The sequence below is a fragment of the Arthrobacter sp. 01T428 genome (assembly GCF_056398685.1).
Genome location: NZ_JBFTPW010000023.1, coordinates 1 through 57,671, shown reverse-complemented (window position 1 = coordinate 57,671; position 57,671 = coordinate 1). Strand labels below are relative to the sequence as shown.

Here is a 57,671-nt window from a genome sequence, read left to right as displayed (position 1 = left end):
TCCGCTGGCGCCCTGGCAGTAATCGCCGCGTTCCACGAGGGCGACGTCCACGCCTTGGAGTGCCAAATCGCGGAAGGTTCCGACGCCGTTGATGCCGCCCCCGATGATCAGCACCTGGGCCTGCGGCCGTTCGCGGAGTGCCGAAACCGAAGCCCGACGTGGTGATTCTGCTGAGGAACCGGAATTGCTGGTGTATCCCAAAACTGCTCCCTTGGGCTTTGGTGTATGCGCTGCATCACTTGACGTCGCACCTTGCACAACTATTCTTCGAAGGAATGGAAAATGAAATCAAGCTAGTTGCACAAACGTGCAGAACGGAATTGAGATGCCACGATCACGACATTCAGAGGCCCTCCGGGCGGCACAGATGTACTACCTCCAGGACCTCACCATGGACGCCATTGCCCGCGAGCTTCGGACCTCGCGGTCAACCGTTTCCCGCTTGCTGTCTTCGGCCCGCGAGTCGGGACTGGTCCAGATCCAGATCCGCAGTCCCCTGGATTCCGCCCCTGAACTGGAGCGCATGATCCGCAACCACTACGGGGTCGATGTGCACGTGGTGCCCGTCCTGGACACCTTGAACGAGGCGGAAACCCTTGACCGGGTGGCGACGCAGGCGGCAAAGACCATTGGTCCCCTGGTGGATTCCAACGCCATCATCGGCGTGGCCTGGGGTGCCACCATCAGTGCCGTCAGCAGGCACCTGACACGCAAGATCACGCACGGCAGCACCATCGTGCAGCTCAACGGCGCCGGCAACATGCAGACCACCGGCATTACTTATGCCAGCGACATCATGCGCCGTTTCGGCATCGCCTTTGGTGCGCGGGTAGAACAGTTCCCGGTGCCCGCCTTCTTCGACCATGCCTCCACGAAGACCGCCATGTGGAATGAGCGCAGCGTCCAACGCGTGCTCGATCTGCAAGCCAGGATGAGCATCGCCATCTTCGGTGTCGGCTCGGTGCATTCGGACTACCCCAGCCACGTCTACGCAGGTGGGTACCTCGATGAAACGGACTTGAACTTGTTGGCCAGCTCGGACGTCGTGGGCGACGTTGCCACCGTCTTTTTCCGCGCCGACGGCTCTTCCGACGGCATCACCCTCAACGAGCGGTCAACCGGCCCAAGCCACGAGCAACTACGGCAGGTGCGTCGCCGGATCTGCGTCGTCTCTGGTGCATCCAAGATCAACGGGCTTCGCGGAGCACTCGAAGCGAAACTGGCAACAGATCTGATCCTGGACGAGGCCACGGCGAAGCGCCTGGTCAGTTTCGGCAGCCCTTCCTGAATAATTGAAGGACCCTGAAACATTCCCGGCATCGAGGTAGGTAGAGTCTTGGCTATGAAACCCTCGCCTAGGCTCAGTCTCAACAATGGTGTCTTGATTGACCAGTTGGGGTTCGGGCTCTACAAGGTGCCGCCGGCGGATGCCACTTCTTTGGTCGCCACTGCGCTGGGCGCCGGCTACAGGCATTTCGATACAGCGTCCATGTACGGCAACGAGACCGGGGTCGGACGCGGCATCGGCAGTGCGGTCATACCCCCGCCCGGCATCGACAGCAACACGGGAGGCTCCGGGGAAGGAACTCACGGCCTCTCCCGCGAAGACGTCTTTGTCACCACCAAGCTCTGGAACGACGACCAGGGGTACGACTCCACGCTGCGCGCCTTCGATACCTCCATGGCCAATCTCGGCCTCGACTACGTCGACCTGTACCTGATCCATTGGCCTTGCGCTGGGCGTGGATTGTTCCAGGAGAGCTACCGGGCAATGGAAACCCTGTACCGTGAGGGCCGGGTGCGCGCGATCGGCGTCTCCAACTTCCAGCCGGCCCACCTCGAAGCGCTCATGCAAAAAGCCGAAGTGGTTCCTGCGGTGAACCAGATTGAGCTGCACCCGTGGTTGCAGCAGACCAGGCTCCGGACCCTCCACGAGCAGTTGCGCATCCGCACGGAGGCGTGGAGCCCGTTGGGGCGTGGCCAGGTCCTCCAGGATCCGGCAGTCAGTGCTCTCGCGGATAAATATGGAAAGACACCTGCCCAAATCATCATCCGCTGGCACCTCCAGCTCGGAAATATCGTGATTCCCAAAGCCAGTACCGCGGCACGCATCCAGGAGAACTTCGACGTCTTCGGCTTCGAGCTTGATGCCGACGACATGGATGGCTTGGCCGCCCTCGAACGCCACCACCGCACCGGGTCACACCCGGACAACGTCAACTAGGACCTGCCGAATGGAACAAGTGGACACCAACCACTCCCCCGAACCCGCACCAGCCTCCCTACGGGAGTTCTTCAGCAAGGCCTTGGCCTCTAGGACGAGTGCCTCGGACATCGACCTCGACGGCAGCAACGTCGCCTATTGGTGCTACGAACCGGTCACGGTGACCCCGGCGACGCGCACCATACTGGTCATTCACGGTTTCCGCGGCGACCACCACGGCCTGCTCCGCGTAGTGGACCACCTGCCGGAAATGCGCGTCATCATGCCCGACCTTCCCGGCTTTGGCAGCTCGGAGCCTTTCGCCGGAGACACCCACACCGTGGAACGCTACGGGAAGTTCATCACCGGTTTCATGGCGGCCTTGGGCCTCGGAGCGGACACAGTTCTCTTGGGGCACTCCTTCGGATCCATCGTCGCCAGCCACTTCGCCGCCGCGAACCCGGGCGCCATCCGCCCGCTGATCCTGGTCAATCCCATCGCCGCCCCCGCGCTTGAGGGCCCCAAAGGCCTCATGACCAAGCTCGCGGTCCTGTACTACCAGGTCTCCGCCAAGCTCCCGCGCCGGCTTGGACTCGCCGTCTTGCGCAGCCGCCTCATTGTCCGCGTCATGAGCGCCGCGATGGCCAAGACCCGGGACAAGGAACTCCGGGCCTTTGTCCATGGCCAGCACGATGCGTACTTCTCCGCGTTCGCCGACCGCGCTAGCCTGCTGGAGTCTTTCCGGGCTTCGGTGTCCAGCCATGTGGCCGAGGTCGCCGGGCAATTGGACCTTCCTGTGTTGTTGGTGGCCGGCGAGAAAGACGAGATCGCGCTGCTCAAGGACCAGCACAAGCTACTGGAGATGCTCCCGGACGGCGCGCTGGAAGTGATTCCCGACGTCGGGCATTTGATCCATTACGAGACACCGGCGCCGGCCGCCGCCGCCATCCGCAGTTTCCTGGAGGAACACCCCGCGTGAAAATCGTCATAGATGCCCGCTTCACCCGCACGGACCATCATGACGGGATCAGCCGCTACGGATCGAGCCTCATCGCGGCGACGTCCAAGATCGCGGATGTCACCATGCTCATCAGTGACAAGCGCCAATTGGCGCTCCTCCCGGACGTCCCCTACGTTCACATCAGCAGCCCGCTGTCCCCCCGCGAACTGTTCGTGGCGCGTGAAGTCAACAAGCTCGGCGCCGACGTCGTGGTCTGCCCCATGCAGACCATGGGAACCTGGGGCCGCAAGTACGGGCTGGTCCTGACCCTGCACGACCTCATCTACTATGAGCACCCTGCCCCTCCGGGCTTCCTGCCCGCACCCGTGCGGCTGCTCTGGCGGCTCTACCACAAGGCCTACTGGCCGCAGCGATTGCTTCTCAACCGGGCCGACATTGTGGCGACCATCAGCCACACCACCGAGTCGCTCATGGCGAAGTTCAATCTCACGCGCCGCCCGGTCCGGATCGTGGGCAACGCGCCACAGCCGGGCCAGAAGCCGCGCGATCCCGCAGCCGGCGCCGAGAAATCCCTGCTCTACATGGGCTCTTTCATGCCCTACAAAAACGTGGAGACCATGATCCAGGGAATGGCCGATTTGCCAGGATTCACGCTGCATCTGCTCAGCAGGATCACCCCCCAGCGCCGTGCGGAGCTGGAGCCCCTGGTCCCGCCTGGCGCCCAGGTCGAGTTCCACAACGGCGTCACGGATGCCGAATACGATTCCCTCCTGCTCCGGGCCACCGCCCTCGTCAGCCTGTCCAAGGCAGAAGGTTACGGGCTGCCCCTGGTCGAGGCGATGGCACTTGGCACTCCCGTGATCGCCAGCGACACCCCCATCTTCCGTGAGGTCGGCGGGGACGCCGTGAGCTACGTACACCCCGAATCGCCCGGCGAGTTCGCCGCAGCGGTCAAGGCCCTTGAAGACGGCGAATTGTGGCAGGCACGGTCGCGCCGCTCCGTGGAACGCGCGGCTGATTTCAATTGGGACGAGTCTGCGCGCCAACTGCTGGCGGTGGCCGAAGAGATCGTTGCGATGCGGAGCCGCAAACGGCGCTGAGGACGCTAGAGGACGTCGACGCCGTCGAGCCGCAGTTGCACCGGTCCTGAGGTGCGCTTCGCCGCACTGGCGGCTTTGACGGCCCTCATGGAACGGGTGGCAACGGCTGCTTGGGCATACGGAATGAAGATCAGCGTCCGGACGTCCGGATCGTCGTCCCTCCCTGAAGCGCGCTGCGCCGATAGTGCAAGGGAGACCGGCGCTGGGCCCGCAGTGCGGAGCTGGATGGTGTCGGCCAGGCTTTCGGTGAAATGCACGACGTCGGCCCGCTTGCCCGTCACTGAGGCGATCCGCACGGCGGGCGGTAACTGGAGTTCCTGCCGCAGTGCCAGTTCTCGGGAGGCATATCCAGCGGGGTCCCAGCGCAGCAGGGCACCCGTCGCGGCGGTGTCGTCTGCGGTGACAACGACGAGCCCGCCTTCGTTCGCGGGCCGCACGAGGGCCGCGGCATTGAACCATCGCCGAACGGTGTCCTCCCCGGCACGCAGGTTTTCCCTGCGCAGGAGCGAATTGCCATCCAGGAGCAGCGCCGCTGCGTAGCCGCCGGCTGCGATCGGCTCAGCCCCCACGGTCGCCACCACCAGGGCGCGGGCATCGGACACTGTGGCTTTGACTTGGTCTCCCGACGATGTCACCACAGCCTTGCCTGGAAAAGCCCTGCCCAGTTCTTCCGCTGTCCGCAGCACACCGGCTGCGCCTCTGCGAAGGCGGCCTGCGCCGCAATGCCGGCAGCGCCATTCCGGGGCCGGCGTGGAGCACCAGCGGCACTGCGGCAGGGCCGATTGTCCGGCGATTGCGAGGGGTCCCTGGCAGTTGTTGCACCTGGCGGTTTCGCGGCACTCCTCGCAGACAAGGGAGGGGGCGTAGCCGGCCCGGGCCACCTGCACCAGGACGGGGCCGCGTTCCAGTCCCTCTTTGGCGGCCCGCCAGGCGGCGCCGGGCAATCGTGCGATCTTCGCCAAGGGGTCGTGCTCCTGCTCGAAGCTGTCAGCCGTATTGAGCACCCGGGGCGTCCTGGCGCGGACCACTTGCCGGGGAGCTTCCACCGGCACGGCCCACCCGCCCTCAACGAGCCGTTGAAGCTCGGTGCTGCGGCTATGCGCAGCCATGAGGCACGCCGCTGATTCCTGTTCGGAACGCAAGAGCAGGATTTCCCTGGTGTGGGCGTAGGGAGCGCGCTGGTCAATGTGGAGGTCGTCGCCGTCGTCCCAGCACACCACGAGGCCAAGGTCCTGCACCGGAGCGTACGCGGCGGAGCGGGTGCCGACAGCCACCTGTGCCGCGCCGCTGAGGAGCCGGAGGTAGCTCCGGTACCGCGGCGTCTGGCCGTCGTCGGCCGTCAGCCGCGCGACGTCTCCTGGTGGCAGGACAGCGCGCAGTGCCGCCTCCATGCGGTCGAGATCACGATAGTCGGGAACGACGACGACGGCGCCCCGCCCTGAGGAGCGGACTGCCGCCACCGCGGATGCCACGAGCTCGGGCCAGCCTGCGGTTCCAAAACCCTGCGTTGCCGTCAAGACCGCGCGGGGTGAGCCACCCCCGGCCAGGTGTTGCAAGTATGGCGCTCCGTTGGTGTAGGAAGCCCACGCCGCGTGCGCCTGCGAGGCCGAGCCCTGGGGCGCCTCGGTGTGTTCGGCAGGGGTGGCCGGCTCGTCCGAAAGGGAATCGCCGGACAGGAGCAGCTTCTCCAGCCGCGCGACGCGGGGCGGAATGGCGGTCCGGAGGACATCGCTGAGCGTTCCGGCGTAGCGGGCCGCGACACTCGTGGCAAGGTCCAGCAACGCCGGAGTCAGCACCGGGACGGCTGAAACCACCTTAAGAAGGGGAGTCAGGGCATGCCCGGCTTCCGACGATTCCATGCGCTCCAGGACGTAGCCGCTGAGTTCCTGGCCGCTGAAGCGGACTTTGACCCGGACGCCTGCCAGGGCCGTCTTCTCCAACTCGGCCGGGACACTGTAGTCAAAGGGCCTGTCGAGATGCGGCAAGGATGATTCGATCAAGATCCGCGCCACCGGGTTGCTCGCCGCGAGCGGCGGCCCGCCGACGTCGTTCGCGCGCGAGGGGAAGCCTTGGAGCAAGGACGGCTGATGGGCCGGCGAAGACGACACCATGGCAAACGGAAGCAGCGAACCATCGCTCATGCTTGTCACCTCCCTGGAGTGCCGGATGCCTTCGTCCAATCCAAGCAGGCCCCACCGACAATTCCGGATTCCGGCCGGCACCGACTGTCACGGGCAAGCCGATTCAGGCGTTGAAGAATTCCTTCAATTCGTCCACGCGGTCCAATCGTTCCCACGTGAAATCCGGCTCGTCGCGGCCGAAGTGGCCATGCGCCGCCGTCTTGGCGTAGATGGGGCGCTTGAGGTCGAGGGCGTCAATGATGGCGCGCGGACGGAGGTCGAAGATCTCCGCAATCGCTTCGCTGATCTTGGCCGGGTCGACAGTCTCGGTACCAAAGGTTTCCACGTAGGTACCCACCGGACGTGCCTGGCCGATCGCGTAGGCGATCTGGATTTCGGCCCGCTTGGCCAAGCCTGCTGCCACAACGTTCTTTGCTACCCAGCGCATCGCGTAGGCCGCCGAGCGGTCCACCTTCGACGGATCCTTGCCGGAGAAGGCACCGCCACCGTGGCGGGCCATGCCGCCGTACGTATCAACGATGATCTTGCGGCCTGTCAGCCCGGCATCGCCGACGGGACCGCCGATGACGAAGGCGCCGGCGGGATTCAGGATATTCGCGACGTGGGAGATATCCAGGTTGGCCGCAGCCAGGACGGGGTCGATCACGTGCGAGGCGAGATCGGCGCGCAAGAGATCGAGGTGGGTTCCCTCTGCGTGCTGGCTGGAGATAACCACCGTTTCAACGGAAACCGGACGGTCACGGTCGTAGCCGACCGTCACCTGGGTCTTGCCGTCGGGGCGCAAGTAGGCCAGTTCGCCGCTCTTGCGGACTTCGGTAAGGCGCTCCGAAAGGCGGTGTGCGAGCCAAATGGGCGTCGGCATGTAGGACGGGGTCTCATCGCTCGCGTAGCCGAACATGATGCCCTGGTCACCGGCGCCCTGAAGGTCGTAGTCGTCCTCCTGGCGGCCTTCGCGGGCTTCGAGCGAATTGAAGACGCCACCGGCGATGTCGTTGGACTGCTGTCCGATGGAGACAGACACCCCGCAACGGGCGCCGTCAAAGCCATTGGCCGACGAGTCGTACCCTATTCCGAGGATGGTCTCGCGGACGATCTGCGGGATTTCAACATACGCGTCCGTCGTGACTTCACCGGCTACATGCACCAAGCCCGTGGTGGCCATGGTTTCAACAGCCACGCGCGACTCAGGGTCTGCCGCCAGGAGCGCATCAAGGATGGCGTCGCTGATCTGGTCGCAGATTTTGTCCGGGTGCCCTTCCGTAACCGACTCCGAGGTGAAGAGCCGGAGCTTGGACGGGGTGGAGTGGGATTCATGGTGCAGCGGTAAAGTCACTCGACTACCTTACTCGGTTGGGGGCGGCCGGCTTCCGCCGTATGTCCCTATGCTAAGGATGGACCAGCCAGGAAATGAGCCTCGCCCGGCGCCTACGTCGCCGGGCGTACTCGGCTTAGTTCAGTGCTGATCCGGTCAATGACAGCGGCCGCGACGTCGGATTTGGAACCCGCCGCCGACTGCGGCGCCGCGCCATGGCCGGAGAGAATGATCACAGAGTTCTGGTCCTGGCCGAACACTCGCCCGACGCCGACCTGGTTGACCACCAAAAGGTCACAGCCTTTGCGTTTGAGCTTGGCGGTGGCGTGTTCCAGGACGTCGCCGTCTTCGTCCCCGGTTTCGGCCGCAAACCCGATGATCAACTGCGTGGATGCCGCGGCGTCGCGTCGCACTACCAGTTCATGCAGGATGTCCGGGTTCTGCACGAGGCGTACCACGGGGGCGTCGTTGCCGTTGACCTTCTTGATTTTCGTGTCTGAAACCTCGGCAGGACGGAAATCCGCGACAGCCGCGGCCATGATCACGACGTCGGAGCCGACGGCGGCTTCCAGCGCGGCGTCACGGAGCTCCAGTGCGGATTCAACCTGGACCAGTTCGACGCCGGCAGGTGCCTGGACGTCCATGTGGGCAGCGAGGAACCTCACACGCGCTCCTGCGTCAAGGGCCCCGGCGGCCAGCGCAACACCCTGCTTGCCGGAAGACCTGTTCCCAAGGAAACGGACCGGATCCAGGGCTTCCCGGGTGCCGCCTGCGGAAATCGTGATGGTGCGCCCTGCCAGGGGTTTGGGTCCAGCAAGCGGGGTTGAGGGCGAGGAGGCGTCGACCAAAGCCATGGCCGCCGCGAAGATCGCTTCCGGCTCGGGCAGCCTGCCCGGCCCGGAATCCGCTCCTGTCAGACGGCCCACCGCGGGTTCCAGGACGGTGATGCCCCTGCTGCGCAGTGTTTCCACATTCGCCTGGGTGGCTTGGTTGTGCCACATTTCGGTGTGCATCGCCGGAGCGAAAAGCACCGGACCATGCGCCATGAGCAGTGTGTTGGTGAGCAGATCCCCCGCTTGGCCGGTTGCCGCCTTGGCCAGCAGGTCGGCAGTTGCCGGGGCGACCACAATGAGATCCGCTTCATGGCCGAGGCGGACGTGGTTGACCTTCTCGACGTCGTCAAAGACGCTGTTGCTCACCGGATTGCCCGAGAGGGCCTCCCACGTAGCCACGCCGACAAAGCGGATGGCGGCCTCCGTGGGAATGACCGTGACGTTGTGTCCGGCTTCAGTAAAAAGCCGGAGGAGCGATGCAACCTTGTAGGCTGCGATCCCTCCCCCGACTCCGAGGACTATGCGCACGTGACCTCCGTCAACAGGCAGTCTGTTTACTCTGCGGGCTCGATGGGCGTGGAAACCAGCAGGCCTTCGTTGATCTCGCGCAGGGCGATGGAAAGCGACTTCTCGTTCAGCTTGGTGTCGACCAGCGGGCCAACGTACTCGAAGAGGCCCTCGTGCAGCTGGGCGTAGTACGCGTTGATCTGGCGCGCGCGCTTGGCGCCGAAAATCACCAGGCCGTACTTTGAATCGGCAGCAGCAAGCAGCTCGTCGATCGGCGGGTTGATGATGCCTTCAAGGTTCGTGGACACGAATTCTCCAAATTCTAACGGGCTGACAAGTGCTAGCGCTTAGCGCTGGTGCGGGGTAAGCCCCATGAGTGAAACAAGCTCGTCCGCTGCCCGGCGTACGTCGTCATTGATGACGGTGTGGTCAAACTCCGGTTCAGCGGCAAGTTCCAGTTTAGCGGTTTCCAGCCGTCGCTGCTGTTCCTCCGGGGTTTCGGTGCCGCGGCCCACCAAGCGGCGGACCATTTCGTCCCAGCTGGGCGGAGCGAGGAACACGAAGTTGGCGTCCGGAACTGCCGCCTTGACCTGGCGGGCGCCCTGCAGATCGATCTCCAACAGCACGGACTTGCCTTCGGCGATGGCAGCGTCCACGGTGCTGCGGAGCGTGCCGTAGCGGTTCTTTCCGTGGACGACGGCCCACTCAAGCAACTGGCCGTCCGCAACGAGTGCGTCGAATTCTTCGGCGGACTTGAAGTAGTAGTGGACACCGTCCTTCTCCCCCGGCCGCGGTGCGCGGGTGGTGGCTGAAACCGACAGCCAGACCTCGGGGTAATTGTCCCGGATGTATGTAGATACTGTTCCCTTGCCAACGGCAGTGGGGCCTGCGAGGACGGTCAGTCCCGGATTCTTGCTCACATCGTCCTTCGTGGAGATTCTATATATGCTGCGTATCTTCTAAACGCTGCATTTGTTGAACGCTGCATTCGTTTAAACTCTGTATTTGTCTTCCATAAAATCTATCAGCGACCGGGATTGGTGAATTCCCAGGCCCCTGAGCCTGCGTGAAGGAGCGATCCCGATCTCCGCCATGATGGCCGCTGCCCGTACGGGGCCAATGCCCGGTACGGCCTCGATCAGCTCGGAAACGCGCATTCGGGCGATGGCCTCGTCAGTCTGCGCCGACTTGATCAGACCGGCAATGCTGAGTTCGCCCGTCCTAAGCTGTTCCTTCGCGAGTGCGCGTCTTGCCCGGGCTCTCGCTGCCTTTTCCAAGGCATCGGAACGTTCCTCTGGCGACAGAGCCTTTAAGGTCACTGACACATCCCCCTTTGGCCGGCATCGAGTGCGTAGCGGATTGGACTGATCCCGAAGCTATCGCGTGCCCAGTGCGGAGCGCAATGCATTGGACCGACGAAGATCAGGCTCAGGCTTCCAGCAAGCCGTCGCGGGTGGACTCGGTGGCGGATCGTAGTCCGGCAATTGTTGGACCAGCCGCCAGGATTCCGCGGCTCGACGTCCCGAGGACCGCCGGGTATGCCGCGCCGAAAGTGGCACGCAGATCCGCCGGCGTGGCTCCTTGCGCGCCCAGCCCGGGCGCAAGGATGGGCCCATGGACGGCGTCGAGGTCCAGCCCGAGTTCCACGAGCGCCCTGCCGATCGTGGCACCCACCACGAGACCGACAGACCCCATGGCACCGGGATAACGGCGGTTCTCCTCGGCCGCGGCTTCGGCGATCCGCCGGGCCACCGATTCCGTACCGCCAACATGCTGCACGGACTTGCCCTCCGGGTTGGACGTCAGGGCGAGCACGAAAACACCACGGCCGGACTCCGCCGCGAGGTCGAGCGCCGGGCGCAGCGACTCGAAGCCGAGGTACGGGCTCAGCGTCACCGAGTCTGCTGCCAAGGCGGAGCCATCCCGTAGCCAGGCGTCGGCGTAGGCAGCCATCGTGGAGCCTATGTCTCCGCGCTTGGCGTCGGCGATGCTCAATACTCCGGCGTCCGATGCGGCCGCAAGGGTCCGTTCCAGGACCGCCATGCCTGCCGAGCCGTGACGCTCATAGAGTGCCACCTGCGGCTTGACCGCGGCAGCGAGCGTTGCCACGGCCTCCACGACGGTGAGCGAAAAGCGCTCCAGGCCGGCGACGTCGTCGTTCAATCCCCAGTCCGCCAAGAGCCCCGGGTGGGGGTCAATGCCGACGCACAAGGGGCCGCGGGCGGCCATTGCGGCAGCCAGGCGGGAACCGAAAGGCTCCCTTCCCGGCTGCGCAAGTGAACGCTGCCCGGCTGCGGCAGACTCAGGCATTGACGGCCTCGGCTGCCGCGGCCTGGGAAGCTGACAGTGCCGCTGCGTGCTCCTGCAGGCTCGTCACCGACCACTCGTAGGTGCGCAGTGCCTCGATGGCCTGCACGGCGGCGTTGAACTCGGCAACCGTAGTGATGCAGGGGATGCCGATGGACGTTGCGGCCGCCCGGAGTTCGTAGCCGTCGCTGCGGGCCTCGCCGCCGGAAGGCGTGTTGAAGACCATGTCGATTTCGCCGGCGATGATGAGGTCCGCGATGGTTCCTTCGCCTTCGGCGCTGCTGCCTTCGGCGACCTTGCGGACCGGGGTGGCCTGGATGCCGTTGCGGCGCAGGACATCCGCGGTGCCACCCGTCGAGACGATCTCGAAACCGAGATCGGACAGGCGCTTGACGCCCATGATCACCGATCGCTTGTCCCGGTTGGCCACAGAGACGAAGATCTTGCCTTCGGTGGGCAACGCGTTGTTGGCCGCGGCCTGGCTCTTGGCGAAAGCGGTGTCGAAGTGCTTGTCGATGCCCATGACCTCACCGGTGGAGCGCATTTCCGGGCCGAGCAGCGAGTCCACTACCTTGCCTTCCGGGGTCCTGAAGCGGCTGAACGGCAGCACGGCCTCCTTCACCGCGACAGGCGCGTCGAGGGGCAGGGTTGAACCGTCGCCCGTCTCCGGCAGCATCTTGTAGGCGCTGCGGAGCTGGTTGATGGTGACGCCGGTGCCGATCAGGGCCGCAGCCTTGGCCATTTGCACGCCCGTTGCCTTTGAGACGAACGGAACGGTGCGGGAAGCGCGCGGGTTGGCCTCGAGCACGTAGAGCACGTCTGAAGCCAGCGCGAACTGGATGTTGATGAGGCCACGGACGCCGACGCCTTCAGCGATGGCCCGGGTGGCCGTGCGGACGCGTTCGATCACGTTGCTGCCCAGGGTGATCGGGGGCAGGACGCACGCGGAGTCACCGGAGTGGATGCCGGCTTCCTCGATGTGCTCCATGATGCCGCCGAGGTACATGTCCGTGCCGTCGAAGAGCGCGTCGACGTCGATTTCGACGGCGTCCTCGAGGAAGCGGTCGATCAGCACCGGGTGGTCCGGGGTGATTTCGGTGGCGTTGGCGATGTAGCGCGAGAGGTTGGCCTCGTCGTAGACGATCTCCATGCCGCGTCCGCCCAGCACGTAGGACGGGCGGACGAGGACCGGGTAGCCGATTTCGTCGGCGATCTTCTTCGCGTCCTCGAAGGACACAGCGGTGCCGTTCTTCGGGGCGATCAGTCCGGCCTGGTCAAGCACTCGCGAGAACATGCCGCGGTGCTCGGCAAGGTCGATCGCTTCCGGGGAGGTACCCAGGATCGGCACGCCGGCGTCCGCCAGCTGCTGTGCGAGCTTGAGCGGGGTCTGTCCGCCGAGCTGCACGAACACGCCCATGACGCCGCCCGTGCGCTCCTCGGCCGCGATGACTTCGAGGACATCCTCGAGAGTCAACGGTTCGAAGTAGAGGCGCGTTGAGACGTCGTAGTCCGTGGAGACGGTTTCCGGGTTGCAGTTGACCATGACGGTCTCGTAACCGGCCTTGCGCAACGCCATGGAGGCGTGGACGCACGAGTAATCGAACTCGATGCCCTGGCCGATGCGGTTCGGTCCCGAACCCAGGATGATGACGGAAGGCTTGGAGTGCAGGCCGACCTCGTCCTCCTCGTCATATGACGAGTAGTGGTACGGGGTGTAGGCAGCAAATTCAGCGGCACAGGTGTCCACCGTCTTGTAAACCGGACGGATGCCCAGGGCCTGCCGGACGCCGCGGACAACGGCCTCCGGGTTGTGCGTCAGGGCGCCGATCTGCTCGTCCGAGAAACCGTGGCGCTTGGCGTTGCGGAGCATGTCTTCCGTCAGGGCGCCGGCCTTGCGGATCTCGTGGGACATTTCGTTGAGCAGCTGCAGCTGGTCGAGGAACCACGGATCGATCTTGGTTGCGGCGTAGAGTTCCTCAACCGAGGCGCCGCCGAGCAGGGCGCGCTGGACCTGGTGGAGGCGGTCCGTCGTCGGGCGCTTGGACTTCTCGATGAGTTCCGGAACTTCCCATTCGGGAACGTGGCTGAAGTCCAGCTGCGAGCCCTTCTGCTCGAGGGAGCGAAGGGCCTTCTGCAGGGCTTCCGTGAAGTTGCGGCCCATGGCCATGGCTTCACCGACGGACTTCATGGTGGTGGTCAGCGTGTTGTCCGCGGCCGGGAACTTCTCGAACGCGAATCGCGGAACCTTGACGACGACGTAGTCGAGCGTCGGCTCGAACGATGCCGGAGTCTTCTGCGTGATGTCGTTGGGGATCTCGTCCAGGGTGTAGCCCAGGGAGAGCTTGGTGGCGATCTTGGCGATCGCGAAGCCGGTGGCCTTGGAAGCCAGCGCCGAGGATCGCGAAACCCGCGGGTTCATTTCGATGACGACGACGCGTCCTGTGTCCGGCTCAATGGCGAACTGGATGTTGCAGCCACCCGTGTCGACGCCGACTTCGCGGATGACGGCGATGGAGATGTCGCGCAGCCTCTGGTACTCGCGGTCCGTCAGGGTCAGGGCCGGGGCAACCGTGATGGAGTCGCCCGTGTGGACACCCACCGGATCGAAGTTCTCTATGGAGCAGACAACAACGACGTTGTCGTTCTTGTCGCGCATCATCTCCAGCTCGTACTCTTTCCAGCCAAGGATGCTCTCTTCGAGCAGGACCTCGGAGGTGGGGCTGTACTGCAGGCCCTGGCCCACGATGCGGCGCAGGTCGTCCTCGTTGTACGCCAGGCCCGAGCCCAGGCCGCCCATGGTGAAGGATGGGCGGACAACCATCGGGTAGCCGAGGTCTTCCGCCGCAGTCAGTGCTTCATCCATGGTGTGGATGATGTGGCTGCGCGCCGACTCGGCGCCGCAGCGTTCCACGACGCCCTTGAACTTTTCGCGGTCCTCGCCGAGTTCGATCGCGGCAATGTTGGCACCGATGAGTTCGACGTTGTACTTCTCGAGCACGCCGTTCTTGTCGAGCGCGATGGCCGTGTTGAGGGCCGTCTGTCCACCCAAGGTAGGCAGGACGGCGTCCGGGCGCTCCTTGGCGATGATCTTTTCCACTACCTCCGGGGTGATGGGCTCCACGTAGGTGGCATCGGCGAACTCGGGGTCCGTCATGATGGTGGCCGGGTTGGAGTTCACGAGGATGACGCGCAGGCCCTCCTCTTTGAGCACCCGCAGGGCCTGGGTTCCGGAGTAGTCGAATTCGGCCGCCTGGCCGATGACGATCGGGCCGGACCCGATAACGAGGACGCTCTTGAGATCTGTACGCTTTGGCATTACTTGGTGTCCTCGTTCTTCGCGGAGTTCGATGTCTGAGTGTCGGTGCCCTGTGCGGCGTCCTGGCCGTTCTTCGTGCTCTCCATCAGCTCGATGAAGCGGTCGAAGAGGTAGGCGGCGTCGTGCGGTCCGGCCGCGGCTTCGGGGTGGTACTGGACCGAGAAGGCCGGAATGTCGAGGCAGGCGAGTCCTTCGACGACGTCGTCGTTGAGGCTCACGTGGCTGACCTCGACCCGGCCGAAGCGCTCTTCGGGAGCCATGGTGGCACCGTCCATGGGAGCGTCGACGGCGAAGCCGTGGTTCTGCGAGGTGATTTCGACTTTGCCCGTGCGGCGGTCCATCACCGGCTGGTTGATTCCGCGGTGGCCGTACTTGAGCTTGTAGGTACCGAATCCGAGGGCGCGGCCCAGGATCTGGTTGCCGAAGCAGATTCCGAAGTACGGCAGCTTCTCATCGAGCACGGAGCGGAGCAGTTTCACCTGGGCATCCGCCGTGGCGGGGTCTCCGGGGCCGTTGGACATGAAGAAGCCGTCAGGGTTGACTGCCTTGACGTCTTCCAGTGTTGCGGTGGCCGGCAGGACATGGACACGTACGCCGCGTTCGGCGAAGCGGACCGGGGTCATGGCCTTGATGCCAAGGTCGATCGCGGCGATGCTGAATTTCGGCTCGCCGTCCCAGCCATGGTCCGCGGGCTCGACGACGTATGCTTCGTCGATGCTCACTTCTTCGGCCAAGCGGGCACCTTCCATGGGTGCGCTGGCCAGGACGGTGTCCAGGAGCTCCTTGTCGGTGGCCTGGGCTGCCTCGCCGGAGAAGATTCCGGCCCGCATGGTCTTGTGCTCACGCAGGTGCCGGGTGATGGCGCGGGTGTCCACGGCCTGGATGCCGACGATGCCCTGTTCGACGAGCTCTGCGTCGAGGCTGCGCTCCGAGCGCCAGTTCGATGGGCGGCGCGCGGCGTCGCGGACCACGTAGCCGGCCACCCAGATGCGGCGGGACTCGGCGTCTTCTTTGTTCACACCGGTGTTCCCGATATGCGGAGCCGTCTGGACCACCAGTTGGCGGGCGTAGGAGGGGTCCGTAATGGTTTCCTGGTAGCCGGTCATACCGGTGGCGAAGACCGCCTCGCCCAGGGCCACGCCCGTGGCGCCGTAGCTGCGGCCGCGGAACGTGCGGCCGTCTTCGAGGACCAGCACTGCCGCGGAGGACTCTGCTGGGTTGGTATTGCCTGTCACTGCGTTGGTGTCCGTCACTTTGTTACTTTCCACTATCGGCATCTGCCTGGGGGGCTGCAGAGATCAAATCTTGAAGTGCTTCGAGGAGCGGTTGCTTGTCAGCGGCGCGCCTGGGCCTGAATCCGGTATCGAGTTCGTGTTCTCCAAGCATCCAGCTCAAGACCACGAGTCCATCCTTCTCCACGAACTTGCCTGCCATTCCGTTGGCGCTGCCGCAATCGGTCACGGCTTCCGCCGGAACGAACAATGGTGAGGTCCCCTTCCGGTCGAAGAGGATGCCTTCCGGATGGACGCTCATTTCCGCGTTGCCGCGGAAGCCAAGCCCGTGGACGGCCACCCGGTCGAGCCAGTCTCCCGCCGTCGTCGTGGCCACATACTGCCCTTCAGCCACAATGCCTGCCGGGCCGAGCGGTTCAGGTACATCCGGAAGCTGCCCGAGGCCGGCCTGCCGCTTGAGCCTGCCGCGCCAACCTATCGCAATGAGTCCGGCCGCGACCGCGGCGAGAACCACAACGAGGAGCAGCGAAGCAATCTTGGTGTCCATCAGTTGCTGCCGGCGCCGGCCGGCTCCGCTGCGTGGCGGTACGGCGTGTTGAGCTTTCCGTCCAGTACGGTCGGGTGGCCCTTGAAGAAGGTGGCGACGACGGCGCCCGGCAGCTCTTTGCCCGCAAAGGGTGAGTTCCGGCCCATGGTCGCCATCTTATGCGGATCCACGGTCCACCGGGCAGCCGGATCCACGAGGATGACGTTCGCGGGCTCGCCGGCCTCGAGCGGACGTCCCTGATCCGCCACGCGGCCAATGGCCGCGGGAACCGTGGACGTGACCCGGGCGAAGTCGGCCCACGTCATGAGTCCGGTTTCGATCATGGTTTCCTGGACTACCGACAAAGCAGTCTCCAGTCCCGTCATGCCCATGGCCGCCTGGGCCCACTCGCACTCTTTGTGCTCGCTCGGGTGCGGGGCATGGTCCGTGCCGACGACGTCGATGGTGCCGTCCGCGAGCCCGGCACGGAGCGCCTGGACATCCGCGTCGGTGCGCAGGGGCGGGTTGACTTTGTAGACGGGGTCGTAGCTGCGGACCAGTTCGTCGGTGAGCAGCAAGTGGTGGGGTGTGACCTCCGCGGTGACGTTGATCCCGCGTTCCTTGGCCCAACGGACGATCTCCACCGAGCCGGCGGTGGATACGTGGCAGACGTGGAGGCGCGAACCGACGTGCTGGGCCAGGAGGACGTCCCGGGCGATGATGCTTTCCTCGGCGACTGCCGGCCAACCGGCCAGGCCGAGGACCGCGGACACGGTGCCCTCGTTCATCTGGGCACCCGCGGTGAGGCGGGGTTCCTGCGCGTGCTGGGCTACGACGCCGTCGAACGCCTTGACGTACTCCAGGGCGCGGCGCATCAGCACGGGATCGTGGACGCAGATGCCGTCGTCGGAGAAGACCCGGACCTGCGCGCGGGAGTCCGCCATGGCGCCGAGTTCGGCGAGCTGCTCGCCGGCGAGCCCGACCGTAACGGCGCCCACCGGGCGGACGTCCACCCAACCGGAGGCGCGGCCCAGGCTGTGGACCTGCTCGACGACGCCGGCCGTGTCCGCCACCGGGTTGCTGTTGGCCATGGCGTGGACCGCGGTGTAGCCGCCAAGGGCCGCGGCGCGGGTACCCGTCTCCACGGTTTCCGCGTCTTCGCGGCCAGGTTCGCGCAAGTGCGTGTGGATGTCTACCATGCCCGGAAGCGCCACGAGGCCCGCGGCCTCGATCACGGTGGCACCGTCGGCGGTAAGGCCGGTGCCGCGCTCAGCGATGACGCCGTCGCGGATCAGCAGGTCCTCGGCGTCGCCACCCAGGATGGCCGCACCTCGGATCAAATAGGTACCCGTTGCTGTCCCTGTTGAGGTCTGGGTCATCAGTTGCTCTCCTTATCGGAACGGGCGGTGCCCGGCATGGGGGCGGCTTCACGGGAATCCCCCGAGAGCAGCAAGTACAGGGCGGCCATCCGGACCGACACGCCATTGCGGACCTGGGCCAGGACGGTGGAGCGCGGCGAATCGGCGGCGGCGGAAGAAATCTCCAGCCCGCGGTTCATGGGGCCGGGGTGCATGATGATGGTGTCCTTGAGCCCGAGGTCGTCGAGGGCGCGGAGGCGGGCATCGTCGAAGCCCCAGCGCCGCGAATACTCGCGGGTGGAAGGGAAGAAGGAAGCGTTCATGCGCTCACCTTGGACGCGCAGCATCATCATGGCGTCCACTCCGGCCTCGAGGGTCTCGTCGAGGTTGTAGCTGACCTTGCAAGGCCAGTGTTCGACGCCGATCGGCAGCAAAGTGGGCGGGGCCACCAGGGTTACTTCCGCACCAAGCGTGCGCAGGAGCCACACGTTGGATCGGGCGACGCGGGAGTGCAGGACGTCGCCGGCGATGGCGACGCGCATCCCCGTGAGGTCCGCGCCCGTGGACGCCGAGCCGTGCAACGCGGACCAGTGGCGGCGCATCGTGAAGGCGTCGAGGAGTGCCTGCGTGGGGTGTTCGTGGGTACCGTCCCCGGCGTTGATGACGGCCGCATCGATCCAGTCGGTGGCGGCCAGGCGGTGCGGAGCTCCGGAGGCCCAGTGGCGGATGACTACCGCATCGGCCCCCATGGCTGCGAGGGTCTGCGCGGTGTCCTTGAGGGACTCGCCTTTCGAAACCGAGGAACCCTTGGCTGCGAAGTTGATGACGTCGGCGGACAGCCGCTTCGCCGCGGCCTCGAAGGAAATGCGGGTGCGGGTGGAGTCCTCGAAGAAGAGGTTGACCACGGTGCGGCCGCGCAGGGCGGGCAGCTTCTTGACCTCCCTGTCCCCCACTGCGGCCATCTCTTCGGCGGTGTCCAGGATCCGGATGGCGTTCTCGGCACTCAGGTTCTCGGTGGAGAGCAGGTGTTTCATGCGCCCGCCTCGATCACTACTTCATTGATGGGCTGGCCATCAACGGAATCGAGTTCCTCGAGGTGGACCCGGACCTTTTCCGAAGAAGACGTGGGCAGGTTCTTGCCGACGTGGTCCGCGCGGATCGGCAGTTCACGGTGCCCGCGGTCCACGAGGACGGCAAGGCGGACGATGCGTGGCCTGCCGAGGTCGATGATGGCGTCGAGGGCTGCCCGGATGGTGCGGCCCGAGTACAGGACGTCGTCGATGAGGACAACAACCTTGTTGTCGATGCCGGACAACGGCAGCTTGGTGGGGTATGGAGGCCTGGCGGGCTGGTGCGAAAGATCGTCACGGAACATGGTGACGTCCAGCTGACCGACAATCGCGGAAGCGTTGACGGACGGATCCGCGGCGGCGATTTTCTCTGCCAGCCGCACTGCCAGCGGATAACCGCGGCGCGGGATGCCCAAAAGAACCAGGTCCTGGGAGCCTTTGTTGGCTTCGAGGATCTCGTGGGCGATACGAGTGAGCGCACGATCGATATCCGCGTGGTTGAGAACAACCCGGGACGGCACCGGCGCAGTGACTTCAGTCATCGCTCGTCTCCCCTTTCCCCGCCTCACGGGACGGAATTAAAAAAGGAACATTTGCTCTTCAAAATTACCACAGGGCTCAGGCCTGCCGGACGCGCCCGGGGCCAGGGCGCTGCGTTTTAGCTCACAGTTGCGGGTACGACGAAGGGCCGGTGCCCGCGGTTTCCCGTGGCTCCGGCCCTTCGTCTGCTTCCAATGCCGCTTATGCGAGCAGTGAAGGCTTCAGCGTCTGCAAGCGGCCGAGGAGGCCGTTGATGAACGCAGGAGATTCGTCGGTGGACATGACCTTGGCCAGGGCTACCGCTTCGCTGACTGCTACGCCGTCAGGCACGTCGTCGTTGTAGAGGAGTTCCCAGGCGCCGATCCGCAGGATGATGCGGTCTACCGCCGGCATCCGCTCCAAGGTCCAGCCCTGGGCGTAGGTCTGCAGGAACTCGTCGATGGTGGGCTGCATGGCAACCACGCCTTCCACGATGTCCACCGTGTACGGGTTGACGACGAGGTCGGTCATTTCCCGGCGGGCCTTCAAGACCTCGAAAGCGGAGGCGGAACGCTGCTCCGCCTCGAACAGTACTTCGAGGGCCCTGTTACGGGCCTTACCACGGGCGCTCACTAGTCGTTGACCCGGCCCAGGTAGCTGCCGTCGCGGGTGTCGACCTTGACCTTGGTGTTGTTCTCAACGAAGAGGGGCACCTGGATCTCGTAGCCGGTCTCGAGGGTAGCCGGCTTCGTTCCGGCCGAGGAGCGGTCGCCCTGCAGGCCCGGCTCGGTGTAGGTGATTTCGAGGACAACGCTCGGGGGCAGTTCGATGTAGAGCGGGGTGCCCTCGTGGATGGCGATGTTGACCATCTGGTTTTCCAGCATGAAGTTGGTGGCGTCGCCTACCGTGGCACCGGAAACCGTGATCTGGTCGAAGTCCTGGGTGTCCATGAACACGAAGTCCGCGCCGTCCTGGTACAGGTACTGGTAGTCGCGGCGGTCAACCGTGGCGGTTTCGATCTTGAGGCCGGCGTTGAAGGTCTTGTCGACCACTTTGCCCGACATGACGTTGCGCATCTTCGTGCGCACGAACGCGCCGCCCTTGCCCGGCTTGACGTGCTGGAACTCAATGATGTTCCAGAGCTGGCCCTCGAGCTTCAGCACGGTTCCATTCTTGATGTCATTTGTGGTTGCCACTAGTATCCTCTGGTTTCTCTCACTGGTGCTAGCTACTGCTTTAGCTACTGGTTTAGCTTCCAGCCGACTATGCCAAGCAGGCATGCCGTGACGGCCGCCAGCGCGTATTTATCAAAAATCCAAAGTCCATTCTACCGGCAAAATGCGCCGAGCCTGGCCGCGCCCGTGTCAGGAGGCGAACTCGAGGACGTTCCGGGCGCGCTGCAGGGCCACAGCAGAGGAGTAGATCAGCGAAGCGTCGGCCGCCAAGGCGACCCGCAGGTCCAAGGCCTTGGTAAACGATTCTGCAGCGGCGACGTGATTGCCGGCCACAAAATAAGCCCGCCCCAAGTATTGGTGCACCACAGGTTCCTTGGCGGTGCCGTGGACTTCGCCCAGGAGTTGGCGGAAGAGCTCCACGGCCCGGTCAAAGCGGTTGGTGGCACGGTGCAGTTCGGCCTCGAAGATCCGTAATTTGAACGACTCGGGATCGTTGTAGCGCGCCTCGGCCAACAACTCGGCGGCTTCACCCGGGTGGCCTTCGAGCATGAGGGCCATGATGCGGTCGGCCGGATCGCTCGACTCGGCCAGTGCGGACTGCATGGCTTCCTCGTTGACGATGGCCGGCAGGAGGGTGTCAGGGTTGGTGCGCACCCCGGGGAATCCGCCCGTGGGCCAATCGCTGATGCTGCTGAAGGTCTCGGTGGTCATGATGCGATCTCCTGGTAGGCAGCGAAGAGCAACGAGGTGTCCGGGACGTCAAGGATTCCGGGCTTTGCGACGCCGTCGAGCACCACGAAGCGCAAGAGGTCTCCGCGGGATTTCTTGTCACGGCGCATGCCGTCCAGCAGGCCCTGCCAGCGGTCCCGGCGGTAGGTGACCGGCAACCCGAGTCCCTCCAGGATGGTGCGGTGCCTGTCGGCGTCGACGTCGGAAAGCCGGCCGACGCTGCGGGCGAGCTCGGCGGCAAACATCATGCCGACCGAAACCGCTGCGCCGTGGCGCCACGAGTAGCGTTCCACGAGTTCGATCGCATGGCCAAGGGTGTGCCCGTAGTTGAGGATTTCACGCAGGCCGGATTCCTTGAGGTCTTCGGAAACCACCTTCGCTTTGACCGCGATGGCGCGTTCGATGAGCTCGCGGAGCACCGCCGAGCCTGGATCGGTGACTTCCTCCGGCTTGTTTTCGACGAGTTCCAGGATGGCGGGATCGGCAATGAATCCGCACTTGATGACCTCCGCCATTCCGGAGATCAACTCGTTCTTGGGCAGCGTCTGGAGTGTGTCCAGGTCCGCGAGGACAGCCGCGGGCGGATGGAAGGAACCTACCAGGTTCTTGCCTTCGGCCGTGTTGATGCCGGTCTTGCCGCCAACCGATGCGTCCACCATACCGAGGAGGCTCGTGGGCATGTGGATGACCTTGACGCCGCGCAGCCACGTTGCGGCGACGAATCCGGCCAGGTCGGTGACCGCGCCGCCGCCGACCGCCACGATGGCGTCGGAGCGGGTGAAGTCGTTCTGGCCAAGCACTTGCCAGCAGAAGGCGGCAACCTGGATGTGCTTGCCTTCTTCGGCGTCGGGGATCTCGGCTGTGAGGGCCGTGAACCCGGCAGCCTCGAGTTCGGCGCGGACCGTATCGCCCGTGAGGCGCAGGGCACGAGGGTGGATCACGAGAACCCGCCGGACCCGCTCGCCCAGCTTCGCGGGAAGGGTCTCCAGGAGCCCGCGCCCGACAACGACGTCATAGTTCTCGTTGGCGGACTGGCCAGTGACCTTGATGACAGTTGCTTCGTTGCTCACTTTTGCACTTCCTCTTTCAAGGCCGCGTATTCACGCAGTCTTTCCTCCACGTGGAGGGCGATTTCCGCCACTGTCCCGGACCGGACGTCGACGATGATGTCTGCAAGGCGTTCATAGACTGGACGCCGGGCGGCAAAAAGGGTCTCCCAGCGGGCCATGGCGTCACCGGCCAGGAGTGGCCGGCCTGTGTTGCGGGCAATGCGCTCGGCGACAGTCTCGGCGTCGCACTCAAGGTAGATCACGGTGCAGTCGCCCAGCAGCTGCTGCGTGCCCGAATCGAGCACTGCGCCGCCACCCAGCGAGACTACGGCACGGTTGATGTTCGCAGCGTCGACGGCGCGTGCCACCGTCCTGGCCTCGATCTCCCGGAATGCGTGTTCTCCGCGACCGGCGAAAATATCCGCAATCGTGCCGTGGTGCTCAACGATGACGGCGTCCGTGTCCACGAAGGGCACGCCCAATTGTTGGGCGAGTTGCTGGCCGATGACCGACTTGCCGACGGCCATTGGCCCAACCAAAACGATCGCGCGCCCATAACCGGCGCCCGAGTTACCGCGGACCACTAGTGGCCGACCGAGTCCAGGGTTGCCGGGATGCTGTCCAGGTAACCCCGAAGGTTCCGGGCGGTCTCAGCGACCGAGTCACCGCCGAACTTCTCGGCAACGGCCTCGGCCAACACCAGGGCAACCATGGCCTCGGCCACGACACCCGCCGCCGGAACGGCACAGACGTCGGAGCGCTGGTGGTGCGCCTTGGCTGCCTCACCGGTGCTCACGTCAATGGTCTTCAACGCACGCGGGACGGTGGCGATGGGCTTCATGGCGGCACGGACACGCAGGACTTCGCCGATGCTCATGCCGCCTTCGATGCCACCGGCCCGGTTGGTCTTGCGGACGATCCGGCCGGTCTTGTCCTTGACGATTTCATCGTGCGCGGCGGAGCCACGGCGGGCCGCTGTCAGGAAGCCATCGCCGACTTCGACGCCCTTGATTGCCTGGATGCCCATCAGGGCAGCGGCCAGGCGGGAGTCGAGGCGACGGTCCCAGTGCACGTAGCTTCCGAGCCCCGGCGGAAGGCCGTAGGCCAGGACTTCGACAACACCGCCGAGGGTTTCGCCTTCCTTGTGTGCTGCGTCGACCTCGGCCACCATGGCGTCGGAGGTCTCCCGGTCGAAACAACGCAAAGGATCGGCGTCGAGGGCCAGGACGTCGGACGGCACGGGCAGGGGGCGGCCCTCGGGCACGGTCACGCTCGCGATGGATACGGTGTGGCTCACGAGCTCGATGCCAAGCTGCTTCAGGAATTGCGAAGCGACGGTACCCAAGGCGACACGCGTGGCGGTCTCGCGGGCGCTGGCGCGTTCCAACACAGGGCGGGCCTCAGGGAATCCGTACTTCTGCATGCCTGTGAAGTCCGCATGGCCGGGCCGCGGACGTGTCAACGGCGCATTGCGGGCTTGGTCCGCGAGGACTGCGGGGTCCACCGGGTCGGCAGACATGATCTGCTCCCATTTGGGCCATTCGGTGTTGCCGATCTGGATCGCGACGGGGCCACCCTGCGTCACACCGTGCCTGACGCCGCCAAGGATGGTCACTTCGTCCTGCTCGAACTTCATCCGGGCGCCGCGGCCATAGCCGAGACGGCGACGCGCCAAGGCGTCACGTATTTCCTCGCTGGTCAGTTCAACACCGGCGGGGACGCCTTCAACAATTCCGAGCAGTGCCGGGCCATGGGATTCACCGGCAGTCAACCAACGCAACATATATCCAATCCTGCCATGTAAGGCCCCTACTAGACCCGCCGGGGAAGCCCGACTGAGTCACACATCACATCTATGACATCGGCGGTGACGTCGGCTCCTGAAAACAAACGGATTTGCTCCACGGCCTGATAGAGCAACATCTCGAGGCCCGGAACCACCACTCCGCCCCGCGAACGCCATGCTTCGGCAATACGGCTGGGCCAAGGATCGTAGGCCACATCGAGCAGCACACCTGTGCCGACGTCGGGAAGCGTGCCGACGGGAAGCTGCTCAAGCTGCGCCGCAATGCCGTCCGCCGCCCGCGGCGGAAGTGTGGAGATCACCAGATCCGCTCCTGCCATGCCAACAGCCGCTTCGGTCATCGGCCGGAGGTGGATGGAAAGCCCGACGGCGGCTGCCGCGGCTTTCGCCTCGGCGGCCCGCCCGGCGTCGCGCACAAAGACGTCAACGTGTTTCGAGCCGAGCTCCCGGAGCGCCGCAATAGCCGCTGCCGAGGTCCCTCCGCCGCCAAGGACCGCCGAGCCCGGCTGCTCCTTGACTCCTGCATTCCTGACGGCGTCGACTATGCCCGCCACATCCGTGTTGTGGCCGACCCGCCGCACGCCGTACTCAGTCGCTTCGAAAGCCACCGTGTTGATGACGCCCAAGTACGCACCGGCCCCCCGGACCTCGTCGACTTCGTCCACCATGGCGGTCTTGAGGGGCATGGTGACGGACAAACCGCACCAGTCATCCCCGTCCACGAGGCCCGCCATGAAGGCCGGGAGCCGCTCCACCGTTACATCGATCGCCGAGTATTCGATGTCGAGCCCGAGCTTCGCGTAGGCCGCTCGGTGGAGCGCTGGTGACTTCGAGTGGCTGATGGGGTGCCCCAGGACGGCAGCACGTCTACTCACACGCACCGTCCGGCGTTGGCAGCACACCAGGCGTTGTATTGGTCAACGTATTTGAGGTGTTCCGCCAGGGTGCTGGAGAACTTGGTTTCCTTGGTGTCGAGATTGATCGTCACCCAGTAAAGGTAGTTGTTGGCTGTCGGCTTGGCGGCGGCATCGATCGCCGTCTTGCCGGGTGAACCGATGGGGCCGACCGGCAGGCCCACGTTGGCGTAGGTGTTGTAGGGGTTGCCCTTGTCGGCCTTCTGGGCGTCGGTCAGGTGGAAGGTCTTGGTACCCAGGCCGTACGTAACGGTGGCGTCGGACTGGATGAGCCCGTTCGTCTCGGTGTTGCCCGGCTTGAGCCTGTTGTAAATGGCGCCGGCCACGTTGCCGTAATCGGCCTGCCCGCCTTCAGCCTGCACGATGCTGGCCACCGTGATGGTCTGGTACTGCTTGGCGGGATCCGTGACACCCTGGGCCTTGAGCTCGTCGGTAGTGGCCGTGACCAGCTTCTGGAGGATGTCCTTGGCAGAGGTTCCAACGGGGAAACGGTACTCCCCCGGTGCCAGGAAGCCTTCCAGGTTCTTTGCCTGGGCAGGGACGCCAAACTGGGCCGGCGAGTCGCTGAGCGCCTTCAACTCGGAGAGAGGTATGCCCGAACCCTTGGAGATCGCGTCAAGGGATTCACCGATGCGCAATCCGGCACTCAATGCGAAGTACATGATCTTGGAAGAATCCTTGCCGAGGAGCACATTCACCGCATCGGAGTTCTTCATTTCCGTTTTGAAAGTGAAATCACCGGGTGAGAGCTCACCACCGGCGGCAGTGAAGGCTGCCACGAAAGAATCGGCGTCGGCAATGACGTGCTGGCTCTGGAGGTTGCTCGCGACCAGCTTGGGGCCGGAGCCCGGAGCAACCGTGATGGTGACCGAGCCGGTGCCCGGGCCTGGGTAGTCGCTGACCTTGTCCATCCCGAGCAATGGCTTCAGGAACTGTGCACCAACGGCAACCGCTGCGACGAACACCGTGAGGGTGAGCAGGAGCGCGACAAGCCGACGGCGCCTGCGGACTTTCTTCGAGGGGACCTTCGGCGCAGGAGTCGCAGCTGCCATGAGGTCGTGCGCACCGTGCTCCTCGTGGACCCCGTAGTCGAACTGGGGGTCGTGGTGCGCATAACCTTCGTCATGGGCCTGCAGGTCGTGAAACTCGTCATCGTGTGCAACGTCGTAGCTGTGAACAGCGTCGTGCTCGACGACATCGGGGTGGAGAGTATCGTGCCTGACGTCGTCGGGGTGCGCCACGTCGTAGTGCTCGACCTCTGGCTGCACTGTGTCGTCGATGGGGTGCACAGCGTCAACGGGCTGCAGGGGAACTTCAGGCTGCGCTGGGTCAGGGTGCTCCTGCAGGTCCTCTTGGGACCGGACTGCTTCTCCATGGTTACCGTCGCCATGGATACCGTCGTCGTGGAGGTCAGCGGCGTGCGTGGTCGCTTCCGGGGCCGCCGGCGCATAGTCCGGGACGAATGCAGGCTGCGGTTTCGGGACTGCGACAGGTTCAAAGTGGACAGGCACAGGTGGTGGCAACACCTCCTGGTTCTGCGTCTCCAGGAATCGTTCCCTGGCACGGATTTCACGACGCGTCAGAGGCCGGGTACGGTCTTCTGCTGCGTCGTTGGAGGGGTCGTTGTTGACCGGGCTCACTATTGTCTTCCCCTCGTTGGAGAGTGTGGATCAATGCCGGAGGCCGGCAGCGGCGCACTGGCACCGTCAATGTGTTGGGGTGGCATTGGCGCCTGCACGCGCCTGCCCACATCCGCACCTCTGGCTTTTTGCATGTCGATCGCGTGCTGCAGAATTCCGGCAGCGGCAACCTGATCCACCACTTTACGATGATCCTTGCTGCTCATGCCAGCTTCATGGAGATTGCGGTGGGCCGTCACAGTACTGAGCCTCTCGTCCACCATGTTGACTGGAACATCGAGTCCTTGGCGCTGCAAGTGGGCTGCCAGCAAGTCCGCGTAGTCCGTGGCCATGGCCGCAGAAGCGTGTTCTTCGCCCTTCATCGTCCGCGGCAGGCCGACGAAGATCTGGACTACGCCGAGCTCCTCGGCATGCCGGACAATGACCCCGATATCGGAATTCTTCTTGGCGTCCCGGCTTACCGTCTTGAACGGCGTGGCCAGGATCCCGTCCGGGTCGCAGATGGCGACTCCCACACGGACGGTCCCGACGTCTACCCCCAGTTTGATGCCCCGGGGGTAGTCGTCGTTGCTCGCAATGGCCTCCAAAATCAGCGCTTGGCGATCGCGTCCACAACGGCCGCAAGGGCCGGTGCGATCTTCGCGTCGTCGGTTCCGCCGCCTTGGGCGACGTCGTCCTTGCCGCCACCGCCGCCACCGAGGATTCCTGCGGCCACGCGGACAAGGGCGCCTGCCTTGACGCCCGCTTCACGCGCTGCCTCGTTGGTGGCGATGATGATGACCGGACGATCGTTGCTGACACCGGCCACGGCAACCGTGGAAGCTTCGGAGCCGAGCCGGTTTCGGATGTCCATGGCGAGGCTGCGGAGGTCGTCCGCTCCCCCGACTTGGCCGGCGTCGTGCGCCACTACCCGGACGCCTGCGGCATCCTGGGCCGTGGCAACGAGGTTCGCAGCGGCTGCGGTCAGCTGTTCCTTGCGGAGGCGGTCGAGTTCCTTTTCCGTTGCCTTGAGCTTGGCCAAGGTGCTGGAGATCCGGTCCGCCAACTGGCCCGACGGGACCTTGAGCATCTCCGTAAGCTCGGTGACCAAGGCTCGCTCAGCTGCGAGGTGCCGGAAGGCGTCGAGGCCGACGAAGGCTTCCACGCGGCGGTTTCCCGAACCCACGGATTGCTCGCCGAGCAGCGACAGGCTCCCGATGAGGGAGGTGTTGGCCACATGGGTGCCACCGCAAAGCTCACGGGACCACGCGCCGTTGATCTCCACGACGCGGACTTCGCTGCCGTAGTTTTCGCCGAAGAGGGCCATGGCGCCCAGGGCCTTTGCCTCGGCGAGGCCCATCACCTTGGTGTCCACCCGGAAGTTATTGCGGATGGCGATGTTCGAGACCTCTTCGATCTCGGACTTCGTGGCTGCGCTCAATCCCTCGCCCCAGGCGAAGTCGAAGCGTAGGTAACCGGCCTTGTTGAAAGAGCCACGCTGGGTGGCTTCCGGGCCGAGGATCTGGTGCAGGGCGGCGTGCACGATGTGGGTGCCCGTGTGGGCCTGCTCGGCGGCGTGGCGGCGTTCGCGGTCGACGGCGGCACGCACCAAAGCGTCCGAGGCGATCTCGCCTTCGCGGACGATAGCCTTGTGGACGCTCAGGCCCTTCACGGGGCGCTGGACGTCGAGGACCTCGACGACGAAGCCGTCACCGGTGATGAGGCCCTTGTCGGCCGACTGGCCACCCGCCTCTGCGTAAAACGGGGTCTCGTTGAGCACGAGCTCGATTTCGTCGCCCGTGGAGGCGTGGGCAACACGCCGGCCGGAGCTCACGATGCCGCGGACCCGGGCCTCGCCTTCCAGTTCGGTGTAGCCGGTGAAGACCGTCTCGCCCTCGGCCAGGAGCTCCTGGAAGGCCGAGACGTCGGCGTGTCCACCCTTCTTGGCCTTGGCATCCGCCTGGGCGCGCTGGCGCTGCTCCAGCATGAGGCTGCGGAATTCGGCTTCGTCAACCTTCAAGCCGGCCTCCTCGGCCATTTCGAGGGTGAGGTCGATCGGGAATCCGTAGGTGTCGTGAAGGGCGAAGGCATCCTCGCCGGACAGAGGCTTTCCGGCGGCCTTGGAGAGCACCACGGCTTCCTCGAGGCGCGCGGTGCCGGAGGCGATGGTGCGCAGGAAGGCTTTTTCTTCGGCGTAGGCGATGCGGCTGATGCGATCGAAGTCGGTCTCCACCACGGGGTAGACACCCTTCATGGCGTCGCGGGAAGCCGGGAGCAATTGCGGCAGGCAGGCTTCTTCGACCCCGAGGAGGCGCATCGCACGGACGGCACGGCGGATCAGCCGGCGCAGGACGTAGCCGCGGCCTTCGTTGGACGGGGACACGCCGTCGGAAATGAGCATGAGGGCCGAACGGATGTGGTCGGCGACGACGCGCATCCGGACGTCGTCCGTGTGGTGCGGGTCGTCAGCGGACTCGGCAGAGGTGTATTCCTTGCCGGAAAGGGCTGCGGCCTTGTCGATGACGGGACGGACCTGGTCCGTTTCGTACATGTTTTCGACGCCCTGCAGGATCATCGCGAGGCGTTCCATGCCGAGGCCGGTATCGATGTTCTTCTTGGGCAGTTCGCCAACGATGTCGAAGTCCACCTTCGAGCGGACGTTCTCGATCTGGTACTGCATGAACACGAGGTTCCAGATTTCGACATAGCGGTTTTCGTCCGCGATGGGACCGCCTTCGGCGCCATAGGCCGGGCCGCGGTCATAGTAGATTTCCGAGCACGGGCCGGCAGGACCAGGCTGCCCGGTGGACCAGTAGTTGTCGGCCTTCCCCATCCTCTGGATGCGAGACGCAGGGATGCCGGTGTTCTTCAGCCACAAGTCCTGGGCTTCGTCGTCTTCCTCGTAGACGGTCACCCAGAGGCGCTCGACGTCGAGTCCGTAACCGCCGTCGTCGACGCTCTTGGTGAGCAACTCGAAGGCGAACTTGATGGCGTCTTCCTTGAAGTAGTCCCCGAAGGAAAAGTTTCCGCACATCTGGAAGAACGTGCCGTGGCGGGCGGTCTTGCCCACTTCCTCGATATCGCCGGTGCGGATGCACTTCTGGACGCTCGTGGCGCGGTCGAAAGGCGGCTCCTCGCGGGCGGTGAGGTAGGGAATGAAGGGAACCATGCCGGCCACAGTGAAGAGCAGGGAAGGGTCGCTGGATACGAGCGATGCTGAGGGGACGGCTGTGTGGCCCTTGCTGACAAAAAAGTCCACCCAGCGTTTGGTGATCTCCTGCGACTTCATTAGCTGATTACTTACCCTTCTCAATTCACTGCACATGAGTTTGTGCGCGGTTCTGGCATGCGCCATTGCCGCAGCTTCTAATTCTGCCCTGTTGACGGCCGCTTGGGCGAACCGCGGCTGCTAACGGCTGCCGGCGTCGGACTCTACGATGCCAAGCGCGGCCCTGAGGTCGACTTCGCGTTCATTCATTCCGGCGCGCACGGCGTCGGCGAAGTCGTACACGCCGTCGGCCAGCCGCGCAACGGCACGGTTCAGGCCTTCGGGGCCAATGGCGGCCTGTGCTTGGGTGATCTTGCGGAAGGCGATGACTCCGATTGCCATGCCGATCCCCATCCAGACAATTCTTTTCACAGTTTTCCTGACATACGAAGGTCGTGACTTACGAACGGATTCAGCGGCTGCGGCGGCCACTGCCCGGTTTGCGGCGGGCGGCAAAAGCCGAGCGCACTCCATAGCTGAACGCTGCCACCTTGATGAGCGGCGAACCGACTGTTGCGGCCACCAGCGAGGACAAGGCAGAGATGTTGGCGGAGGCGTCGGAAACGTTGGAGGTGATGCCATCCACCTTTTTCAGCTGCTGGTTGGTGGTGGAAACCGTCGCCGTGACCTCGTCCATCAGGGGGGTCGCTCCGTCGCTCAAGGCACGGATGGAGGTGCAGACCTCGTCGAAGACGCGCCCTAGTTTGAGGATCGGCACGGCCAACAGCACTACAAGGAGCGCGAAAACTCCGGCCGCGATCAGGCCTGCAATATCGCCACCAGTCATGGACACTCGTCTCCTAGCATTTGTTGCTTTGCCGCTGGTTCGCCATGTGGTTCTACACAGGCACCCCGGCGTGGCTTCCCCAAGTACCTTACATACAAAGAAGCCCGCGGCGCGTGCCACGGGCTTCTTTGTATGTGCTTGCTGGGAATTAGCGAGCGTAGAATTCGACCACGAGCTGCTCTTCGCAGGTCACGGGGACCTCGGAGCGCTTCGGGCGACGAACCAGGCGTGCCTGGAGGGCGTCGATCTTGACGTCCAGGTATGCCGGAACGACGTTCAGGACGTGTGCGCCGGCAGCTGCAACCTGGAACGGAGCCATGACTTCGCTACGGCTGTGAACGTGGATGAGCTGGCCTTCCGCAACGCGGAACGACGGGCGGTCCACGCGGATGCCGTCAACGAGGATGTGGCGGTGCACAACCAGCTGGCGGGCCTGGGCGATGGTGCGGGCGAAGCCGGCACGCAGCACGAGGGCGTCGAGACGCATTTCGAGCAGTTCGATCAGGTTTTCACCGGTCAGGCCCTTGGTGCGACGTGCTTCTTCGAAGGCACGGGTCATCTGGGCTTCGCGGATGCCGTACTGGGCGCGCAGACGCTGCTTTTCGCGCAGACGTACGGCGTAGTCAGAGTCCTGCTTCTTGCGGGCACGGCCATGCTCACCGGGGCCGTACGGACGGCGCTCCATGTACTTGGCGGCCTTGGGAGTCAGAGCGATGCCGAGTGCACGCGAAAGGCGTGCGGTACGGCGAGCACGAGTGTTGTTAGCCACTTGTGTCCTTCCAATATCTGCGGTGTGTCAGTGTTACTGGCCTCCATGAGGGAGAGCATCGGCCAACCGCTGCCTTTTGCTACGGGGCGCAGGGCACAGCATCAAAACCTGGATTTTGATGGATTGTGCGCCTGAGCCTTGCCAGACAAGCATCTAGCCTACCATGACGGCTACTTGCCCCGGATGATCCTGCGCAGCCGCTCAAGCCTCGGAGCAATATCCCGTTCGGCGCCGTTTGCCGTGGGCTCGTAATAGTCCCTGCCGACCAGATCGTCCGGAGCGTACTGCTGGGTGGCAACGCCATGCGGGGCATCGTGGGCATACTTGTAGCCTTGGCCGTGCCCAAGGCCTTTCGCTCCTTGGTAGTGCGCGTCCCGCAAATGCGCCGGAATCCCGACCCCCATCCCCGCACGCACATCTGCGATGGCTTTGTTGATGCCCAGGTAGGCGGCATTTGACTTGGGCGCAGTCGCCAGATGCACCACCGCTTCGGCGAGGATGATCCGGCCTTCGGGCATGCCGATCAACTGCACTGCCTGGGCAGCGGCGACGGCGGTCTGCAGCGCCGTCGGATCCGCCATGCCGATGTCCTCGGCGGCCGAAATGACGATCCGGCGCGCCACGAAGCGCGGATCCTCGCCCGCCTCGAGCATGCGGGCCAGATAGTGGAGGGCCGCATCGACGTCGGAACCGCGGATCGACTTGATGAACGCACTGGCAACGTCATAGTGCTGGTCTCCCGCACGGTCGTAGCGGACGGCAGCCGCGTCCAGCGCCCGCTCCGTATGGCGGAGTTCGACGACGACCGGAGCCTCGGGGGCACCGTCACCGGCCAGCCCTTCCTCTTCAGAAGCGTCTTCGGACGCGTCGCCGTCGTCGTGGTTCCTGTCACCGTAGGCGACGCCGGCAGCGGCCTCGAGCGCGGTGAGCGCACGGCGGGCATCGCCCCCGGACAAGCGGACCAGGTGCTCCAAGGCTTCCGGGGTGAGCTCCACTCCCCCTGCCAAGCCGCGGGCATCGGCAACGGCGCGCTGCAGCAGCGCTTCGATGTCGCTATCGGTGAGCGGTTTCAAGGTAAGCAGCAGTGACCTGGAAAGCAGCGGCGAGACCACCGAGAACGAAGGGTTCTCGGTGGTAGCTGCAACCAGGACCACCCAGCGGTTCTCGACCCCGGGAAGCAGGGCGTCCTGCTGGGCTTTGTTGAAGCGGTGGATCTCATCCAGGAACAGCACCGTGGTGGTCCGATAGAGATCCCGGGCAGTCAAGGCATTTTCCATGACCAGGCGGACATCCTTGACGCCCGCGGTAATGGCGGACAATTCGACGAACTTCCGGCCGGGTCCGCGGGCAATGACGTGTGCCAGCGTCGTCTTGCCCGTACCCGGGGGTCCCCACAAGATGACCGAACTCGGGCCGGCAGGACCGGCGGCGTTGGCCCCTGCGGCAAGCTGCCGCAACGGAGACCCCTGGCCCAGCAAATGCTGCTGGCCCACAACGTCGTCGAGGGTCCGGGGCCTCATACGGACAGCCAAAGGGCTCCGCGGCGACGCCGGACGCCCTGTGCCTGCGCGTCCATCGCTGGAACGGTCCGAATCCGCCTGGCTGCCGGCGTCGTCGTCATTGTCCGCGTCGGCACCAAAGAGATCTTCCACATGGATAGGCTACTCATGATTCCAGCGAAGGAGACATCAACGTGGAGACCCGGCCGTCCGGCCCCAACGAAAAGCCGCCGCCAGGGGCGGTGCGCACCGCTTTCATCCCCGGTCCGCGGTTGACCGGCTGGGTGGAGCGCTTCGCCGCGAGCCATGGCGCCGTTCAGGAAGAGCCCGACGACGGCGGCACGCTCCTGCGGGCGGCCGATGGCGCTACCGCGCTATTAAGGGCCCCCTGGCCTGTCGATGGACGGCCCGGCAGGGGCGCAACCGCGGTTGAGCGCCTGGCGTCGCTTGCTTCGCAGGAACGGCGGCTCGGAATCATCCTGGTGCGCCGGGGCGGCTACGCGGTGGGGGTGGTGAGCGGCGGCAAAGTGTCCGCCTCCAAATCGGGTTCACGTTACGTTCAATCCCGCTCGGCTGCAGGTGGATCCTCGCAGCAGCGCTTTGCCCGTCGTCGTGAGAACCAGGCCAACGCACTGACGGAAGCGGTGGCCGGTTATGCCGCCGCTGTGTTCGCCGGAGACAGTATTGAATATCTCGTTCTGGGCGGAGACACCGCACTCTCCGCGGCGGTCCTCGAAGAAAAGGCGTTGAAGGAATATTCGTCCCGGGCGAAGCTCGCGTTCCTGGCGGTTGCCGACCCCAACGCAACCGTACTTCGCAGGGCTGCGGCGGATGCCTGCGCCGTGCGGATCGACGTCACGGATCCGTTGTAGGAGGGGCGCCGGGCCAGCTAACAGCCCGACAACGCCCGCTGCGGCCGGGCCTGCCGGTAGAGGTACCTGCCGTGCTCTGCGAACCCCGCGCCGTCGTACAGGGTCCGGGCGCCGGTATTCGAGGCCGTTACCAGTAGCCAGAACTCGGACACGCCTCGGTGGGCGCCCGCTTCCAGAAGCGCTTCAAGCACCTGCCGCCCGTAGCCACGGCGGCGGTGCTTGGCCGCAGTTGCCATGCAGTAGATGCCTCCCTTGCCGCCCACCAGGGCGAGGCGCCCGACGGCGGCCGGGACGCCGTCGTCGTCCTTCGCGAGAGCGTAGACGGAAGGGCAAGACACCAGAATCCTCCGGGCGATGTCCAGCTCGGCGTCTCCCCCGCGGCCGTCAACGGACCACCACAGCCGGAGCCACTCTTCGGAAGGCTCCTCCGAGATCTCGACGCCGGTTGCCGGGCCACCGGGCAGGGTAGCTGGAAGGGCGCCGCCCGGACGGACCATGATGAGGGTCTCCGACTGCCGGGTGAATCGCTGCGCATCGAGCACACTGTTGAGGCCCGCGCTTCGCTCATCGTCGAAAATCTGGAAGATCAGCGGCAGGCGCCGGGAGCGGTACCACTGCGTGGCGGCCCGTACTGCCGACTCGTGGTCGCTGGCCTGCTCCCTGGGCCAGACCGAGTTTGCCCGCTGTGTCACGCCTCCGGCGGCCCGCATGACCCATCCCCCGGTGTCCTCACGGTCCGGGGCGGGCCATGCCCGGTCCATGAGCTCCTCGATCGATTCAAGGCCCATTTCCTGTGTCACGCGTCCTCCTCGAATTCAGTCGACGTCATGCTACGCCGAAGGCCCCCGCAATGTGCGAGGGCCTTCGGGCTACTTCTACGGTTCCAGCTACTCCGGCTTCGCTGCCGCTGCCTGCGGCTTGGCTTCAGGCTTGAAGTCGACTCCGGCTTCCTTGCGCTGCTGCGCCGTGATGGGCGCAGGAGCAGCGGTCAGGGGGTCGTAGCCGCCGCCGGACTTCGGGAAAGCGATGACGTCGCGGATCGAGTCCACGCCGGCCAGAAGGGCCACGACCCGGTCCCACCCGAAGGCCATGCCGCCGTGCGGAGGTGCGCCGTACTTGAATCCCTCGAGCAGGAAGCCGAACTTGGTCTGCGCGTCTTCCTTGTCCAGGCCCATGAGCTCGAAAACGCGCTCCTGGACATCGGCCTCGTGGATACGGATGGATCCGCCGCCGATTTCGTTGCCGTTGCACACGATGTCGTAGGCGTACGACAGGGCCGCTTCCGGGTCCTTGTCAAAGGAGTCCAGGAACTCGGGCTTCGGGGAGGTGAAGGCGTGGTGCAGGGCCGTCCACTGTCCGCCACCTACCGCGACGTCGCCGGAAGCGACGGCTGCGGCAGCCGGTTCGAACATCGGGGCGTCCACGATCCAGACGAAAGCCCAGTCCTTGGGATCGATCAGGCCGGTGCGGTGGCCGATCTCGACGCGGGCAGCACCCAGCAAGGCGCGGGATGGTGACTTCTCGCCGGCGGCGAAGAAGATGCAGTCGCCGGGCTTTGCGCCGACGGCGTCAGCCAGGCCGGCACGCTCGGCGTCCGTGAGGTTCTTGGCAACGGGGCCCGTGAGCTCGCCGTCTTCCTTGAACAACACGTAGGCGAGACCCTTGGCGCCACGCTGCTTGGCCCATTCCTGCCAGGCGTCCAGCGCGCGGCGGGCCTGCGAGGCTCCGCCTGGCATGACGACGGCGCCAACGTAGGGCGCCTTGAAGACGCCGAAGTTCGTGTCCTTGAAGAACTCCGTCAATTCAGTGAGCTCCAGGCCGAAGCGCAGGTCCGGCTTGTCGGAGCCGTACTTGGCCATCGCCTCGTGGTACGTCATGCGGCGGATCGGCGTCGGGATCTCGACGTCGATCAGCTGCCATAGTGCCTTGACGATGCCTTCGCCGAGCTCAATGATGTCGTCCTGGTCAACGAAGCTGGCTTCGATGTCGAGCTGGGTGAATTCCGGCTGGCGGTCCGCACGGAAGTCTTCGTCGCGGTAGCAACGGGCGATCTGGTAGTACTTTTCGAAACCGCCAACCTGGAGCAGCTGCTTGAAAAGCTGCGGGGACTGCGGAAGCGCATACCAGGAACCCGGTGCCAGACGCGCCGGAACCACGAAGTCGCGGGCGCCTTCCGGCGTCGAGCGCGTCAGCGTGGGAGTCTCGATCTCAACGTAACCCTGCTGGTGAAGCAGCTCGCGGGCCACGCGGTTCGCTTCGGAACGCAGGCGCAGGTTCCGGGCGGGGCCGGGGCGGCGCAGGTCAAGGTAACGGTGCTTGAGTCGCGCTTCTTCACCGACCTCCACGTGCTCGTCGATCTGGAACGGAAGGGGATCCGAAGTGTTGAGGATCACCACTTTCTCGGCGATGACCTCGATCTCGCCGGTGGCGAGGTGCGGGTTCTCGTTGCCCTCGGGACGCTTGCTGACGGTGCCCACGATCTGCAGCACGTATTCATTGCGCAGGCCGTGGAAGACCTCTTCCTCGCGGACAACCACCTGGGCGACACCGGACGCGTCACGCAGATCGACGAAGGCCACGCCACCGTGATCTCGGCGGCGGCCTACCCAGCCAGCCAGGGTGACGGTCTGTCCAATGTGCTCGGAACGCAGGGATCCGAGGTCATGTGTGCGCAGCACAGCATTCCTTTCAACATGATTTTCAGGACCATGACAAAACGATCCCGTTCGAGTTTACCCGTATGAACGAAGCGTGGCCCCACCGGGCGCGGCCCGCTCCCGCCCGGGCCCGCGGGGTTTTGCCTTGAGGCGCCGGTTCGTGGCTATCGCGTGGTGATGCGGACGTGGAGATCCTCGGGTGACGGCTCCCAGTTGGCCGGATCCGCGTCGACTTGCTCCCCGGTGCGGATGTCCTTCACTTGGTGCTTGCCGTCGTCGTCCGTGAACCAGACGAAAGGAATGCCGCGTCGGTCGGCGAATTTGATCTGCTTGCCGAACTTCTCGGCCTTCGCCGCAACTTCGGTGGCGATCCCCCGTCCACGCAGCTGGGCCGCCACATCCTGGGCCGCAGACCAGCTGTCGTCGTTGTTCAGCGCCACCAGGACTGCCGTGGGAACCGAGCGCGACGCCGTCGCGAATTCCTGGCTCAGGATGCGGGAGACCAGGCGGGTCACGCCGATCGACAGCCCGACGCCGGGGAACTTGCGGTTGCCCTTGCTGGCGAGGGCGTCGTAGCGGCCGCCGGAGCAAATGGAACCGAGTTGCTCGTGTCCCACCAGGACGGTTTCGACGACCGTACCGGTGTAGTAGTCGAGGCCGCGGGCGATGCTGAGGTCGGCAACAACTTTGCCGGGGGCGCGCTGCACGGCAGCCTCGATGACTTGTTCCAGCTCGCTGAGGCCCTCTTCAAGAAGCTCGTCCGATACGCCAAGCGCACGCACCTGCGCCACGAAGGACGTGTCCTCGGTGCGGATGCTGGCAAGCTTCAAAGCAAGCGCTGCCTGCTCATCCGTGGCGCCAAGCTCGCTCCTGAGCAATTCGGCAACTTTCGCTTCGCCGATCTTTTCGAGCTTGTCGATGCTTCGAAGCACGCCGGCAGTGTCGGTGAGGCCGATACCGCGGTAGAAGCCCTCGGCCAACTTGCGGTTGTTGATGCGCAGGCGGAAGTCCGGAATGGGAAGGGCGCTCAACGCTTCCGCGATGACGAGGGCGATCTCGACGTCGTAGCGGAAAGGCAGCTCGCCGTCGCCCACGACGTCGATGTCCGCCTGCGTGAACTCGCGGGCGCGGCCCTCCTGGGGCCGCTCCCCCCGCCACACCTTCTGGATCTGGTAGCGGCGGAACGGGAACGCCAGGTAGCCGGCGTTCTCGACGACATAGCGGGCAAACGGCACCGTGAGGTCGAAGTGGAGCGCCAAGGCGTTGGGATCTGCCTTGTCCGACTTTCCGCCTTCGCCGCCGTCCTCGTCTTCCTGCAGCCGGCTCAGTCCGTATACCTCTTTGTCTATCTCGCCCTTGCGGAGAAGCTGGCCGACGGTTTCGACAGCGCGCGTCTCGATGGAAGAGAAGCCGTGGAGTTCAAACGTCTTGCGCAACGTGTCCAGCACATGCAGTTCCACCAACCGTTCCTGGGGAAGCCACTCGGGGAATCCGGACAGGGAGGCGGTACGGGCCATGGTGGAAATTTCTCCTCAATGATTGCGCGGGCCGGACCCAGCGCCACGAACCACGGGCCGATTCGGCTCAGGATGGGCTGGCGTCCAGCCAGTCATGCATAAACTATGTGCGGCAGCCAGTTTATGCTTTCGGCGCCTGCACATCTAATGCGGGCGCCCGGGTTCGGCTTGCTTGCGAGGGAAGCTTGTCCAGACAACCAGGAGGACCATTGTCTACAAGGCCGCGGGACAACCGTGAAGCCAAACGGCGCATCAGGCAGATGGAAGCCAAGCGCGAGCTTCGGCGTGCACAGGGCAAGCGCCGCCGCCGGGACAATGTGATCGCGGTCAGCGTGGGTGCCGCCGCCCTGATTGCCGCCGTCGTGCTCCAACTCACGGTGTTCAACTCGAATCCGAGCGAATCGGAGTTCGCAGCGGCCCAAGCCGGGCTGAGTTCGCCGTCCGCCTCTGCCAACCCCTCCGCTTCGGCCGCGGCGACGGGCTCGAATAGCGCCGGCATTCCCAAAGCGGACACGGCCGCAGGTAAGACTTTCACTGGCCAGCTCAGCCTCAATGGAGGGACAGTCGGCGTCGAACTGGATGGCACAACAGCTCCCCAGGCCGCAGCAGTGTTCAAATCCCTCACTGACGCGAGTTATTACAGCGGCCTCAAGTGCCCTCGATTGACTACCGCCGACAATTTCTCGGTGCTGCAGTGCGGAGCCAAGGGGACGGACACCACAGACGACCCCAACTTCCACTGGGGACCACTTGAGAACACCCCGGCGAACAACACCTACCCGGCCGGAACCATCGCCGTCGCCAGGACCGGCAACAACGCCTATGGCAACGGGCACCAGTTCTTCATTGTGTACAAGGACACCGTCATTCCCCCGGACTCCGCCGGCGGGTACACGGTGGTCGGCAAGGTGACGAGCGGCATGGACGTGGTGACGAAGATCGCCCAAGCCGGTATTAATCCGGGGAGCAGCGCCACCGACGGCACCCCTGTGGCAGCTGTCACGATAGACTCGTTTTCTCTGAAGTAACTAGCCCGGACCATGGTCCACGGCGCATTACCTTAGTAATCCCTCCAAGCGAAAGACTTTTAGCGGTGACAGACAGTCAGAAATCCGACGAAACTGCAGTAGTGGCCAACGACGAAGAAACCCAGGCTCCCGTAGCTGAGCAGGCCGGCGTTGCGCCGGTTGCCCCGGTGGCCGACGCGGCAGAACCCGCGCCCAAGCCTGCCTCTCCGGCGCCACGTCCGGCCCCCTCGCATGCGCCTTCCCCCGCAGCATTTGCTGCCCGCCCCAAGGCAGCCGCCAGTGTCATTCCGGCCGCGCCGGCAGCCCAGCCTACGGCTGTGTCCCTGGCGGAAGCCGCCAAGTGGGGGCGCGCCGAGGGTGACGGCCACGTCTTCCTGACCATCGACGGCGAAGAGCAGCCGGTGGGACAGTACCCGGGAGTGAGCACCGACGAGGCGCTGGCATACTTCGCCCGGAAGTACGACGACGTTGTTGCGCAGATCGTTTTGATGGAACACCGCGTGGAGTCCAAGGCCCCGGCCACGGACATGCAGAAGACGGTCGAGCACCTGCGTGAGCAGCTGGCAGAGCGAAACATGGTGGGCGACATCCGCACTGCCGAGGCTCGACTCGATGCCTTGGCTGGACAGATTTCCGAGTTGGAGAAGTCCGAGAAAGCTGCACACGACGCCGCACGATCCGCGGAGCTCGCGGCACGCGAGGCGATCGTCGCCGAAGCCGAATCCATCGCATCCCAGGATCCGTCCCAGGTCCAGTGGAAGACGTCCAGCGCCCGCATGAACGAACTCTTCGAGAGCTGGAAGACAGCCCAGAAGAACGGCATCCGGCTTGGACGAAGCAACGAGGACGCGCTGTGGAAGCGGTTCCGCTCGGCCCGTACCGTCTTTGACCGCCACCGCCGTGCGTACTTCTCCCAATTGGACAGCACCAACTCGGCGGCCAAGGTCGCCAAGGAACAGCTGATCGTCGAGGCCGAAGCCCTCTCCAGTTCCACGGATTGGGGATTCGCCGCCGGCGAATACCGCCGTCTCATGGACCAGTGGAAGGCTACGCCTCGCGCCAGCCGCAAGGATGACGACGCCCTCTGGCTCCGTTTCCGTGCCGCGCAGGACGTATTCTTCAGCAACCGCCAGGCTGCCAACGACGAGATCGACCAGCAGTACACGGCAAACCTTGCCGTCAAGGAAGAGCTCGTTGTCGAGGCACAGGCCCTGCTGCCGATCACGGACCTCAATGCTGCCAAGAAGGCCCTGCAGTCCATCCGCGACCGCTGGGAAGAAGCCGGCAAGGTCCCCCGCGCCGACATGGGCAGGATCGAAGCCGGCCTTCGCAAGGTTGAGGACGCCGTCCGCGACGCCGAAGAGGACAAATGGCGCCGGAGCAACCCGGAGACGAAGGCCCGCACCAACAGCGCCTTGTCGCAGCTGGAAGCGGCTATCGCCGGCCTGAGGGAAGACCTGGAAAAGGCCGAAAAGGCCGGAGACCAGCGCCGCATCAAGAACGCCCGTGAGGCCCTTGAAGCACGAGAGGCCTGGCTTGACCAGATCCAGCGTTCGGCAAGCGATCTCGCGTAGTAGTAGTTGTAGTAGTTGTAGTAGTAGTAGAGCTTGAACCAACAGGCCCCGTGCCGGTTATCCACATAACCGACACGGGGCCTGTTCCCGTTGCGGCAGCCACGCGATGATTGCTGAATGGCCCCGAGATTACCGCCTCCGCAGCAACAGGACTTCCCTGCCCAAGAGCTGTACGCGCCCAGCCCGCAGTTCACGTGGGCCGAGCTTCAATCAATGGCTACGGACGGCGTGCTCACACCACTCTACGAGAAGAGTTTCACTCCCTCGGGGCTGGATGTCACGCCTCGGCTCCGAGCCCGCGCGGCCGCCCTGGTGGTTCCGGATCGCATTCGCAGGAAGGTCATCGCGGGGCGCATGACGGCGGCCTGGATTTACGGTTGCGCGGATGCCCCAGAGAGGCTTTCGCTTCTCGTGGACGCCAAACACCGTATATCGAGCTTGCGTTCGGCCCGCGGCTGTATCTTGCACGAAGTCCGTTTAGGCCAACTGGACGTGGTCAGCATCGGCGGGCTGCTCGTGACCAGTCCCCTGCGGACGGCCGTGGATGTGGCCCTACACGTAGAAGCCAGCAGGGCCTTGCCCGCACTGCGGATGCTGCTGTCCCGGGATGAATTGGGCGTCCGGCTGCGGCTCTTGACCCTCGCGGTGGAGGCGTCCACGAGGGTGCCCCACAAGAAAGCTGCACTGCGCAAGATTGCCGCGTTGGCTCGGACCGCTGACCCGCCGCCTTCCGACGTCTTGCCGCCTGAGGTAGCCGCCTGAGTTGCTAGGTTCAGCTTCTCCTGCGGTTGCCCGTGGTCCGGTAGACGTCAAAGACCCCGTCGATCCTGCGCACGGCACTGAGCACGTGGTGAAGGTACTTAGGATCGCCCATTTCGAACGCGAAGCGGGAGATGGCTACCCGGTCGCTGGAGGTGTGCACGGAAGCAGCCAGGATGTTGACGTGGTTTTCCGAAAGCACGCGGGTGACATCCGAAAGCAACGACTTCCGGTCCAAGGCTTCCACCTGGATCTCCACCAGGAAGACGCTGGATTGGGTCGGAGCCCATTCAACCTCGACGATGCGATCGGGCTGGTCACGGAGGTCCGAGACATTCGTACAGTCCGTGCGGTGTACCGACACCCCCGAGCCGCGGGTCACGAACCCGAGGATCGGATCAGGCGGTACAGGCGTGCAGCACCGGGCCAGCTTCACCCAGACATCTCCCACGCCGCGGACAATGACGCCGGAGTCCGAGTACCGGGTCTTCTGGAGTTGCGAGGGAATGCTGACTTCGTCGAGGTCCTCATCGGGCGTCTCATGCCCACCGAGGTGCTCCATGAGCTTTTCCATGACGGACTGCGCCGAAGTGTGCCCGTCTCCGACGCCGGCATACAGGCCGGAAATGTCGACGTAGTGGAATTCCTCGGCCACCGTGGACAAGGCGTCATGTGTCATGAGCCGTTGCAGGGGCAGGTTCTGCTTACGCATGGCGCGGGTCAGCTGGTCCTTGCCCCGCTCGATGGCCTCTTCGCGGCGTTCCTTGCTGAACCACTGCCGGATCTTGTTGCGCGCCCGGGCGCTTTTGACGAAATGCTGCCAGTCCTGGCTCGGTCCTGCGCCCTCGGCCTTGGAGGTGAAGATCTCCACCCAGTCGCCGTGATTGAGTTCGCTGTTGAGCGGAACCAGCTTGCCGTTGACGCGCGCACCGATGGTCCGGTGACCCACTTCGGTGTGCACCGCGTAGGCGAAGTCCACCGGTGTCGATCCTGCGGGAAGGGCCATGACCTCGCCCTTGGGGGTGAAGACGAACACTTCCCGGGCATTGATTTCAAAACGCAGCGAGTCCAGGAATTCGCCCGGATCCGATGTTTCCTGCTGCCAGTCGACCAGGGAACGCAACCAGCCCATGTCGCCGTCCTTGGGGCTCCCCGGACCTACGGCGGTCCGGTTGGGCTGGTCCTTGTACTTCCAGTGTGCCGCCACGCCATACTCGGCACGGCGATGCATTTCGTGGGTACGGATCTGGATCTCAACGGGCTTGCCCCCGGGCCCGATCACGGTGGTGTGCAAGGACTGGTACATGTTGAACTTCGGCATGGCGATGTAGTCCTTGAACCGTCCCGGAAGGGGGTTCCAGCGCGAATGCAAGGTGCCAAGAGCCGCGTAACAGTCACGGACGGAATCCACGAGGACACGCACGCCCATGAGGTCGTTGATGTCGTCGAAGTCCTTGTCCCGGACAATCATCTTTTGGTAGATCGAGTAGTAATGCTTGGGGCGGCCCGTGATGGTGGCCTTGATGCGGGCGACGCGCAGGTCTTCGGCAATCTGGTTGCGGATGACGCTCAGGCTCTTCTCGCGCTCTGGAGTGCGGTCCCCCACCATCCGGACGATTTCTTCATACACCTTCGGGTACAAGGCGGCGAAGGAAAGATCCTCAAGTTCCCATTTGATGGTGTTCATGCCAAGGCGGTGGGCCAGCGGTGCAAAGATCTCAAGTGTTTCGCGCGCTTTGCGGGCGGAAGATTCAGCGGAAACAAAGCGCCACGTACGGGCGTTGTGCAGCCGGTCCGCCAGCTTGATCATCAGTACCCGGATGTCCTTGGCCATGGCCACGACCATCTTGCGGACGGTCTCGGACTGTGCGGCCTCACCGAATTGGACTTTGTCCAGCTTGGTGACGCCGTCCACGAGCATTGCGACCTCGGGGCCGAAATCACGCGTCAGGTCAGCGAGGGTGTAGGGAGTGTCCTCGACGGTGTCGTGCAGGAGTGCAGCAGCAAGGGTTGTGCCTGTGAGGCCCAGCTCGGCCAGGATCGTGGCCACCGCAACGGGGTGGGTGATGTACGGATCGCCGCTCTTCCGCTTCTGGCCCTGGTGGCTGCGCTCTGCCACGGTAAAGGCCCGCTGGATGAGATCGAGGTCTTCTTTGGGGTTGTTGGCCCTGACGGTCCGCAGGAGCGGTTCGAGGATGGGCGAATAGGTGCTCGTGCCCCGTCCCGTCAACTTCGCCAGCCTGGAGCGCGTCCGCTCGCGTCGTCCAGGGAACGTCGGGCGCACGCCCGGGGAGTCCACGGGCACACCGTCCACGGTGCTTCCCGTAGCTGCAGTTGCGGTGCCGGGCACGCGGCTCAGGCCGTCCTCTCCGCCCGCCGGCGGCGCCGACGTCGTACGTTCCTCCACAAAAGCACCTCTCACGACTGACTTAATTCTCCCAGTCTATTCCCGCTGGTGAGCTCTCCAAGAACCGGTACCCAGATGACGGAGCCGGGAACGCAAAAGGGCCGGTCACCACTTTTCGGCGGTGACCGGCCCTTCAAGGGGGAACGAGGCTAAACGGCCGCTGCTTCCGAGTTCGCGCTGACGGCTGCCGCGCGCCGGGTCGCCACCTTCTTGGCCTGCTTCTGCAGCTCGGGTTCGCTCTGGCGCAGCCACGCGTAGAGCGGAGCCGCGATGAAGATCGTCGCCGCCGTACCGATCAGGATGCCGACGAACAGGGCGAGGGACAGGTCGCGGAGCGTGCCGGCGCCCAACAATCCGGCGCCGATGAACAGAATCGCGGCGACCGGCAATACTGCCACCATCATGGTGTTGATGGAGCGCACCAGGGTTTGGTTGACGGCAAGGTTGACCTCTTCGGCGAAAGTGCGCCGGCTGGAGGTCGCGATGTCCGAGGTGTTTTCACGGATCTTGTCGAAAACCACCACGGTGTCGTACAGGGAGTAGCTGAGGACCGTCAGGAAGCCGATGATGGCCGACGGTGTCACCTCGAAATCGCTCAAGGAGTAGACACCGGCCGTAGTGAACATCGTGACCAGCATGCCGGCAAGGGCAGAAACCGACATCTTCCAGGTGCGGAAGTACAACGCCATCAAAAGAGCGGCCAGCCCAACGAACACCGCGAGGCCGATCAGGGCCTGCTTGGTGACATCCTGCCCCCAGGTGGGGCCGATGAAGGTCGAGGTGACCTGGTTTTCGGTCACGCCGTAGGCCTTCGCGAGATCCGTCTTGATCTTGATGGTCTGGTCATCGCTGAGTTTGTCGGTCTGGATGCGCATAGTGCTGCCAGCGACGTTGGCGACGCGCGGAACGGCACCAGCAACGACGTCGTGGACTGCCTTCTCGCCCGGGGCGGATTCGGTGGTCTTCACGTTGGACACCGTGAACTCGGAGCCGCCCCGGAAGTCGATTCCGAGGTTGTACCCGCCCTTGACCACCGGCAGGAGGATGGAGATCGCCACCGCTACTGCGGCGATGATGAACCAGATCTTCTTGCTGGAAACGAAGTTGTAAGAACGCTTGCCCGTGTAGAGCTCGTTGCCGAACTTTGCGAAGCTCGTGGTCATTACTTCTCCTCCTTGGTGCCGTTGGAAGAACCAGTCAACTGGGCCTGCTTCTCGGCAAGCCGGCGTTCGGCGATGGTCATGCGGCGCTCGGCTTCAGCGGCAGCACCGGTGTTGCGGGCGCGCACGACGGCGGGCTTCTCCGTTGGCGTGCGGAGCCGGCCGGCACCGCGGTACAGCGGCACGGCGCCCAGTCGCTCAGGGTCGAGGCCGGAGAAGCGGTGCCCCTCGCCGAAGAACTTGGTCCGGGCCAGCACTTGGAGCGTGGGGTGCGTGAACATGAACACGACCAGGAGGTCTGCCAGCGCGGTGAGGCCAAGGGTGAAGGCGAAGCCGCGGACGTTTCCAACAGCGACGAAGTACAGCACCAAGGCCGCGAGCAGGTTGACGGCCTTGGACGCGAGGACCGTGCGCTTGGCGCGCTTCCAACCGTTAGCGACGGCGGACACGAGGCCCTTGCCCTCACGAAGTTCGTCACGGATGCGTTCGAAGTACACGATGAAGGAGTCGGCTGTCTGGCCAATGGCCACGATAAGACCTGCCACACCGGCAAGGGACAGCCGGTAGTTTTCAGTCCAGCCAAGGATCGCGATGGCTAGGTATGTCAGTCCACCAGCCACAACGAGCGAGAGGATGGTGACAAAGCCCAAGGCCCGGTACTGGAAGAGCGAATAGACCACCACGAGCAGGAGCCCGATCACACCGGCCATCAGGCCAAGACGAAGCTGCTCGCCACCGAGGGTGGCGGAAATCTGTTCCTCGGACTGAATATCGAAGCTGATGGGCAAAGCGCCGTAGCGAAGCTGGTCCGACAACGCCTGTGCCGAGGCCTGCGTGAAGTTACCCGTGATCTGCGGCTTGCCATCGGTAATGACTGCGAGGGCACGCGGCGCGGAAATAACCTGGTCATCCAGGACGATGGCGAACTGGGCCTTGGGGTCGTTGCCGCCCTGCGCCTGCGATGCCACGTAGAACTGGTTGAGCCTCTGCGTAACGTCCTTGAAGGTCTTGGTGGCGTTGGCATCGAACGTGATGGTCACGCCCCACGCATTGGTGACCGAGCCCTGCGCGCCCTGGACGGGATCGAAGGAGGACGACACGATGTCCTGGCCCTTCACTTCGACCGGGCCAAGGATGTACTTGACGGCAGGAGTCTTGGCCGTTGCCGGCTCGCAGGTCACCAGCGGCTTGGCGGGATCCGACCGCGGCTGCTTATCCTGGGCCGGGTTGACGCAGTCCAAGGCTTCGAAGGCCTTGTAGACGTCGGCTGTGACCCAGTTGCTGTCGCTGGCGTTGGTCGGCGCAGCGGTGGGCTTGGGCAGGCTCGCGTCCGGCGTGCGGGATGCGACCGGAACGGCCGCAGGGTCACCGGTGGTGATCACTGGGCGGAAGTTCATGTCGGCAGATGCCTGGATCAGGGCACGGGTTTCCGAACTTGGCGTACCGGGAAGGCTTACCACGACGTTACGGCCGGACTGCGTGGTGATTTCCGCTTCGGCGACACCGGAGCTGTCAACGCGTTGGCGGATAATCGCGACGGCCTGGTTCAACTGTTCTTCGTTGATGCCGGTTGATCCTTCGACCTTGGGCGCGAGAATCATTTGCGTGCCGCCCTCGAGGTCAAGCGCGAGCTTTGGGGCCCAGCTGGCGTGACCAGTGATGACGCCGCCACCGAGGACTGCTGTCAGTACAGCGAATATTGCGACAAGCCAGATCAGCACCCTGCGGGCTGCATTTTTGTGGCCGGTTCGTGCCATGTTCGATCTTCCTGTTGATGACGGAACAGCCGCCGACGTGCACGGGTGAGCGCAGGCCGGCGGCGATTCATTGCCGTAGAACTATTCCCGCTTGTAGAGCGGGTACGGGCTAGTTGTCCTTCTTGCCCTCGTCGTTGAGGCGCTTGAGGGTCTCGTCCGGGGTCTCCGCGGATGCAGATGCATCGGCATCCGCGGCCGTCAGCGACGACGCGTCGTCCGGAACGTCAACTGCGGCCTCCTCGGCGGGCTCAACGATCTTGGTGACGGCCTGGCGGTGCACCGTGGCGAGGTTGCCCGGGGACAGTTCCAGGACAACCTTGTTCTCGGCGTCGTCCATTGAGACGATTCGGCCGAACAGTCCGAAACTGGTCATGACGTCAACGCCGGGGGCAAACTGGGACTGCAGCTTGGCCTGCTGTTGCTGCGTCTTCTTGTTGCGGCGGAACATCATGAAGATGAAGACGCCGAGCATGGCGAACAGCAGGATTGTCATTGGATCCACAGGGAAGTTCCGTTCTTTACTTACGTTTTTGGTTTCACGGCCATGTCTGCCCGGTGGATCCGGCGGCCGTGGAGCTTTCGCCCACTTGGCCGCACAATGCTCCGACGGGCGGGCACAGAACCAAGGACTCGAACGTGCCGAGTGTCATACCAGTCTAGAGGGTTAAGCTGAATGGATCGTGCTAACGGCCGGTGTCGATGCTTTCCGCCCCGTTTTCGCTATCCTCGAACAACGCCAGCGGGTCCTGCCCGAACACTCCTGGCGGCACGGCGTATCCGAGGTGCGTCCAGGCTGACGCCATGGCAATCCTGCCGCGCGGCGTCCGTCCCAAGAGGCCTTCGCGCACCAGGTACGGCTCAGCGACCGTTTCGACGGTCTCCGGTTCCTCCCCCACGGCGATAGCGAGGGTGGAGAGCCCTACGGGACCGCCGTTGAACTTGAGGATCAGGGCTTCCAGCACAGCACGGTCCAGGCGATCCAAGCCACGCTGGTCCACCTCGTACATGTCCAACGCAGCGGAGGCGGCACGGGCATCGATTTGTTCGATGCCGTGAACCAAAGCCCAGTCCCGGACACGGCGAAGCAGCCGGTTGGCGATACGCGGGGTTCCGCGGGAACGGCCCGCAATCTCGCTGAAGCCGGCCGAGTTGACTTTCAGGTCAAGCAGTCCGGCCGAGCGGCGCAGTACGAGTTCCAGCTCCGCCACTGAGTAGAACTCCAGGTGCCCGGTAAAACCAAAGCGGTCACGCAGCGGTCCAGGCAGCAGGCCGGCCCGCGTGGTGGCGCCCACGAGGGTGAAAGGCGGCAGCTCAAGCGGAATGGCAGTGGCGCCTGCGCCCTTGCCCACCACGATGTCCACCCGGAAGTCTTCCATGGCCATGTACAGCATTTCCTCTGCGGGCCGGGACATCCGGTGGATTTCGTCGAGGAAGAGCACTTCGCCTTCAGAAAGCGAGGAGAGGATGGCCGCAAGGTCTCCGGCGTGCTGGATGGCCGGCCCGCTGCTGATGCGCAAGGGTGCGTTCATCTCGGCGGCGATGATCATGGAGAGAGTGGTCTTGCCGAGCCCAGGAGGGCCCGAAAGCAGGACGTGGTCCGCGCTGCGGCCGCGCATCCTCGAGGCTTCCAGCACGAGCGAGAGTTGCTTTCGGACACGGTGCTGGCCTACGAAGTCGTGGAGGTTCTTCGGGCGAAGTGCGGCTTCGATGATGCGCTCTTCGGGTTCCTCTCCCCCGGTAACGAGGGACTGCTCAGCCACGGCTGCCTACCCGGTTTCCGGCGCGGGCGCCGTCCTGCCCGAGCCAGCGAAGGGTTGCGCGCAGGATCTGGGCGACGTTGCCGGCGTCGGCAAGTTCCGGGGAATCGGCCATTGCCTTGTCGATGCTGCCGGCAGCGTCCTTCTCCGACCAGCCCAGGCTCGTCATTGCGGCGACCACCTGCGGCTTCCAGACAGACTCGGCCGCGACGGCGGGGGCGGCCCCGGGCGCGGTGCCGTGGGGAACGAGTTTGCCCGCCAGTTCCAGGACGATCCTGCCGGCCACTTTCGGGCCGATACCGGGGACCTTGGTGAATGACTTGGCATCGCCGGAATGCGCGGCCACCCGGATCGCCTCGGGCTCGTGGACGGCCAGGACTGCAAGGGCCAGGCGCGGCCCCACCCCGCTCACACTGAGCAGGACATCGAAAACTTCGCGTTCGTCGTCGTTCGAGAAACCAAAGAGCGTCAGGGAGTCCTCCCGGACGATCAACGAAGTGAACAGCTTCGCTTCCTCGCCGACGTGCAGGTGGCTGAGGGTTTGGGGCGTGGCGTAGACGCTCATACCGGCGCCGTTGAGATCGATGACGGCCGTGGAGAGACTGACGTGTGCCACGGTTCCGCGGAGAAAACTGATCAAGACCCGGCTCCTGAAGTACTGCCCCGCGCATGCTGCGCCGCGGGCTATCCGAACATATCTACGAATACCCTAGCAAGGGCCACCGACAATTACCGGGCGCGGCGCGCTTTCGCTTCGGCTTCAGCCCAGGCTCGCTGGGCGGGCGTCAATGCGCTGCTCCCCGGTCCGGTGGTGGCAACTGCGGCACCGCTGCCGGCCCGCCACGCGTGGGTGACAGCGAGGGCCAACGCGTCCGCGGCGTCGGCCGGGCGGGGCGGAGCGTCAAGACGAAGGATCTTGGTGATGAGTTTCGTCACCGCTTCCTTGTTGGAGGTGCCGCTTCCCGTCACGGCGGCTTTGACCTCCGACGGCGTGTGGAGCGCCACCGGGATGCCCCGCCGCGCGGCGGCCGCGATGACGACGCCGGATGCCTGGGCAACGCCCATGACCGTACTGACGTTCAACTGGGAGAACACCCGTTCGACCGCGAGAACGTCGGGTTTATAGAGGTCCAGCCATTCATCGATGGCCTTGGCTATGACCAGCAGTCGCTGGTCCAATGATTGCTCCGGGGAGGTTCCCACGACGCAGACAGCCACCATCGTGGCGCGGCGGTTCCGTTCGACGTCGACCACTCCGAAGCCGCAACGGGTGAGGCCCGGATCGACTCCCAATACGCGAAGAGTCAAGTCCGGGCCTCCCTGTTTGTTGTGAAGCTGTGTGGCAAGCGGGCGCTACTCGGCTTCGAGCGCAGCCTGGACTTCCTCGCTCATGTCCGCGTTGGTATAAACGTTCTGGACGTCGTCGAGATCTTCGAGGGCGTCGACGAGCTTCATGAACTTCTTGGCACCGTCAAGGTCCAGCGGCACCTGCATGGACGGGACGAATTCAGCTTCGTCCGTGTCGTATTCGATGCCGGCCTCCGTGAGGGCTTCGCGGATTGCCGGGAGATCGGTGGGTTCCGAGTGGATTTCCCAGTTGTCGCCGTTGTCCTTGACTTCTTCTGCGCCGGCGTCGAGCACTGCCATCAGGATGTCGTCTTCGCTGAGCCCGTTCTTGGGCAGGTTGACCACGCCCTTGCGGGTGAAGAGGTAGCTCACGGAGCCGGGATCGGCGATAGTGCCGCCGTTGCGGGAAATCGCCAGGCGGACCTCGGAGGCGGCACGGTTCTTGTTGTCCGTGAGGCACTCGATCAGGAGGGCGGAACCCTGCGGGCCGCGGGCCTCGTACATGATCTCCGTGTAGTCGACCACTTCGCCGGTGAGGCCGGCTCCGCGCTTGATGGCGCGGTCGATGTTGTCGGCGGGGACCGAGGTTTTCTTGGCTTTGGTCACAGCCAGTTCGAGGCTCGGGTTGCCGGCAAGGTCCGGTCCGCCCATGCGGGCCGCGACTTCGATGTTCTTGATCAGTTTGGCGAACGACTTGGCCCGGCGGCTATCGAGGATGGCCTTCTTGTGCTTGGTCGTCGCCCATTTGGAGTGGCCTGACATGCTTTAAACTTCCCCTCTGATCATTCGAATAAACAATTCATGCACACGCTTCTCCCCAGTCACTTCCGGGTGGAAGGAGGTGGCCAGCAACCGACCTGAGCGCACTGCAACAATTCTAGCCAACCCGTGCAAAGTGTCCGTGTGGGTCGCTTTGCCCGGTTCCACCTGCGCAAGGATTTCGACGCCGGGTCCGACCCGTTCCACCCACGGTCCGCGGATGAAGACGGCGTGGACGGGGTCGACGCCGGACTCGCCTGCGCTGAACTCGAGGCCCTTGAAGTCAAGATCGGTTTCGAAGGACTCGCGCTGCCGGCCGAAGGCATTGCGACGGACCGTGATGTCCAATCCACCGAAAGTCTGCTGCGGATTTCCGGCAAGGTCCGTGGCGGGATCGGCGATGTCGTCCGCCAGCAGGATCATGCCGGCGCAGGATCCATACACCGGCAGCCCGGACGCGATCTGCTTGCGGATGGGATCGGCGAGTTCGAAGATGCGCGCCAGCTTGTCGATGGTAGTCGACTCGCCGCCGGGAATGATGAGGCCGTCAATGTCGTCGAGCTCCGCCGGACGCCGGATGCCGACGCCGGTGGCACCGGCCGCTTCGACAGCGTGGATGTGCTCACGAAAATCGCCTTGTAGTGCGAGGACGCCGATGCGCAGGCCCGCGCCCACGCTTGATGACGCCTCGGAAGGGGGATTGGTCATTCGACCATCATAATGCGCTGCCACTGCCGGGCTTGCGCCTGCAACCCGATCGCGGCTTTACGGCACGTGGTTTATGCACCAACTGGGATATATTACAGAGCATGTTTTCGTTCACCGTTCCACTCGGCAAGCTGGTCCGTGCTGTGTCCCGGCTGCGCGGCGGGGGTTCGGCTTTGCCCGGCCTCGTGGTCGAGAAGATCGACCCCGGCTTCATGCAGAGGACGCTGTCCTCGCTCCCCCACGGTGTGGCGGTGGTGAGCGGAACCAACGGCAAGACGACCACCACAAAAATGGTGGTGGAGCTCCTGGAGAGCCAGGGCTTGAAGGTCTTCACCAACCGGACAGGCAGCAACTTCACCCGTGGCGTTGCGGCCGCTCTCCTGGGTGAGGTGGACTGGCGCGGCAGGTTGGACGCCGACGTCGCGGTGTTGGAACTCGACGAGGCACACGCCGTGCATTTCGTGAACAAGGTGCCGCCGCGCTATTGCCTTCTCCTCAACGTCCTGCGCGACCAACTGGACCGTTTCGGCGAAATCGACACCACGGCGCTACTCCTCCAGCGCATCGCCGAGCGAACCACCGGGACCGTGGTCCTGAACCGCGAGGATCCCCGGGTCGCCCGTATTGCCGGAGCCGTGAGCGGCCCCGAGGTGCTCTACTTCGGATTGGACGAATCGCTCCGCAGCACCTTCCCGAACGACGACGACATGCGGGCCGCGGCTCCGGAAACCAGCCCCCGCGGTGAGGTCCCCGCATCCCCGGCGGCCGACGTCGTGCTCCGCCGGGTCGGTACCGACGACGCCGACTTCGAGTTCGACGGAACCCTTGTGTCCACCTACATGAAACTCCGTGGCGTCTACAACATCTTCAATGCCGCGGCCGCGTTGGTCCTCGCCAGGAGCATCACCGGGGCAAGCGGGAGGCCCGGCGACTCCGCCAAGCTGGTCAAGGCGCTCTCCGAAGTGGCTCCGGCGTTTGGCCGCGGGGAGAGCCTGACGGTGGACGGCCAGCCTTTTGAGTTGGTCCTCGTGAAGAACCCGAGCGGTTTCCGCCTGGGCCTGAAGTCTTTCCCGGCGAAGGGCTACGCGTCCATGATCGCCATCAATGACAACTATGCCGACGGCCGGGACATGTCGTGGCTTTGGGACGTTGAATTCGACTCCCTGCGCGAGGACGGTGTCGAGGTCGTCACCGGCGTCCGTGCCTATGACATGGCACTGCGCCTCCAGTACGACGAGGTCCGCTTCGGCTCAGTGGACACCGACATCACTGCGGCCTTGGCCGAATTCATCCGGGGTTCGGCCGGCAAACCGAAACGCGTATTCTGCACGTACACCGCGATGTTGGCCATCCGGCGCGAACTCTCCAAAATCACCACAGTAGAGGTGGTCTCATGACCCCGGCCGAAGGTACCGCACACACTAGCAAAGGCACCATCCGGGTCCTGCAGCTGTACCCCCGTGACATGAACATCTACGGGGACTGGGGCAATGCGCTCGTCTTGCGGCAGCGCCTGCTCTGGCACGGTTACACGCCCGAGCTCCTTGAATACAATGTGGGCGACGACTTCCCCGAAGATGTCGATCTCATTGTGGGCGGTGGCGGCCAGGACAGCGGCCAGGTAGTCATCCAGGACGATCTCCAGTCACGCGGCGAGCAACTGCGCGGGATGGCCGAGGACGGAACGCCCATGCTGGTCATTTGCGGGCTCTACCAGCTTTTCGGCAAGTTCTTCAAGACGAAGAGCGGACCTGTTATCCCCGGTATCGGCATCCTTGACGTCGAGACCATCGGTACGGACGAACGCCTCATCGGAAACGTCACGCTCACTTCACCCGAGTTCGGTGAAATCATGGGTTACGAAAACCACAGCGGACAGACCTCCCTGGGTGCCGGCGTCGAGCCGCTCGGCACCGTGTCCAAGGGCGCCGGCAACAACAGCAAAGACAACCACGAAGGCGCCAGGCACCGGAATGTGGTTGCCAGCTACTTGCACGGTTCCCTGTTGCCCAAGAATCCGGCCATCGCCGATTTCCTGATCCGGACCGCCGTCGAACGCAAGTACGGTACTTTCGTCCCCGGAACGCCCGACGACGACTTTGCCCGCCTCGCGCGCGAACACGCGGCGCGGCGGCCGCGCTAACACGGGGAAAACCGTTGTGGGCGGGGCCCCTGCATGAAAGGGTTGCTTCATGACGAACCCTCTCTTGGAGCCGAGTACCCTTCCCTTCGGCTTGCCGCCCTTCGCAAAGATCCAGGACAGCCACTTCGCCGAAGCCGTGGATGCGGGCCTCGTTGAGCACCTGGCCGAGATCCAGTCCATCGTCGACAACCCGGAGCCCGCATCCTTCGAAAACACGGCGGTCGCGATGGAACGCTCCGGCCGCCTGCTGGAGCGGGCAGCAGCGGCCTTCTTCACATTGGTTTCCGCCGACGCCTCGGAGGCCATCCGCGAACTCGAAACCGAGCTGTCTCCCCGGTTCGTGAGCCATCAGGACGCGGTCTATCTCAACCGCGGACTGTACGAGCGATTCGCGGCCGTAGACACTTCAGGACTTGATGACGAAGCCACCCGCCTGGTGCAGGAGTACCTTCGGGAATTCCGCCAGTCGGGGATCCAGCTCGACCCGGCTGACCAGGAAAAACTCAAGAGCCTCAACGCGGAACTCTCCCGATTGGGAACGGAGTACGGGCAACGGGTCAAGGAAGCCATGAAGGCGGCCGCCCTGGTGGTGGATGACGCCACAGAACTTGCCGGCCTGCCGGCGGACGACATCGCCAGTGCTGCGGAGGCCGCACGCACTGCCGGGCACGAGGGAAAATACCTCCTGACCCTCATACAGCCGAGCAACCAGCCTGCTTTGGCTTCTTTGCAGAACCGCGAGCTCCGCCGTCGCCTGTTTGAGGCGTCCGTTGCGAGGGGAAGCGACGGCGGCAGCCTGGACGTCCAGGAACTGGTGAAGGCGATGGTGCGTTTGCGGGCCGAGAAGGCGACACTCCTCGGGTTCGGCAACTACGCCGAAATGGTCATGGACCGCCAGACCGCCCCCGATTTCGCGGCCGTGCAAGCGATGCTCAACCGACTTGCTCCGGCCGCCATCCGCAACGCCGACGCAGAAGCGGCTGCCCTGGCGGAGAGCGCAGGGCACCCATTGGAAGCATGGGACTGGGCGTACTACTCCTCGAAGGTCCGGCGGGAGCGCTACGAAGTGGACGAACAACTCCTTCGGCCCTATTTCGAATTGGACCGGGTACTCGTGGACGGCGTGTTCTTCGCAGCCACGAGCCTCTTCGGTATTACTTTCCACGTGCGGAATGACCTTGAGGGGTACCACCCCGATGTCCGCGTCTGGGAGGTGCGAAACGGAGACGGCTCCGAGCTTGGTCTCTTCCTGGGCGACTACTACGCGCGGGACTCAAAGCGCGGCGGCGCCTGGATGAACTCGCTCGTCGAACAATCAGCACTCCTGGGTAACAAGCCGGTGGTGATCAACAACCTGAACATCTCCAAACCGCCGGCCGGAGAACCCACCCTGCTTACCCTGGACGAGGTCCGGACCACGTTCCACGAGTTCGGCCATGCCTTGCACGGACTCTTCTCCAACGTCATGTATCCCCGGTTTTCCGGCACCTCGGTCCCCCGGGACTTCGTGGAGTATCCGTCGCAGGTCAACGAGATGTGGATCATGTGGCCCGAGATTATCGGTAACTACGCCCGGCATCACGCGACTGGCGAAGCGCTTCCCCAGGACATCATCGACCGCCTCAACGAGTCCAAGCTTTGGGGCGAAGGCTTCGCCACGACGGAATACCTCGGCGCCGCCCTTTTGGACCTGGCCTGGCACGTGCTGGACGTCGACGGCGTTCCTCAGGACGCGCTGGACTTCGAAGCCAAGGCATTGGCTGCTGCAGGCGTGGCGCACTCCCTCATTCCGCCCCGGTACCGCACGGGGTACTTCCAGCACATCTTCGCCGGGGACTTCTACGCCGCCGGGTACTACTCGTACATCTGGAGTGAAGTGCTGGACGCGGAAACGGTGGACTGGTTCACGGAAAACGGCGGGCTGCTGCGCGAGAACGGCGAACGATTCCGCTCGGAGCTGCTCTCCCGTGGCAACAGCCGCGATCCGTTGGAATCATTCCGCACGCTCCGCGGCCGCGACGCCTCCCTCGAGCCGCTCCTCAAGCGCCGCGGCCTCGAATAGCTGCTGGGCCGCCCCAACTGACTCGCAGTTAATGTCGTTATGGAGCCTCATAACGACAACAACTGGGAGTCAGTTGGGTTAACGCACGACGCCGGCCGGTCACCGAAGAAGGTGACCGGCCGGCGTCGTACTTAGCGGGAGAGCGATGCGATGGACGGTGCGACCCGCCAACGCAAGGCGCCGGGCGGTGTGATCCGGCAGCCTGCGTAAAAGGGCCCCCGCCCCGAGCCGCGGCAGCGAGTCGCGGGGAATAGCAGGCCGAGGATCAGCGCCGTCCGGCGCCAACAAACCGCGCCGTCTGGCGCGTCGGCTTAACGAAGACCTACCAGCCGCGCTCGGCGAGGCGGTGGGGTTCGGGGATTTCCTCGACGTTGATGCCCACCATGGCTTCGCCCAGGCCGCGGGAGACCTTGGCGATGACGTCGGGGTCGTCGAAGAAGGTGGTGGCCTTCACGACGGCGGCGGCACGCTGGGCCGGGTTGCCGGACTTGAAGATGCCCGAACCGACGAACACGCCGTCCGCACCGAGCTGCATCATCATCGCAGCGTCGGCCGGGGTGGCGATGCCGCCGGCAGTGAACAGCACGACGGGGAGCTTGCCGGTCGCGGCAACTTCCTTGACGAGCTCGTACGGGGCCTGCAGTTCCTTGGCCGCAACGTAGAGTTCGTCCTCGGGCAGTGTGGAGAGGCGGAGGATCTCGGCGCGGATCTGGCGCATGTGGGTGGTGGCGTTGGAGACGTCCCCGGTGCCGGCCTCGCCCTTGGAGCGGATCATGGCCGCGCCCTCGTTGATACGGCGCAGCGCCTCACCCAGGTTGGTGGCACCACAGACGAAGGGAACGGTGAAGTTCCACTTGTCGATGTGGTGGGTGTAGTCGGCCGGGGTCAGGACCTCGGACTCGTCGATGTAGTCAACACCGAGGGACTGCAGGACCTGTGCCTCGACGAAGTGGCCGATGCGGGCCTTGGCCATGACGGGGATGGACACGGCGGCAATGATCTGGTCGATCATGTCAGGGTCCGACATGCGGGACACGCCGCCCTGGGCGCGGATGTCGGCGGGAACGCGCTCGAGCGCCATGACGGCCACGGCACCGGCATCTTCGGCGATGCGGGCCTGCTCGACGTTGACGACGTCCATGATGACGCCGCCCTTGAGCATCTCGGCCATGCCGCGCTTGACGCGGCTGCTGCCCGTAACGCTGGCTGCGGACGAACCGGCTTCGTTGCTTACATCAGGTGTAGACACAAAAACCCCTATGGGTAGATAGAAGACCTTGGCCGGGGCGCAGGCGGACGGGGGCCACACACAGCGCGCACCGGATTTCCAGGTCACATTGACCAAGTAACTTCAATACTAGTCCCCCGCGCTGTGACCGTCGTACTTGATTACCAGCCCCGGCCACGCGTTCGCGCCGGCACCGGTAGGCGTCGCGCACCGGGTGATATTGGTCCCGCGTGTCGCGGATACTTCAGGTGCATTGACGGCAGCAAGTTGGTGGGCGGATTGACGGCGCGGGAATCTGTCTTCTGCAATTGTGAGTGCAGCGCCGGCCCGATCGCCGAGGCGATCCGGGTTCATTGAGAGCTCAGCACCTGATTCTTGGGACGTGTTTTCCTTGTTTCGCTTGTCGCGACCCCGAACGCCGGTGCGGGAGGTAAAAATGTCCGACCCCCGTGACAGGGTTTATTCATGGAAGGCATCGGTCAACTCGTCGCACCTCGGGCGGCCGCGCCCGACGGCGGGATCCCGTCGCCGGGACGCCTGTCCCGCCGGCTGAAGCCCGTCCCCGCCCGGCATGCGCAGTTCCAATTCGCAGCGCAGTTCCAAAACCCTTCCCAGTTCCAAAACCCGGCCCAGCTCCAAAACCCGGCCCAGTTCCAAAACCCTTCCCAGGTCCGAAACCCGGCCGCCGTGCCGTCCGCCGCGGGTGGCCTTGATCTGGCGGTCGCGGCGATGGATGCGCTGCGCTCAACCGCCGTCGCCGACGCCCGCTCGTTCGGTTTCCTTGATGCGGCGGATTTCGCCGGCACGGTCGAAGAGATCTCCCGGACGGTCGAGTTCCTGCAGCTCGTCGCGGCCCACGCCGTGGAACGGACACGCCGCGAAGCCCAGGCCGCCCGCCGGCCGTCCGCGGCGCCGGGCTGGCGGACTGGCTGGACCGA

General features: G+C 64.6%; 52 protein-coding genes and 1 pseudogene (1 of these 53 running past the window's edge). 12 read left to right on the top strand and 41 right to left on the bottom strand.

Features of this window, described 5'->3' with window-relative positions:
- Positions 1-201: the 5' portion of a glycerol-3-phosphate dehydrogenase/oxidase gene (locus AC1DJB_RS19975; protein WP_441433571.1), read on the bottom strand. It extends 1,599 nt beyond the left edge of the window; the window shows 201 of its 1,800 coding nt (coding positions 1-201); it begins with the start codon at positions 199-201; its stop codon lies beyond the left edge, outside the window.
- 124 nt (positions 202-325) lie between these two features.
- Here AC1DJB_RS19975 and AC1DJB_RS19970 point away from each other — a divergent pair, with 124 nt between their 5' ends.
- Genes AC1DJB_RS19970 through AC1DJB_RS19955 form a run of 4 tightly spaced genes read left to right on the top strand, consistent with a single transcriptional unit; the run spans position 326 to position 4,264 of the window.
- Positions 326-1,288 carry a sugar-binding transcriptional regulator gene (locus AC1DJB_RS19970; RefSeq protein WP_059389187.1) on the top strand — a complete coding sequence of 321 codons (963 nt, stop codon included), beginning with the start codon at positions 326-328 and terminating at the stop codon, positions 1,286-1,288.
- Between the two features lie 54 nt (positions 1,289-1,342).
- On the top strand, positions 1,343-2,224 hold the full coding sequence (locus AC1DJB_RS19965; RefSeq protein ID WP_284989285.1) for an aldo/keto reductase: 882 nt from the start codon (positions 1,343-1,345) through the stop codon (positions 2,222-2,224).
- A 10-nt stretch (positions 2,225-2,234) separates the two neighbouring features.
- Entirely contained in the window at positions 2,235-3,182 is a 948-nt protein-coding gene (locus AC1DJB_RS19960; RefSeq protein ID WP_441433570.1) for an alpha/beta fold hydrolase, read from the top strand.
- Positions 3,179-4,264 carry a glycosyltransferase family 4 protein gene (locus AC1DJB_RS19955; RefSeq protein ID WP_284989283.1) on the top strand — a complete coding sequence of 362 codons (1,086 nt, stop codon included), beginning with the start codon at positions 3,179-3,181 and terminating at the stop codon, positions 4,262-4,264. Before AC1DJB_RS19960 ends, AC1DJB_RS19955 begins: the two co-directional genes overlap by 4 nt.
- A 5-nt stretch (positions 4,265-4,269) precedes the next feature.
- Here AC1DJB_RS19955 and AC1DJB_RS19950 read toward each other — a convergent pair whose 3' ends face one another.
- The 27 genes from AC1DJB_RS19950 to AC1DJB_RS19820 all read right to left on the bottom strand — a co-directional run bounded on the left by AC1DJB_RS19950 (position 4,270) and on the right by AC1DJB_RS19820 (position 33,151).
- Positions 4,270-6,375, bottom strand: coding sequence for a primosomal protein N' (locus AC1DJB_RS19950; RefSeq protein ID WP_441433575.1), 2,106 nt, complete (start codon positions 6,373-6,375; stop codon positions 4,270-4,272).
- A 133-nt stretch (positions 6,376-6,508) separates the two neighbouring features.
- On the bottom strand, positions 6,509-7,738 hold the full coding sequence (gene metK / locus AC1DJB_RS19945) for a methionine adenosyltransferase (protein WP_476910755.1): 1,230 nt from the start codon (positions 7,736-7,738) through the stop codon (positions 6,509-6,511).
- A 92-nt stretch (positions 7,739-7,830) separates the two neighbouring features.
- Positions 7,831-9,078 (bottom strand): bifunctional phosphopantothenoylcysteine decarboxylase/phosphopantothenate--cysteine ligase CoaBC, encoded by a 1,248-nt coding sequence (gene coaBC / locus AC1DJB_RS19940; RefSeq protein ID WP_476910754.1) that lies wholly within the window; start codon positions 9,076-9,078, stop codon positions 7,831-7,833.
- Positions 9,079-9,104: 26 nt separating this feature from the next.
- Positions 9,105-9,365, bottom strand: coding sequence for a DNA-directed RNA polymerase subunit omega (rpoZ, locus tag AC1DJB_RS19935; protein WP_028267125.1), 261 nt, complete (start codon positions 9,363-9,365; stop codon positions 9,105-9,107).
- 39 nt (positions 9,366-9,404) lie between these two features.
- Positions 9,405-9,977 carry a guanylate kinase gene (gmk, locus tag AC1DJB_RS19930; RefSeq protein ID WP_441433568.1) on the bottom strand — a complete coding sequence of 191 codons (573 nt, stop codon included), beginning with the start codon at positions 9,975-9,977 and terminating at the stop codon, positions 9,405-9,407.
- 72 nt (positions 9,978-10,049) lie between these two features.
- The gene (mihF, locus tag AC1DJB_RS19925; RefSeq protein WP_084784535.1) at positions 10,050-10,376 is read right to left on the bottom strand and encodes an integration host factor, actinobacterial type; all 327 of its coding nucleotides are present in this window, start codon (positions 10,374-10,376) and stop codon (positions 10,050-10,052) included.
- 109 nt (positions 10,377-10,485) lie between these two features.
- Positions 10,486-11,367 carry an orotidine-5'-phosphate decarboxylase gene (gene pyrF / locus AC1DJB_RS19920; RefSeq protein ID WP_306959791.1) on the bottom strand — a complete coding sequence of 294 codons (882 nt, stop codon included), beginning with the start codon at positions 11,365-11,367 and terminating at the stop codon, positions 10,486-10,488.
- Positions 11,360-14,680, bottom strand: a complete 3,321-nt coding sequence (gene carB, locus AC1DJB_RS19915) for a carbamoyl-phosphate synthase large subunit (protein ID WP_284989279.1) — start codon at positions 14,678-14,680, stop codon at positions 11,360-11,362. Before carB ends, pyrF begins: the two co-directional genes overlap by 8 nt.
- Positions 14,680-15,957 (bottom strand): glutamine-hydrolyzing carbamoyl-phosphate synthase small subunit, encoded by a 1,278-nt coding sequence (carA, locus tag AC1DJB_RS19910; RefSeq protein ID WP_306959788.1) that lies wholly within the window; start codon positions 15,955-15,957, stop codon positions 14,680-14,682. Before carA ends, carB begins: the two co-directional genes overlap by 1 nt.
- A complete protein-coding gene (locus AC1DJB_RS19905; RefSeq protein WP_441433567.1) occupies positions 15,938-16,459 on the bottom strand; it encodes a PH-like domain-containing protein in 522 nt (173 codons plus the stop codon). Before AC1DJB_RS19905 ends, carA begins: the two co-directional genes overlap by 20 nt.
- Positions 16,459-17,817 carry a dihydroorotase gene (locus AC1DJB_RS19900; RefSeq protein WP_441433566.1) on the bottom strand — a complete coding sequence of 453 codons (1,359 nt, stop codon included), beginning with the start codon at positions 17,815-17,817 and terminating at the stop codon, positions 16,459-16,461. The genes AC1DJB_RS19905 and AC1DJB_RS19900 overlap by 1 nt, the downstream gene beginning before the upstream one ends.
- A complete protein-coding gene (locus AC1DJB_RS19895; RefSeq protein WP_307053991.1) occupies positions 17,817-18,830 on the bottom strand; it encodes an aspartate carbamoyltransferase catalytic subunit in 1,014 nt (337 codons plus the stop codon). The genes AC1DJB_RS19900 and AC1DJB_RS19895 overlap by 1 nt, the downstream gene beginning before the upstream one ends.
- Positions 18,827-19,408, bottom strand: coding sequence for a bifunctional pyr operon transcriptional regulator/uracil phosphoribosyltransferase PyrR (pyrR, locus tag AC1DJB_RS19890; RefSeq protein ID WP_059389191.1), 582 nt, complete (start codon positions 19,406-19,408; stop codon positions 18,827-18,829). Before pyrR ends, AC1DJB_RS19895 begins: the two co-directional genes overlap by 4 nt.
- A 199-nt stretch (positions 19,409-19,607) precedes the next feature.
- Positions 19,608-20,018 (bottom strand): transcription antitermination factor NusB, encoded by a 411-nt coding sequence (gene nusB / locus AC1DJB_RS19885; protein ID WP_059389192.1) that lies wholly within the window; start codon positions 20,016-20,018, stop codon positions 19,608-19,610.
- Positions 20,018-20,581, bottom strand: coding sequence for an elongation factor P (efp, locus tag AC1DJB_RS19880; RefSeq protein ID WP_028267136.1), 564 nt, complete (start codon positions 20,579-20,581; stop codon positions 20,018-20,020). The genes nusB and efp overlap by 1 nt, the downstream gene beginning before the upstream one ends.
- 168 nt (positions 20,582-20,749) lie before the next feature.
- Positions 20,750-21,271: a tetratricopeptide repeat protein gene (locus tag AC1DJB_RS19875; protein WP_059389193.1), complete on the bottom strand. Its 522-nt coding sequence runs from the start codon at positions 21,269-21,271 to the stop codon at positions 20,750-20,752.
- A complete protein-coding gene (aroB, locus tag AC1DJB_RS19870) occupies positions 21,268-22,359 on the bottom strand; it encodes a 3-dehydroquinate synthase (RefSeq protein WP_284989274.1) in 1,092 nt (363 codons plus the stop codon). Before aroB ends, AC1DJB_RS19875 begins: the two co-directional genes overlap by 4 nt.
- Positions 22,356-22,922, bottom strand: a complete 567-nt coding sequence (locus AC1DJB_RS19865) for a shikimate kinase (RefSeq protein ID WP_275937070.1) — start codon at positions 22,920-22,922, stop codon at positions 22,356-22,358. The genes aroB and AC1DJB_RS19865 overlap by 4 nt, the downstream gene beginning before the upstream one ends.
- Positions 22,922-24,121 (bottom strand): chorismate synthase, encoded by a 1,200-nt coding sequence (aroC, locus tag AC1DJB_RS19860; protein ID WP_441433565.1) that lies wholly within the window; start codon positions 24,119-24,121, stop codon positions 22,922-22,924. Before aroC ends, AC1DJB_RS19865 begins: the two co-directional genes overlap by 1 nt.
- Positions 24,122-24,150: 29 nt before the next feature.
- Positions 24,151-25,017 carry a shikimate dehydrogenase gene (locus AC1DJB_RS19855; protein ID WP_306959777.1) on the bottom strand — a complete coding sequence of 289 codons (867 nt, stop codon included), beginning with the start codon at positions 25,015-25,017 and terminating at the stop codon, positions 24,151-24,153.
- The gene (gene mltG / locus AC1DJB_RS19850) at positions 25,014-26,696 is read right to left on the bottom strand and encodes an endolytic transglycosylase MltG (protein ID WP_441438264.1); all 1,683 of its coding nucleotides are present in this window, start codon (positions 26,694-26,696) and stop codon (positions 25,014-25,016) included. Before mltG ends, AC1DJB_RS19855 begins: the two co-directional genes overlap by 4 nt.
- On the bottom strand, positions 26,696-27,283 hold the full coding sequence (ruvX, locus tag AC1DJB_RS19845) for a Holliday junction resolvase RuvX (protein WP_441433563.1): 588 nt from the start codon (positions 27,281-27,283) through the stop codon (positions 26,696-26,698). The genes mltG and ruvX overlap by 1 nt, the downstream gene beginning before the upstream one ends.
- Positions 27,284-27,285: 2 nt before the next feature.
- Entirely contained in the window at positions 27,286-29,964 is a 2,679-nt protein-coding gene (gene alaS / locus AC1DJB_RS19840; protein WP_476910753.1) for an alanine--tRNA ligase, read from the bottom strand.
- Between the two features lie 120 nt (positions 29,965-30,084).
- Positions 30,085-30,297, bottom strand: coding sequence for a hypothetical protein (locus AC1DJB_RS19835; RefSeq protein ID WP_059389200.1), 213 nt, complete (start codon positions 30,295-30,297; stop codon positions 30,085-30,087).
- 58 nt (positions 30,298-30,355) lie between these two features.
- Positions 30,356-30,730 (bottom strand): DUF948 domain-containing protein, encoded by a 375-nt coding sequence (locus tag AC1DJB_RS19830; RefSeq protein WP_476910752.1) that lies wholly within the window; start codon positions 30,728-30,730, stop codon positions 30,356-30,358.
- Positions 30,731-30,878: 148 nt separating this feature from the next.
- Positions 30,879-31,499: a 30S ribosomal protein S4 gene (gene rpsD, locus AC1DJB_RS19825; protein ID WP_028267147.1), complete on the bottom strand. Its 621-nt coding sequence runs from the start codon at positions 31,497-31,499 to the stop codon at positions 30,879-30,881.
- A 170-nt stretch (positions 31,500-31,669) separates the two neighbouring features.
- Complete coding sequence (locus tag AC1DJB_RS19820; protein WP_307053986.1) at positions 31,670-33,151, bottom strand: replication-associated recombination protein A; 1,482 nt, start codon at positions 33,149-33,151, stop codon at positions 31,670-31,672.
- 41 nt (positions 33,152-33,192) lie between these two features.
- Here AC1DJB_RS19820 and AC1DJB_RS19815 point away from each other — a divergent pair, with 41 nt between their 5' ends.
- Positions 33,193-33,870 (top strand): acVLRF1 family peptidyl-tRNA hydrolase, encoded by a 678-nt coding sequence (locus AC1DJB_RS19815; protein WP_476910751.1) that lies wholly within the window; start codon positions 33,193-33,195, stop codon positions 33,868-33,870.
- A 17-nt stretch (positions 33,871-33,887) separates the two neighbouring features.
- Here the strand turns inward: AC1DJB_RS19815 and AC1DJB_RS19810 are convergent, their stop codons facing one another.
- From AC1DJB_RS19810 to hisS, 3 genes are all read right to left on the bottom strand, one after another.
- The gene (locus AC1DJB_RS19810; RefSeq protein ID WP_441433574.1) at positions 33,888-34,658 is read right to left on the bottom strand and encodes a GNAT family N-acetyltransferase; all 771 of its coding nucleotides are present in this window, start codon (positions 34,656-34,658) and stop codon (positions 33,888-33,890) included.
- Between the two features lie 99 nt (positions 34,659-34,757).
- Positions 34,758-36,548: an aspartate--tRNA ligase gene (gene aspS / locus AC1DJB_RS19805; RefSeq protein ID WP_306959769.1), complete on the bottom strand. Its 1,791-nt coding sequence runs from the start codon at positions 36,546-36,548 to the stop codon at positions 34,758-34,760.
- Positions 36,549-36,691: 143 nt separating this feature from the next.
- Positions 36,692-38,044: a histidine--tRNA ligase gene (gene hisS / locus AC1DJB_RS19800; protein WP_441433559.1), complete on the bottom strand. Its 1,353-nt coding sequence runs from the start codon at positions 38,042-38,044 to the stop codon at positions 36,692-36,694.
- Between the two features lie 260 nt (positions 38,045-38,304).
- On the opposite strand from hisS, the gene AC1DJB_RS19795 reads away from it, so the two are divergent.
- The 3 genes from AC1DJB_RS19795 to AC1DJB_RS19785 all read left to right on the top strand — a co-directional run bounded on the left by AC1DJB_RS19795 (position 38,305) and on the right by AC1DJB_RS19785 (position 41,408).
- Positions 38,305-39,072, top strand: a complete 768-nt coding sequence (locus tag AC1DJB_RS19795) for a peptidylprolyl isomerase (RefSeq protein WP_370872108.1) — start codon at positions 38,305-38,307, stop codon at positions 39,070-39,072.
- A gap of 65 nt (positions 39,073-39,137) precedes the next feature.
- A complete protein-coding gene (locus tag AC1DJB_RS19790; RefSeq protein ID WP_441433558.1) occupies positions 39,138-40,646 on the top strand; it encodes a DUF349 domain-containing protein in 1,509 nt (502 codons plus the stop codon).
- A gap of 117 nt (positions 40,647-40,763) precedes the next feature.
- Positions 40,764-41,408: a type IV toxin-antitoxin system AbiEi family antitoxin gene (locus tag AC1DJB_RS19785; protein WP_441438260.1), complete on the top strand. Its 645-nt coding sequence runs from the start codon at positions 40,764-40,766 to the stop codon at positions 41,406-41,408.
- A 10-nt stretch (positions 41,409-41,418) separates the two neighbouring features.
- Here AC1DJB_RS19785 and AC1DJB_RS19780 read toward each other — a convergent pair whose 3' ends face one another.
- The 9 genes from AC1DJB_RS19780 to pdxT form a co-directional block, all read right to left on the bottom strand.
- A complete protein-coding gene (locus AC1DJB_RS19780) occupies positions 41,419-43,812 on the bottom strand; it encodes a RelA/SpoT family protein (protein WP_272909578.1) in 2,394 nt (797 codons plus the stop codon).
- A gap of 149 nt (positions 43,813-43,961) precedes the next feature.
- A complete protein-coding gene (gene secF, locus AC1DJB_RS19775; RefSeq protein WP_284989261.1) occupies positions 43,962-44,975 on the bottom strand; it encodes a protein translocase subunit SecF in 1,014 nt (337 codons plus the stop codon).
- Positions 44,975-46,729, bottom strand: coding sequence for a protein translocase subunit SecD (secD, locus tag AC1DJB_RS19770; protein WP_284989260.1), 1,755 nt, complete (start codon positions 46,727-46,729; stop codon positions 44,975-44,977). The genes secF and secD overlap by 1 nt, the downstream gene beginning before the upstream one ends.
- 109 nt (positions 46,730-46,838) lie before the next feature.
- Positions 46,839-47,222, bottom strand: a complete 384-nt coding sequence (yajC, locus tag AC1DJB_RS19765) for a preprotein translocase subunit YajC (RefSeq protein ID WP_059389206.1) — start codon at positions 47,220-47,222, stop codon at positions 46,839-46,841.
- Positions 47,223-47,412: 190 nt separating this feature from the next.
- The gene (gene ruvB / locus AC1DJB_RS19760) at positions 47,413-48,489 is read right to left on the bottom strand and encodes a Holliday junction branch migration DNA helicase RuvB (RefSeq protein ID WP_284989259.1); all 1,077 of its coding nucleotides are present in this window, start codon (positions 48,487-48,489) and stop codon (positions 47,413-47,415) included.
- Positions 48,482-49,126 carry a Holliday junction branch migration protein RuvA gene (ruvA, locus tag AC1DJB_RS19755; protein WP_284754937.1) on the bottom strand — a complete coding sequence of 215 codons (645 nt, stop codon included), beginning with the start codon at positions 49,124-49,126 and terminating at the stop codon, positions 48,482-48,484. The genes ruvB and ruvA overlap by 8 nt, the downstream gene beginning before the upstream one ends.
- Before the next feature lie 89 nt (positions 49,127-49,215).
- Positions 49,216-49,794, bottom strand: coding sequence for a crossover junction endodeoxyribonuclease RuvC (gene ruvC / locus AC1DJB_RS19750; protein WP_441433556.1), 579 nt, complete (start codon positions 49,792-49,794; stop codon positions 49,216-49,218).
- A gap of 45 nt (positions 49,795-49,839) precedes the next feature.
- A complete protein-coding gene (locus AC1DJB_RS19745; protein ID WP_307053979.1) occupies positions 49,840-50,595 on the bottom strand; it encodes a YebC/PmpR family DNA-binding transcriptional regulator in 756 nt (251 codons plus the stop codon).
- 3 nt (positions 50,596-50,598) lie between these two features.
- Positions 50,599-51,300: a pyridoxal 5'-phosphate synthase glutaminase subunit PdxT gene (pdxT, locus tag AC1DJB_RS19740; RefSeq protein WP_059390283.1), complete on the bottom strand. Its 702-nt coding sequence runs from the start codon at positions 51,298-51,300 to the stop codon at positions 50,599-50,601.
- A 101-nt stretch (positions 51,301-51,401) separates the two neighbouring features.
- On the opposite strand from pdxT, the gene AC1DJB_RS19735 reads away from it, so the two are divergent.
- The 3 genes from AC1DJB_RS19735 to AC1DJB_RS19725 are packed head-to-tail and all read left to right on the top strand — an operon-like array spanning position 51,402 to position 55,505.
- The gene (locus tag AC1DJB_RS19735; protein ID WP_307053978.1) at positions 51,402-52,697 is read left to right on the top strand and encodes a Mur ligase family protein; all 1,296 of its coding nucleotides are present in this window, start codon (positions 51,402-51,404) and stop codon (positions 52,695-52,697) included.
- Positions 52,694-53,443: a type 1 glutamine amidotransferase gene (locus AC1DJB_RS19730; protein ID WP_284989256.1), complete on the top strand. Its 750-nt coding sequence runs from the start codon at positions 52,694-52,696 to the stop codon at positions 53,441-53,443. The genes AC1DJB_RS19735 and AC1DJB_RS19730 overlap by 4 nt, the downstream gene beginning before the upstream one ends.
- 49 nt (positions 53,444-53,492) lie before the next feature.
- Complete coding sequence (locus AC1DJB_RS19725; RefSeq protein ID WP_476910750.1) at positions 53,493-55,505, top strand: M3 family metallopeptidase; 2,013 nt, start codon at positions 53,493-53,495, stop codon at positions 55,503-55,505.
- A gap of 322 nt (positions 55,506-55,827) precedes the next feature.
- On the opposite strand, the gene pdxS is transcribed toward AC1DJB_RS19725, so the two are convergent.
- Positions 55,828-56,754 carry a pyridoxal 5'-phosphate synthase lyase subunit PdxS gene (gene pdxS / locus AC1DJB_RS19720; RefSeq protein ID WP_441438258.1) on the bottom strand — a complete coding sequence of 309 codons (927 nt, stop codon included), beginning with the start codon at positions 56,752-56,754 and terminating at the stop codon, positions 55,828-55,830.
- 444 nt (positions 56,755-57,198) lie between these two features.
- Here pdxS and AC1DJB_RS19715 point away from each other — a divergent pair.
- Positions 57,199-57,671: pseudogene (locus AC1DJB_RS19715) on the top strand (HNH endonuclease signature motif containing protein); the annotation flags it as partial.

Bases quoted from the DNA above. Each gene is read 5' to 3' on its own strand.
- AC1DJB_RS19970 (WP_059389187.1), top strand. From the start codon at position 326: ATGCCACGATCACGACATTCAGAGGCCCTCCGGGCGGCACAGATGTAC.
- AC1DJB_RS19965 (WP_284989285.1), top strand. From the start codon at position 1,343: ATGAAACCCTCGCCTAGGCTCAGTCTCAACAATGGTGTCTTGATTGAC.
- AC1DJB_RS19960 (WP_441433570.1), top strand. From the start codon at position 2,235: ATGGAACAAGTGGACACCAACCACTCCCCCGAACCCGCACCAGCCTCC.
- AC1DJB_RS19950 (WP_441433575.1), bottom strand. From the start codon at position 6,375: ATGGTGTCGTCTTCGCCGGCCCATCAGCCGTCCTTGCTCCAAGGCTTC.
- pyrF (WP_306959791.1), bottom strand. From the start codon at position 11,367: ATGCCTGAGTCTGCCGCAGCCGGGCAGCGTTCACTTGCGCAGCCGGGA.
- carB (WP_284989279.1), bottom strand. From the start codon at position 14,680: ATGCCAAAGCGTACAGATCTCAAGAGCGTCCTCGTTATCGGGTCCGGC.
- carA (WP_306959788.1), bottom strand. From the start codon at position 15,957: ATGCCGATAGTGGAAAGTAACAAAGTGACGGACACCAACGCAGTGACA.
- AC1DJB_RS19905 (WP_441433567.1), bottom strand. From the start codon at position 16,459: ATGGACACCAAGATTGCTTCGCTGCTCCTCGTTGTGGTTCTCGCCGCG.
- AC1DJB_RS19900 (WP_441433566.1), bottom strand. From the start codon at position 17,817: ATGACCCAGACCTCAACAGGGACAGCAACGGGTACCTATTTGATCCGA.
- AC1DJB_RS19895 (WP_307053991.1), bottom strand. From the start codon at position 18,830: ATGAAACACCTGCTCTCCACCGAGAACCTGAGTGCCGAGAACGCCATC.
- pyrR (WP_059389191.1), bottom strand. From the start codon at position 19,408: ATGACTGAAGTCACTGCGCCGGTGCCGTCCCGGGTTGTTCTCAACCAC.
- AC1DJB_RS19875 (WP_059389193.1), bottom strand. From the start codon at position 21,271: ATGACCACCGAGACCTTCAGCAGCATCAGCGATTGGCCCACGGGCGGA.
- aroC (WP_441433565.1), bottom strand. From the start codon at position 24,121: ATGTTGCGTTGGTTGACTGCCGGTGAATCCCATGGCCCGGCACTGCTC.
- alaS (WP_476910753.1), bottom strand. From the start codon at position 29,964: ATGAAGTCGCAGGAGATCACCAAACGCTGGGTGGACTTTTTTGTCAGC.
- AC1DJB_RS19835 (WP_059389200.1), bottom strand. From the start codon at position 30,297: ATGGGGATCGGCATGGCAATCGGAGTCATCGCCTTCCGCAAGATCACC.
- AC1DJB_RS19830 (WP_476910752.1), bottom strand. From the start codon at position 30,730: ATGACTGGTGGCGATATTGCAGGCCTGATCGCGGCCGGAGTTTTCGCG.
- AC1DJB_RS19810 (WP_441433574.1), bottom strand. From the start codon at position 34,658: ATGGGCCTTGAATCGATCGAGGAGCTCATGGACCGGGCATGGCCCGCC.
- hisS (WP_441433559.1), bottom strand. From the start codon at position 38,044: ATGGCCCGTACCGCCTCCCTGTCCGGATTCCCCGAGTGGCTTCCCCAG.
- AC1DJB_RS19795 (WP_370872108.1), top strand. From the start codon at position 38,305: ATGGAAGCCAAGCGCGAGCTTCGGCGTGCACAGGGCAAGCGCCGCCGC.
- AC1DJB_RS19785 (WP_441438260.1), top strand. From the start codon at position 40,764: ATGGCCCCGAGATTACCGCCTCCGCAGCAACAGGACTTCCCTGCCCAA.
- secF (WP_284989261.1), bottom strand. From the start codon at position 44,975: ATGACCACGAGCTTCGCAAAGTTCGGCAACGAGCTCTACACGGGCAAG.
- secD (WP_284989260.1), bottom strand. From the start codon at position 46,729: ATGGCACGAACCGGCCACAAAAATGCAGCCCGCAGGGTGCTGATCTGG.
- yajC (WP_059389206.1), bottom strand. From the start codon at position 47,222: ATGACAATCCTGCTGTTCGCCATGCTCGGCGTCTTCATCTTCATGATG.
- AC1DJB_RS19745 (WP_307053979.1), bottom strand. From the start codon at position 50,595: ATGTCAGGCCACTCCAAATGGGCGACGACCAAGCACAAGAAGGCCATC.
- pdxT (WP_059390283.1), bottom strand. From the start codon at position 51,300: ATGACCAATCCCCCTTCCGAGGCGTCATCAAGCGTGGGCGCGGGCCTG.
- AC1DJB_RS19735 (WP_307053978.1), top strand. From the start codon at position 51,402: ATGTTTTCGTTCACCGTTCCACTCGGCAAGCTGGTCCGTGCTGTGTCC.
- AC1DJB_RS19730 (WP_284989256.1), top strand. From the start codon at position 52,694: ATGACCCCGGCCGAAGGTACCGCACACACTAGCAAAGGCACCATCCGG.
- AC1DJB_RS19725 (WP_476910750.1), top strand. From the start codon at position 53,493: ATGACGAACCCTCTCTTGGAGCCGAGTACCCTTCCCTTCGGCTTGCCG.